The sequence below is a fragment of the Achromobacter sp. K91 genome (assembly GCF_003576205.1).
In the GTDB taxonomy this organism is placed as follows: domain Bacteria; phylum Pseudomonadota; class Gammaproteobacteria; order Burkholderiales; family Burkholderiaceae_B; genus Achromobacter; species Achromobacter aegrifaciens.
Map to the genome: position 1 here is coordinate 109148 of NZ_QWFB01000036.1, position 53132 is coordinate 162279.

General features: G+C 64.3%; 63 protein-coding genes and 1 tRNA gene (2 of these 64 running past the window's edge). 49 read left to right on the top strand and 15 right to left on the bottom strand.

Going from position 1 to position 53132, the window contains the following annotated elements; translation table 11 throughout:
- From DXK93_RS18665 to DXK93_RS18770, 23 genes are all read left to right on the top strand, one after another.
- Positions 1-274 carry the 3' portion of a phage minor head protein gene (locus tag DXK93_RS18665; RefSeq protein ID WP_199728310.1) on the top strand. Its footprint begins 530 nt before the window's first position, so the window shows 274 of its 804 coding nt (coding positions 531-804); its start codon lies beyond the left edge, outside the window; it ends in the stop codon at positions 272-274.
- The gene (locus DXK93_RS18670; protein ID WP_119450809.1) at positions 271-1641 is read left to right on the top strand and encodes a DUF2213 domain-containing protein; all 1371 of its coding nucleotides are present in this window, start codon (positions 271-273) and stop codon (positions 1639-1641) included. Before DXK93_RS18665 ends, DXK93_RS18670 begins: the two co-directional genes overlap by 4 nt.
- Positions 1642-2127: a hypothetical protein gene (locus DXK93_RS18675; RefSeq protein ID WP_119450810.1), complete on the top strand. Its 486-nt coding sequence runs from the start codon at positions 1642-1644 to the stop codon at positions 2125-2127.
- 3 nt (positions 2128-2130) lie between these two features.
- Positions 2131-3165 carry a DUF2184 domain-containing protein gene (locus DXK93_RS18680; RefSeq protein ID WP_119450811.1) on the top strand — a complete coding sequence of 345 codons (1035 nt, stop codon included), beginning with the start codon at positions 2131-2133 and terminating at the stop codon, positions 3163-3165.
- A gap of 67 nt (positions 3166-3232) precedes the next feature.
- The gene (locus tag DXK93_RS18685; protein WP_199728311.1) at positions 3233-3571 is read left to right on the top strand and encodes a hypothetical protein; all 339 of its coding nucleotides are present in this window, start codon (positions 3233-3235) and stop codon (positions 3569-3571) included.
- Positions 3572-3580: 9 nt separating this feature from the next.
- On the top strand, positions 3581-4012 hold the full coding sequence (locus DXK93_RS18690) for a DUF4054 domain-containing protein (protein WP_119450813.1): 432 nt from the start codon (positions 3581-3583) through the stop codon (positions 4010-4012).
- A complete protein-coding gene (locus DXK93_RS18695; protein ID WP_119450814.1) occupies positions 4000-4452 on the top strand; it encodes a hypothetical protein in 453 nt (150 codons plus the stop codon). The genes DXK93_RS18690 and DXK93_RS18695 overlap by 13 nt, the downstream gene beginning before the upstream one ends.
- Positions 4449-4826, top strand: coding sequence for a hypothetical protein (locus DXK93_RS18700; protein WP_119450815.1), 378 nt, complete (start codon positions 4449-4451; stop codon positions 4824-4826). Before DXK93_RS18695 ends, DXK93_RS18700 begins: the two co-directional genes overlap by 4 nt.
- Positions 4823-5359, top strand: a complete 537-nt coding sequence (locus DXK93_RS18705) for a hypothetical protein (protein WP_119450816.1) — start codon at positions 4823-4825, stop codon at positions 5357-5359. The genes DXK93_RS18700 and DXK93_RS18705 overlap by 4 nt, the downstream gene beginning before the upstream one ends.
- A gap of 4 nt (positions 5360-5363) precedes the next feature.
- Positions 5364-6842, top strand: coding sequence for a DUF3383 domain-containing protein (locus DXK93_RS18710; protein ID WP_119450817.1), 1479 nt, complete (start codon positions 5364-5366; stop codon positions 6840-6842).
- A gap of 11 nt (positions 6843-6853) precedes the next feature.
- Positions 6854-7285 carry a hypothetical protein gene (locus tag DXK93_RS18715; RefSeq protein ID WP_119450818.1) on the top strand — a complete coding sequence of 144 codons (432 nt, stop codon included), beginning with the start codon at positions 6854-6856 and terminating at the stop codon, positions 7283-7285.
- 1 nt (position 7286) lies between these two features.
- Positions 7287-7724 (top strand): hypothetical protein, encoded by a 438-nt coding sequence (locus DXK93_RS18720; protein ID WP_119450819.1) that lies wholly within the window; start codon positions 7287-7289, stop codon positions 7722-7724.
- A 35-nt stretch (positions 7725-7759) separates the two neighbouring features.
- Positions 7760-7888 (top strand): transcription elongation factor GreA, encoded by a 129-nt coding sequence (locus tag DXK93_RS18725; protein ID WP_233564570.1) that lies wholly within the window; start codon positions 7760-7762, stop codon positions 7886-7888.
- Between the two features lie 4 nt (positions 7889-7892).
- Positions 7893-9758: a phage tail tip lysozyme gene (locus DXK93_RS18730; RefSeq protein ID WP_119450820.1), complete on the top strand. Its 1866-nt coding sequence runs from the start codon at positions 7893-7895 to the stop codon at positions 9756-9758.
- Positions 9758-10393, top strand: coding sequence for a hypothetical protein (locus DXK93_RS18735; RefSeq protein ID WP_119450821.1), 636 nt, complete (start codon positions 9758-9760; stop codon positions 10391-10393). The genes DXK93_RS18730 and DXK93_RS18735 overlap by 1 nt, the downstream gene beginning before the upstream one ends.
- Complete coding sequence (locus tag DXK93_RS18740; protein ID WP_119450822.1) at positions 10390-10689, top strand: hypothetical protein; 300 nt, start codon at positions 10390-10392, stop codon at positions 10687-10689. The genes DXK93_RS18735 and DXK93_RS18740 overlap by 4 nt, the downstream gene beginning before the upstream one ends.
- Positions 10686-11546 (top strand): hypothetical protein, encoded by an 861-nt coding sequence (locus DXK93_RS18745; RefSeq protein ID WP_119450823.1) that lies wholly within the window; start codon positions 10686-10688, stop codon positions 11544-11546. The genes DXK93_RS18740 and DXK93_RS18745 overlap by 4 nt, the downstream gene beginning before the upstream one ends.
- Positions 11539-12270, top strand: a complete 732-nt coding sequence (locus DXK93_RS18750; RefSeq protein WP_119450824.1) for a Gp138 family membrane-puncturing spike protein — start codon at positions 11539-11541, stop codon at positions 12268-12270. The genes DXK93_RS18745 and DXK93_RS18750 overlap by 8 nt, the downstream gene beginning before the upstream one ends.
- A complete protein-coding gene (locus DXK93_RS18755) occupies positions 12267-12617 on the top strand; it encodes a hypothetical protein (RefSeq protein ID WP_119450825.1) in 351 nt (116 codons plus the stop codon). Before DXK93_RS18750 ends, DXK93_RS18755 begins: the two co-directional genes overlap by 4 nt.
- A gap of 7 nt (positions 12618-12624) precedes the next feature.
- The gene (locus tag DXK93_RS18760) at positions 12625-13836 is read left to right on the top strand and encodes a baseplate J/gp47 family protein (protein WP_119450826.1); all 1212 of its coding nucleotides are present in this window, start codon (positions 12625-12627) and stop codon (positions 13834-13836) included.
- Entirely contained in the window at positions 13833-14507 is a 675-nt protein-coding gene (locus DXK93_RS18765; RefSeq protein ID WP_119450827.1) for a DUF2612 domain-containing protein, read from the top strand. The genes DXK93_RS18760 and DXK93_RS18765 overlap by 4 nt, the downstream gene beginning before the upstream one ends.
- Positions 14497-15282, top strand: a complete 786-nt coding sequence (locus DXK93_RS31860; RefSeq protein WP_147400254.1) for a hypothetical protein — start codon at positions 14497-14499, stop codon at positions 15280-15282. The genes DXK93_RS18765 and DXK93_RS31860 overlap by 11 nt, the downstream gene beginning before the upstream one ends.
- A gap of 2 nt (positions 15283-15284) precedes the next feature.
- Positions 15285-15749: a hypothetical protein gene (locus tag DXK93_RS18770; protein ID WP_147400255.1), complete on the top strand. Its 465-nt coding sequence runs from the start codon at positions 15285-15287 to the stop codon at positions 15747-15749.
- 1 nt (position 15750) lies between these two features.
- On the opposite strand, the gene DXK93_RS18775 is transcribed toward DXK93_RS18770, so the two are convergent.
- On the bottom strand, positions 15751-16881 hold the full coding sequence (locus tag DXK93_RS18775) for an acyltransferase (RefSeq protein ID WP_119450829.1): 1131 nt from the start codon (positions 16879-16881) through the stop codon (positions 15751-15753).
- 201 nt (positions 16882-17082) lie between these two features.
- On the opposite strand from DXK93_RS18775, the gene DXK93_RS18780 reads away from it, so the two are divergent.
- From DXK93_RS18780 to DXK93_RS31865, 4 genes are all read left to right on the top strand, one after another.
- Positions 17083-17991, top strand: coding sequence for a class I SAM-dependent methyltransferase (locus DXK93_RS18780; RefSeq protein WP_119450830.1), 909 nt, complete (start codon positions 17083-17085; stop codon positions 17989-17991).
- An 89-nt stretch (positions 17992-18080) separates the two neighbouring features.
- The gene (locus DXK93_RS18785) at positions 18081-18266 is read left to right on the top strand and encodes a type II holin (protein ID WP_158598565.1); all 186 of its coding nucleotides are present in this window, start codon (positions 18081-18083) and stop codon (positions 18264-18266) included.
- Positions 18263-18805, top strand: coding sequence for a lysozyme (locus tag DXK93_RS18790; protein WP_233564571.1), 543 nt, complete (start codon positions 18263-18265; stop codon positions 18803-18805). The genes DXK93_RS18785 and DXK93_RS18790 overlap by 4 nt, the downstream gene beginning before the upstream one ends.
- Positions 18784-19266, top strand: a complete 483-nt coding sequence (locus DXK93_RS31865; protein WP_147400256.1) for a hypothetical protein — start codon at positions 18784-18786, stop codon at positions 19264-19266. Before DXK93_RS18790 ends, DXK93_RS31865 begins: the two co-directional genes overlap by 22 nt.
- A gap of 498 nt (positions 19267-19764) precedes the next feature.
- Here DXK93_RS31865 and DXK93_RS32625 read toward each other — a convergent pair whose 3' ends face one another.
- The 6 genes from DXK93_RS32625 to DXK93_RS18825 form a co-directional block, all read right to left on the bottom strand.
- Positions 19765-20115, bottom strand: a complete 351-nt coding sequence (locus DXK93_RS32625) for a CrpP-related protein (RefSeq protein WP_370127079.1) — start codon at positions 20113-20115, stop codon at positions 19765-19767.
- On the bottom strand, positions 20112-20405 hold the full coding sequence (locus DXK93_RS18810) for a hypothetical protein (RefSeq protein WP_119450877.1): 294 nt from the start codon (positions 20403-20405) through the stop codon (positions 20112-20114). The genes DXK93_RS32625 and DXK93_RS18810 overlap by 4 nt, the downstream gene beginning before the upstream one ends.
- A 53-nt stretch (positions 20406-20458) precedes the next feature.
- Complete coding sequence (locus DXK93_RS18815) at positions 20459-21139, bottom strand: SOS response-associated peptidase (RefSeq protein ID WP_119450878.1); 681 nt, start codon at positions 21137-21139, stop codon at positions 20459-20461.
- An 85-nt stretch (positions 21140-21224) separates the two neighbouring features.
- On the bottom strand, positions 21225-21545 hold the full coding sequence (locus DXK93_RS31870) for a hypothetical protein (protein ID WP_147400257.1): 321 nt from the start codon (positions 21543-21545) through the stop codon (positions 21225-21227).
- Between the two features lie 475 nt (positions 21546-22020).
- Positions 22021-23049, bottom strand: coding sequence for a tyrosine-type recombinase/integrase (locus DXK93_RS18820; protein ID WP_119450835.1), 1029 nt, complete (start codon positions 23047-23049; stop codon positions 22021-22023).
- Between the two features lie 575 nt (positions 23050-23624).
- Positions 23625-24548 (bottom strand): carbon-nitrogen hydrolase family protein, encoded by a 924-nt coding sequence (locus DXK93_RS18825; protein ID WP_119450836.1) that lies wholly within the window; start codon positions 24546-24548, stop codon positions 23625-23627.
- An 82-nt stretch (positions 24549-24630) separates the two neighbouring features.
- On the opposite strand from DXK93_RS18825, the gene DXK93_RS18830 reads away from it, so the two are divergent.
- The 5 genes from DXK93_RS18830 (at position 24631) to DXK93_RS18850 (ending at position 29924) form a co-directional block, all read left to right on the top strand.
- Positions 24631-25575, top strand: a complete 945-nt coding sequence (locus DXK93_RS18830) for a LysR substrate-binding domain-containing protein (RefSeq protein WP_054450190.1) — start codon at positions 24631-24633, stop codon at positions 25573-25575.
- 71 nt (positions 25576-25646) lie between these two features.
- Positions 25647-26567, top strand: coding sequence for a LysR family transcriptional regulator (locus tag DXK93_RS18835; RefSeq protein ID WP_054450193.1), 921 nt, complete (start codon positions 25647-25649; stop codon positions 26565-26567).
- 169 nt (positions 26568-26736) lie between these two features.
- Entirely contained in the window at positions 26737-27945 is a 1209-nt protein-coding gene (locus DXK93_RS18840) for a CaiB/BaiF CoA-transferase family protein (protein WP_082400642.1), read from the top strand.
- Positions 27946-28015: 70 nt separating this feature from the next.
- Complete coding sequence (locus tag DXK93_RS18845; RefSeq protein WP_119450837.1) at positions 28016-28975, top strand: tripartite tricarboxylate transporter substrate binding protein; 960 nt, start codon at positions 28016-28018, stop codon at positions 28973-28975.
- Positions 28976-28997: 22 nt separating this feature from the next.
- A complete protein-coding gene (locus DXK93_RS18850) occupies positions 28998-29924 on the top strand; it encodes a hydroxymethylglutaryl-CoA lyase (protein WP_119450838.1) in 927 nt (308 codons plus the stop codon).
- A gap of 14 nt (positions 29925-29938) precedes the next feature.
- On the opposite strand, the gene DXK93_RS18855 is transcribed toward DXK93_RS18850, so the two are convergent.
- Both DXK93_RS18855 and DXK93_RS18860 read right to left on the bottom strand, forming a co-directional pair.
- The gene (locus DXK93_RS18855) at positions 29939-30376 is read right to left on the bottom strand and encodes a universal stress protein (protein ID WP_054450200.1); all 438 of its coding nucleotides are present in this window, start codon (positions 30374-30376) and stop codon (positions 29939-29941) included.
- Between the two features lie 93 nt (positions 30377-30469).
- On the bottom strand, positions 30470-32026 hold the full coding sequence (locus tag DXK93_RS18860) for an AMP-binding protein (protein ID WP_119450839.1): 1557 nt from the start codon (positions 32024-32026) through the stop codon (positions 30470-30472).
- A gap of 226 nt (positions 32027-32252) precedes the next feature.
- Here DXK93_RS18860 and DXK93_RS18865 point away from each other — a divergent pair, with 226 nt between their 5' ends.
- Positions 32253-33266, top strand: a complete 1014-nt coding sequence (locus DXK93_RS18865) for a tripartite tricarboxylate transporter substrate binding protein (RefSeq protein WP_158598566.1) — start codon at positions 32253-32255, stop codon at positions 33264-33266.
- A gap of 3 nt (positions 33267-33269) precedes the next feature.
- On the opposite strand, the gene DXK93_RS18870 is transcribed toward DXK93_RS18865, so the two are convergent.
- Positions 33270-34178, bottom strand: a complete 909-nt coding sequence (locus tag DXK93_RS18870) for a LysR family transcriptional regulator (RefSeq protein WP_119450841.1) — start codon at positions 34176-34178, stop codon at positions 33270-33272.
- 87 nt (positions 34179-34265) lie between these two features.
- On the opposite strand from DXK93_RS18870, the gene DXK93_RS18875 reads away from it, so the two are divergent.
- From DXK93_RS18875 to DXK93_RS18920, 10 genes are all read left to right on the top strand, one after another.
- Positions 34266-35426: an acyl-CoA dehydrogenase family protein gene (locus tag DXK93_RS18875; protein WP_119450842.1), complete on the top strand. Its 1161-nt coding sequence runs from the start codon at positions 34266-34268 to the stop codon at positions 35424-35426.
- Positions 35423-36562 (top strand): CaiB/BaiF CoA-transferase family protein, encoded by a 1140-nt coding sequence (locus DXK93_RS18880; protein ID WP_119450843.1) that lies wholly within the window; start codon positions 35423-35425, stop codon positions 36560-36562. The genes DXK93_RS18875 and DXK93_RS18880 overlap by 4 nt, the downstream gene beginning before the upstream one ends.
- A 117-nt stretch (positions 36563-36679) precedes the next feature.
- Entirely contained in the window at positions 36680-37471 is a 792-nt protein-coding gene (cobA, locus tag DXK93_RS18885) for a uroporphyrinogen-III C-methyltransferase (protein WP_119450844.1), read from the top strand.
- Positions 37450-37797 carry a cytochrome c gene (locus DXK93_RS18890; RefSeq protein WP_119450845.1) on the top strand — a complete coding sequence of 116 codons (348 nt, stop codon included), beginning with the start codon at positions 37450-37452 and terminating at the stop codon, positions 37795-37797. The genes cobA and DXK93_RS18890 overlap by 22 nt, the downstream gene beginning before the upstream one ends.
- Positions 37798-37804: 7 nt before the next feature.
- A complete protein-coding gene (locus DXK93_RS18895) occupies positions 37805-38974 on the top strand; it encodes a cytochrome D1 domain-containing protein (protein WP_119450846.1) in 1170 nt (389 codons plus the stop codon).
- Positions 38964-39962, top strand: coding sequence for an AsnC family transcriptional regulator (locus DXK93_RS18900; protein WP_199728312.1), 999 nt, complete (start codon positions 38964-38966; stop codon positions 39960-39962). The genes DXK93_RS18895 and DXK93_RS18900 overlap by 11 nt, the downstream gene beginning before the upstream one ends.
- Positions 39955-40440 carry an Lrp/AsnC family transcriptional regulator gene (locus tag DXK93_RS18905; protein WP_119450848.1) on the top strand — a complete coding sequence of 162 codons (486 nt, stop codon included), beginning with the start codon at positions 39955-39957 and terminating at the stop codon, positions 40438-40440. Before DXK93_RS18900 ends, DXK93_RS18905 begins: the two co-directional genes overlap by 8 nt.
- A gap of 1 nt (position 40441) precedes the next feature.
- Positions 40442-40960, top strand: coding sequence for an Lrp/AsnC family transcriptional regulator (locus tag DXK93_RS18910; protein WP_054450220.1), 519 nt, complete (start codon positions 40442-40444; stop codon positions 40958-40960).
- 13 nt (positions 40961-40973) lie between these two features.
- Positions 40974-42113 (top strand): heme d1 biosynthesis radical SAM protein NirJ, encoded by a 1140-nt coding sequence (gene nirJ, locus DXK93_RS18915; protein ID WP_119450849.1) that lies wholly within the window; start codon positions 40974-40976, stop codon positions 42111-42113.
- Positions 42114-42743, top strand: a complete 630-nt coding sequence (locus DXK93_RS18920) for a DUF4202 domain-containing protein (protein ID WP_119450850.1) — start codon at positions 42114-42116, stop codon at positions 42741-42743.
- 35 nt (positions 42744-42778) lie between these two features.
- Here the strand turns inward: DXK93_RS18920 and DXK93_RS18925 are convergent, their stop codons facing one another.
- The 3 genes from DXK93_RS18925 to DXK93_RS18935 are packed head-to-tail and all read right to left on the bottom strand — an operon-like array spanning position 42779 to position 45709.
- Positions 42779-43771, bottom strand: a complete 993-nt coding sequence (locus tag DXK93_RS18925) for a bifunctional precorrin-2 dehydrogenase/sirohydrochlorin ferrochelatase (protein ID WP_199728313.1) — start codon at positions 43769-43771, stop codon at positions 42779-42781.
- A gap of 14 nt (positions 43772-43785) precedes the next feature.
- Positions 43786-44133, bottom strand: coding sequence for a cytochrome c (locus DXK93_RS18930; RefSeq protein WP_118931727.1), 348 nt, complete (start codon positions 44131-44133; stop codon positions 43786-43788).
- A gap of 16 nt (positions 44134-44149) precedes the next feature.
- Positions 44150-45709, bottom strand: a complete 1560-nt coding sequence (locus DXK93_RS18935) for a nitrite reductase (protein ID WP_119450851.1) — start codon at positions 45707-45709, stop codon at positions 44150-44152.
- Between the two features lie 233 nt (positions 45710-45942).
- On the opposite strand from DXK93_RS18935, the gene DXK93_RS18940 reads away from it, so the two are divergent.
- Together DXK93_RS18940 and ccsB are read left to right on the top strand one after the other, a co-directional pair.
- Positions 45943-47469 (top strand): PLP-dependent aminotransferase family protein, encoded by a 1527-nt coding sequence (locus tag DXK93_RS18940; RefSeq protein ID WP_119450852.1) that lies wholly within the window; start codon positions 45943-45945, stop codon positions 47467-47469.
- A 167-nt stretch (positions 47470-47636) separates the two neighbouring features.
- Positions 47637-48998 carry a c-type cytochrome biogenesis protein CcsB gene (gene ccsB, locus DXK93_RS18945; protein WP_119450853.1) on the top strand — a complete coding sequence of 454 codons (1362 nt, stop codon included), beginning with the start codon at positions 47637-47639 and terminating at the stop codon, positions 48996-48998.
- 47 nt (positions 48999-49045) lie between these two features.
- On the opposite strand, the gene DXK93_RS18950 is transcribed toward ccsB, so the two are convergent.
- Positions 49046-49133: transfer RNA gene (locus tag DXK93_RS18950), tRNA-Ser, on the bottom strand.
- Between the two features lie 115 nt (positions 49134-49248).
- On the opposite strand from DXK93_RS18950, the gene DXK93_RS18955 reads away from it, so the two are divergent.
- From DXK93_RS18955 to DXK93_RS18970, 4 genes are all read left to right on the top strand, one after another.
- Positions 49249-50226, top strand: coding sequence for an NAD(P)H-quinone oxidoreductase (locus DXK93_RS18955; protein ID WP_054450236.1), 978 nt, complete (start codon positions 49249-49251; stop codon positions 50224-50226).
- A 140-nt stretch (positions 50227-50366) separates the two neighbouring features.
- Positions 50367-51113: a triose-phosphate isomerase gene (tpiA, locus tag DXK93_RS18960; protein WP_054450238.1), complete on the top strand. Its 747-nt coding sequence runs from the start codon at positions 50367-50369 to the stop codon at positions 51111-51113.
- A gap of 21 nt (positions 51114-51134) precedes the next feature.
- Positions 51135-51626: a preprotein translocase subunit SecG gene (gene secG / locus DXK93_RS18965; RefSeq protein ID WP_054450241.1), complete on the top strand. Its 492-nt coding sequence runs from the start codon at positions 51135-51137 to the stop codon at positions 51624-51626.
- A gap of 165 nt (positions 51627-51791) precedes the next feature.
- On the top strand, positions 51792-52694 hold the full coding sequence (locus DXK93_RS18970) for a MurR/RpiR family transcriptional regulator (protein WP_225596896.1): 903 nt from the start codon (positions 51792-51794) through the stop codon (positions 52692-52694).
- On the opposite strand, the gene DXK93_RS18975 is transcribed toward DXK93_RS18970, so the two are convergent.
- Positions 52688-53132, bottom strand: the 3' portion of a protein-coding gene (locus DXK93_RS18975; protein ID WP_119450854.1) for an HAD-IIA family hydrolase. It continues 395 nt past the right edge of the window; 445 of the gene's 840 nt are visible here — the last part of the coding sequence; its start codon lies off the right edge, out of view — the gene reads right to left on this strand; the stop codon is at positions 52688-52690. The two genes, DXK93_RS18970 and DXK93_RS18975, sit on opposite strands and share 7 nt — an antisense overlap.

Sequence of the window (53132 nt, forward strand, 5' to 3'; positions counted from 1 at the left end):
CACCAAGCGGCGCGCGGCGTTCATCGCCCGCGACCAGAACAACAAGGCCACGGCCACCATCACGCGCGTGCGCCAGCAGGGCCTGGGCATCAAGCAGGCCAAGTGGCGGCACTCGCGCGGCGGCAAGCATCCGCGCAAGTCGCATCAGGAGGCCGACGGTAAGGCCTACGACGTCGACAAGGGCATGCTCATAGACGGCGAGTACATCCGCCCCGGTGAGTTGCCGAATTGCCGCTGCGTGGCCATCAGCATCATCCCGGGATTCGACGAATGAAACAGCAGAAGCACCACGGCCTGGCCTTCGACCGCGCCACCGTCCGCACGATCGATGCCGACGGCCGGATGCACGTCGAGATCAGCAACATAAGCAAGGCCACGGTCAACCCGTACCGCGGCAACGAGATCCCTGACTGGGAGGCGCTTGGGCTTGATCCCAACCGCGTCTACTTCCTGTTGCGGGACCCGGAAGAGCTGGCGCGCGCGGCGCTTACCTTCAACAACATTCCGCTGCTGTCCAAGCACATCCCCGTCTCGGCCGCCGAGCCGCAGAAAGAGTTCGTGGTCGGGGCCACGGGTTCGAACGCCTCCTACCAGGCGCCGTACCTGAAAAATTCCCTTGTCGTGTGGGACGCCGTTGCAATCTCGCTCATCGAGTCCGAAGAGCAAAAGGAGCTTTCCAGCGCCTATCGCTACCGGGCCGACATGACGCCCGGTGTCTATGAGGGCGTCGCATACGACGGGGTGATGCGAGACATTCGCGGCAATCACGTTGCGCTTGTCGAAGTGGGCCGCGCTGGCCCGGATGTCGTCGTAGGCGACAGCAGTACCCTCAACCCTTCGGAGATCCCGAAAATGAAACTGAGCAAAACCGCCGCCGTCGTCGCCGGGGCACTCGGGGCGCATATCCGGCCCCGGCTGGCCCAGGACGCGGCACTGGGCGACCTGACCCCCTTCCTGAAGGGCGTCAGCCGCAAGAACCTGAAGTCCGAGCAGCCGCGGATCGTGCGCGCCATGCAGAACCACTTCAAGGGCAAGCTGGCGCAGGACGCCAACCTGGAAGACCTGAAAGAGGTCATCGAGGTGTTCACCGACCCGGGCGTGGCGCCGATTGGTGAAGATGAAGACGATATTGCGGACCCCGAGCCCGTGGCCGAAGACGACGAGCTGATGGGCAAGCTGCGCGAGATGCTGGGCGCCAAGCTGGGTCACGAAGAGGCCGAGCGTGTGATGTCCGCCCTGGGCGAACCGCCCGCAGCGTCTGCCTCAGACGAACCACCGCCCACGGCTGGGACGCCGGAGGAACCTGTGACCAAGCAGGCCATGGACCAGGCACTGGTCAAGGCGCAGAAGGCCGGCGAGCAGGCTGCTGTAACCCGCATGACCGCGATCCGAACCGCTGAGCAGGAATGCCGGCCTATCCTCGGCGAAATCGTCGCCCAGGACTCGGCCGAGGCGGTCTACAAGATGGCCCTGGACGCTAAGGGCATTGACCTGACTGATACCCCGCCCGCGGCGTATCGTGCCATGGTCAAGATGGCCCTGGCGCAAGATCAGGCTCCGCAAACGCCCCGTGTGGCGATGGACTCGGCCGCTCAGAAGAGCTTCCGCGACCGCTTCCCGAACATCCCGAAGGTGATCTAAATGGGTTTCCAGAAACAGGTTTATATCGAACCCGCCGCCGCGGTTGCCGGCGACTTCGCCAGCTCGAACCCGCGATCGGTCGTCCTGGCTGGCCCCGGCGGCCTGGTAGCCGATACGGCCGGCGTCACGGTTGGCCGCTTTGCCTGGGCCGATGCTGATGGTCAAGTCACCAACGCTGGCTCGGGCGTGCCCACTGGCTTCGTGCACCGTGAGCAACAAGGCATCATCACCCTTTGGCTGGCCGAGGCCAGCATGCTGATCCCCGCCGGTCTGGGCGTCACGCTGCACAACCTGGGCGACTTCTGGGCAGCAACCAAGACTGTTGCCACCATCGGCCAGAAGGTGTTCGCCTCCAACACGGACGGCACCATCTCCACGGGCGCCGCTGGCGCCACCATCGCCGGCAGCACTGAAACCGACTGGTTCGTCGCCAGCGCGGGTGCGATCGGCGCGCTGATCAAGATCACCTCCACCAACCTGGGGTAAGACATGAAACGAAACCAAGACCTCGCGCTGCTGGAGAAGCACTTCGGCATCGTGTTCCCGGGCGCCATGGACTATCTGCCCGACGAGTTCCGTCACGACTACGCCCTGGCCATGGATGCCGCCGGCCCGCTGGTGACGGTCAGCAACTCGGGCATTCCCAGCTACATGCTGAATTACGTCGATCCCGAACTGGTGCGCGTTCTGACGACGCCCATGCAGGGCGCCGTGATCCTGGGCGAAGCGAAGAAGGGCGACTGGACCACGCTGACCGCCACCTTTCCGGTGGTGGAGTCCACGGGTGAAGTGTCGTCTTACGGCGACTTCAACAACAACGGTCGCGCCGGCGCCAATGCCAACTTCCCGCAGCGCCAGTCGTATCACTACCAGACCATGACGGAATGGGGTGAGCGCGAACTGGAAATGGCGGGGCAGGCGAAGATCAACTGGGCTTCGGAGCTGAACGTCGCGTCCGCCCTGGTTCTGAACAAGTTCCAGGACAACAGCTACTTTTTCGGCATCGCCGGGCTGCAGAACTACGGCCTGCTGAATGACCCGAACCTGTCGGCGCCGATCGCCCCGGGTGCCACCGGGACCGGTTCTGGCACGACTTGGGCGACGAAGGATGGCCAGGCGATCTACGACGACATTTCGCAGCGTCTTTTCGCGCAACTGGTTACCCAGACCCGCGGCTTGGTGTCGCGCCGCGACAAGCTGAAGTTGTGCATGTCGCCCGAGATCGAAGTCAACCTGACGAAGACGAACCAATACAACGTCAACGTCACCGATCAGCTGGCCAAGAACTTCCCCAACCTGACCATCGAGACCGCCGTGCAGTACGCCACCGGCTCGGGCCAGCTGGTGCAGCTCATCGCCGAATCGATCGAGGGGCAGAACGTGGGCTCCGCGGCCTTCACCGAGAAGATGCGCGCCCACGCCATCGTCCGCGACACCTCCAGCTTCAAGCAGAAGAAGTCGCAGGGAACTTGGGGCGCCATCATCAAGGTGCCCATGGCCATTGCCGCCATGATCGGCGTCTGACCAGCGCGAGACGCAGCAACCCTGAGGGGCGCCCATGTGGCGCCCCTTTTTCATTCGAGGAAGAGATATGTCGACCGTTACCGTTGCGTGCAAGTTGCCCAATGGCTTGATCCTGGATATCCCGGGCGCCAAAGAGCCTGTGTTGCTGAAGGGTGCCAACCATCCGGAGGCGATCGCCGGCCACGGCTTGACCGATGTGCCCACCGAATTCTGGGAAACCTGGACCAAGTTGTATGCCGACTTCCAGCCGCTCAAGAAGGAAATGATCTTCGCCCAGGGCAGCGAGCGCAGCGCCGCTTCCAAAGCCAAGGAGCGCAAGGACGAGAAGTCAGGTCTGGAAGGCCTGGATCCGGAAAAGCCCGCCGCTGGCATCAAGCCCGAGAACTACGAAGGCAAGAAGAAATAGGAGCGGCCCATGGCTGTCGTCGTCTTTGATCCCGCTGAGTTCCGGCAGGTCTACCCGTCCTTCGCCACGCTCAGCGATACGCAGTTGAACGATGCCTTCAACATGGCCACGCTGTACCTGAGCAACAAGGACAGCAGCGTGGTCTGCGACGTCGACGAGCGCAAGGTGCTCCTGTACCTGCTTACCGCCCACGTCGCGGCACTGACCTACGGCGAGAACGGCCAGGGTCCGCGGCCGCTAGTGGGCCGGATCAACAGCGCTACCGAAGGGTCGGTTTCGGTCTCGGCCGAGTACAACGTGGCGTCGGGCTCGGCGCAGTGGTACGCACAGACCGGCTACGGCGCCCAGTATTGGGAGGCCACTGCCAAGTATCGGGTGGGCCGCTATCGGCCCGCGCCGGCCGGCTACGCGCTTCCGGTGGTCGTGCCATGGCGTCCCTAAGTTTTAAGGGCGGTGATGCCCTGATAGCGCGGCTGAAGGAAATAGCCGACAAGGCCGGGGACGGCGGGACGCTGCGTACGGGGTTTCTGGAGAACGCCACCTATCCGGACGGTACGCCGGTCGCGCTTGTCGCGGCTGTTAACGAGTTCGGGCGCCCAGAGCAGAACCAACCGCCCAGGCCGTTCTTCCGCGCCATGATCGCCGAGAAGCAGAAAGGCTGGCCGCGCGCGCTGGGAGCCTTGGCCAAGAGAAACGACTACGACATCGACAAGACCCTGGGACAGATGGGCGAAGGCATCAAAGGCCAGCTGCAGGAATCCATCCGACAGCTCGATAGCCCGCCGTTGGCGCCGGTGACGGTCGCGCGCAAGGGATTCGATAAGCCGCTGGTGGACACCGGCCACATGATGAACAGCGTGGACTACGAGGTCGACACATGAACCTGCACGGAATCGTCAGCCCCATCATCGCCGCTGTGAATCCGATGATCACCGGGCAGATCCGCTACAGCGACGGTTACGAGATGGGGCTGGGCCGCAAGCAGGTGCCGAAGTACCTGCCGACCGAAGGCGCCAAGCTTCAGGTCCAGCCGCTCAGTGGCAGGGACGTGGCGCACCTTGAGGCGCAAAACATCCAGGGCGTGCAGCGCAGCGTCTACATGTTCGGCGACACCCAGGGCGTGGTGCGGCCTCTAGCCAAAGGTGGCGACCTGCTGCTGTTTGATGGTCAGACCTGGCTGGTGACGGCGGTCTTCGAGACGTGGCCGGACTGGTGCAAGGTGGGCGTGACCCTCCAACTGGAGGAAACCCCATGAGCGCGCAGATCAGCATCACCGAGGACACCCTAGTCGACGACCTGGGCGCCTTCGCGGACACGCTGGTGGATTGTGAGGTCGTGCGAGGGCAGGTCAACCGTGTGCCGTCTCCCAAGAGCAGTGAATACGTCATCGTCACTCCAATGGGCGTGGTCGGCTTGTCGTTGCCCCACACCAAATATGCCGATCCGACGCCAACCTCTGGTAGCCGCGCCCTGACGCGGCCGACGCAGTGGGCGGCCCAGGTCGATTGCTACGGGGAGAAGGCGCAGGACCGCGCGTTGATCTTGTCGATCGCGCTCAGGAGCCAGTACGGCTGCGAATTCCTCGGGGAATTGGGCCGCGCGCAACCTCTGTACGCCGGTGAGCCAAAGCAACTGCCGTTCATTACCGGCGAGAACCAGTACACGGAACGGTGGTCCTTCGACGCCATTCTGCAATTCAACCCCACCGTGACGCTTCCACAGCAGTTTGCGGACTCACTCCACGTCAACCTCGTCGAGGTTGACACCAAATTTCCACCCGGAGCTTAAAGCTATGTCCATTCCCGCCAGTGAAATCGTCCAGGTAGTTCCTGGCGTGATCGGCGCCGGCGGATCGGCGCTCGATCTGAACGGCCTGATCCTGACCGACAACACCGCGGTGCCCGTGGGTACCGTCCAGAGCTTCGCCACTGCGCGCGATGTGCAGCGCTTCTTCGGCCCGACCTCTATCGAGGCGACCCTGGCCGGCATCTACTTCAATGGCTTCGAGAACTCGACGCGTAAGCCGGGCGACCTGCTGTTTGCCCAGTATCCTCTGGATGACGTCGCGGCCTACCTGCGCGGCGGCTCCATGGCGTCGACGACTCTGACGCAGCTGCAGGCCCTTTCCGGTGTACTGACCGTGAGCATCGATGGCACCCCGAAGACGTCCAGCACCATCACGCTTGCGGCCGCAACCAGCTTTTCGAACGCGGCCTCGCTTATCCAGGCGGCCTTCACGTCGTTCGGTGCGTCGTGCACCTATGACGCGCAGCGCTCGGCCTTCGTCATCACGTCGGCCACCGATGGCGCGGCCAGCACGATCAGCTTCGGCAGTGGAACGATCGCGGCAGGCCTGAAGCTGACCGAAGCCACGGGTGCGGTCCTGTCGCAGGGCGCGGCAGCCGGTACGCCGGCGGCCAACCTGAGCGCGATCACGGACGTCACCCAGAACTGGGCGTCGTTCATGACCACGTTCGAGCCGGACACGGCCGGCAAGGTCGATTTCTCGGCGTGGACGAACAGCCAGGGCAACCGCTACGTGTACGTGGGCTGGGATACCGACGTCCAGGCCGTCACGCAGGGCAGCACCACGAGCTGGGGCGCCATCGTGGCCGCGAACGAATACTCCGGATCGGTGCCGGTCTATAGGGATGTGCAGCATGCCGCCTTCGTGCTCGGCGCGATCGCCAGCATCGACTTCGAGCGCACGAACGGCCGCATCACGCTGGCCTTCCGCGGCCAATCGGGCCTGGCGTTCTCCGTGACCGATGCGACGACCGCCCAGACGCTGATCGACAACGGCTACAACTTCTACGGCGACTATGCCACCAGCAATGACCAGTTCCGGTTCTTTTACCCGGGACAGATCAGTGGTGACTGGCAGTGGGCGGACACCTATGTGAACCAGATCTGGCTGAACAACGCGTTCCAGCAGGCGCTGATGACGCTGCTTACGCAGGTGAACTCGGTGCCGTACAACGCCGACGGCTACGCGCTGATCGACGCGGCGTGCATGGACCCGGTGAGCGCTGCGGTGAACTTCGGCGCAATCCGCGCCGGCGTGCCGCTGTCCAGCCTGCAGAAGGCCCAGGTGAATAACCAGGCCGGAGTCGAAATCTCCGGCACCCTGGAAACGCGCGGCTGGTATCTCCAAATTCTGCCGGCGACGGCGCAGGTGCGCGCCGCGCGTGAAACACCGCCCATGACCTTTTGGTACATGGACGGCGGTTCCGTCCAGCAGATCACCCTCGCATCCCTGGCCATCCTGTAAGGGCGACCGACATGTCTACTCTCACCAGTGCAAATTCCGTCCTGACGCTCGGCGTCGGCGGCATCTTCCCCGTCCCTCAGAAGATCGAGGGCTACGCCACCGACGATGCGTTCGCGTTCGACGCCGTGCAGCCGGCTCAGGCCGTCATGGGCGTGGACGGCCGCATGTCAGCTGGCTACACGCCTTTCATGAGCGTGCAGACCATCGCGATTCAGGCGGATTCTCCTTCGATGGTCATCTTCGAGGCTTGGTTGGCGGCCATGAAGGTCGCGCGGGAAGTGTTCTACGCCACCGGCACGCTGAATATCTCGTCAATCGGCCGCAAGTTCGTGATGACCAAGGGTGTCCTGACGCAGATTCCCCCGGCTCCGACCGCCCGCGCCATCCTCCAACCCATGACGTTCCAGATCACCTGGGAAAACGTCTCTCCGGCGCTGGTGTGATATGGCCCGCAAACAGGCAACGGTAACCATCAGTGCCGAGGGGCGCGACAAGGGCAAGGTGTTTGTGTTGACCGAGCTTTCGGCCTATGACGCCGAAGACTGGGCCGGCCGGGCCCTCTTCGCCCTCATGAATGCTGGCGTGGAGATTCCGGACAACATCGCCGAGGCGGGGTTGGCCGGTGTCGCCGCGCTAGGCATCAAAGCCATCGCCAAGCTGCCCTTCGACAGCGCGAAGCCCCTGCTGGACAGGATGATGGAGTGCGTCCAAATCCAGCCGAGCCCCGGAGTGATTCGGCCGCTCATCTCCGACGATGTGGAGGAGGTGGGGACGCTGCTGACCCTGCGCAAGCAAGTGCTGGGCCTGCATATGGATTTTTCTATGGCCGTCGCCCCATCGACTTCGGGCTCCAAGCCTGGGCAGGCGGCGGCCCGCGGCTGATCCAGTACGCCAACATCCCCAGAAACGTCGGCGCCGTGATCTCTCGGCACCCGGGCCTGCTGCACGACTTGCAGTCGGTCTACGGTGCCGAGGACCTTTACAACCTGCTGGAGGTGATCGCGGTCGACGCGAACAACCAGCAGGCCATGACAAAAGTGAGGTAATGGCATGGCAACCGTCATTGATGCCCTGGTTGTCACGCTGGGGCTGAATGCCAAGGGATTCAAGCAGGGAGCCGCCGAGGTCGACGACTCCCTGCAGCACACCCGCGAAGAGTCCGCCCGTACCGCGCGCGAAATGGAGGCGCGCGGCAAGCAGGCGGCCATGTTCTTCAGCAAGGTACGCAATGAGGCGCTGGCGCTCCTGGCTGTGTTCACGGCTGGGATGGGGCTGAAGAACTTCGTGTCCAGCACGGTCGAGTCCACCGCCAGTCTGGCGCGCATGTCAGACAACCTGAACATGAGCGCGAAGGACTTGGCGGAATGGCAGCTCGCGGCCAAGAACGCCGGCGGCTCGGTCGAAGGCATCACCGCGCAGTTGAAGGAATCGGCCGATCAGGTCGCCAAGTTCAAGCGCGGCATGGCCGCCGAGACGCTGCCGGCCTTTTTCCAGTTTGGTGGCAGGACCGAAGACCTGAAGGACGGCAACACCTACCTCCAGGCCCGGGCGCGGATCGTCGCCGAGATCTACAAGACCGACCGCGCGCGCGCCGCGCTGGCCGCGAACATGATGGGCCTGGATGCCCAGCAGTTCAACCTCTACAAGGAGGGGCCGGAAGGCATCGCGCGCCGGCGGCAGGAGCAGTCTGGCCCTGCGGCCGAGCAGGCGGCGGCGGCACAGCGCGCCGAGCAGCTGCGCCAGAAGTACGACACGGCCATGAACAAGCTTTCGAGCGTGGGCGTGAACGTGCTAACCGCCCTGATGCCGGCGTTCGAATTCGGCGTCGACAAGCTGATCGAGTTCGGCAACTGGATCATCCAGAATCGGACGGTCATCAACGAGACCGTGAAGAGCTGGGTCACTGGCGCTGAAAAGTTCTTCGCCGGCTTGTCGAAGTTCGGGGATAGGGTAAACGAGTTCATGGATACGCCGATCGGGCGTGTCGTTAAGAAGGCGCTCGACATCGGCGTCGAGGCGACTGTGCCGAAGGCCGCGCGGGAAGCAGAGAAAGAGGCGAGTGCGACCGCCACCACCAAAAGGGCAAATGCCACTCTGACACCTGACGCCAGCGATGCCATCGAGAAGTTCGAAAAGATGGGCTGGTCGCGTGCGCAGGCTATCGGGATCGTCAACAATCTGCAGGCAGAGAGCGGCGGCAAGCTCGACCATCGCGCCGTAGGTGACAGCGGGACGGCCTTTGGTGTCGCTCAATGGCGTAACGAGCGGGTCGACATGTTCAAGAAGGTGATGGGCGTGGCGCTGTCAGAATCGACGCGGGACCAGCAGTATGCATTTGCAAACTGGGAATTGCGCAACACCCATAAGGCGGCCGGCGACAAGCTGAAGGCTGCCAAGACTGTTGAAGATGCAAGTCGGGTGGTAACGCTGGACTTTGAAATCCCGGCAAAGAAGGAGCAGAAGGCCGAAGAGCGCGCGGCAGTCGCTACGGAACTGGCGAAATTGGCCAACGCTGCGGCGTCGAAGAATGCTCCTGCAACTTTGGTTGCCGCGTCGCCCGCATCTGCATCGCAGCCGGTGCCGAGGGCCGTTGCCCAACCTTCTCCGCGTGTAGGAGTCGACAAGCCTCGTGGCAATGCAGAAGAACCCCAGAAAGGTGCTGCCACGCCCGTTCTGCCTGATGCGTTGCTGCAAGGGGCTATGGCGGCCGTAAATGCCGCGCGAGCGGCTCAGTCCTCTTCACAGATCGTCAGCAACACAAGCACCTCCACCACGACCAATACCAGCGAAACGAACATTAGCGGGCCTATCACAGTTATGACGGCCGCGACGGATGGCTTTGGGCTCGTGCGTGATCTCGCGGGCATGGGTAAAGGCCAAAGTTTGGTCCAACAAGCCAACACGGGGCTCAACTGATGTCGCTTATTCCTTTCCCGAATGTTCCTCAGGTTCCCGGCGTGCCGGCGATCTTTCGTGAGGCAACGATCCCATCGCTGCCCGAGTTGGTAAATATCGGGTTGGGGGGGCTGGCGGATCTGCTCTTTGGTACTCCCCTTTGGGGGCTGTACACCGAGGACGGGCAGCAGGCTGTCGTCTTTGATTCGTTCCTCGGGCTGCGCTTCAGGAACGGCGGACGGGTGTCAAGCTTCCCCGTTGAACAGGGCGGCTTTTCATCCTTCAACAAGGTGGACACGCCTTTCGATGCGGCGATCCGCTTGGCGCATAGCGGGGACATGGCATCGAGAAATGTCATCCTGGGCGTGCTTGAACGCATTGTTCACAGCACGGATCTCTATTCGGTGGTGACGCCCGAAATCGTGTATCCCTCGGCCAACTTGGTGAACTACTCGTATACGCGGGACAGCCGTGGCGGGTCTAGCCAACTAATAGTTGAGCTGTACCTCGAAGAGATTCGTCAGACGGCGGCGGCGCAGTTCGCCGAGACGGAAGAAGCCAGCGGCGCTGACCCGCAAAGCAACGGCCAGGTGCAGTCCTTTCCGCTGGGCACGGAGCCGGGCGAACCGCTGATTCTTTCGACGGAGTTCCAATGAGGCAGATTCCCCTTCGCGCGGTGCCGTCTCAGTCCCTCAGCGTTGTTCTTGCAGGCCAAAGCTGCCAGATCAACGTCTACGAGAAGTCGACGGGCCTGTATTTGGACCTGTTCGTGGACCATGAGCCAATAGTGACGACGGCGTTGTGCCATGACCGGGTTAGGATCGTTCGCGAAACGTACCGCGGCTTCGTGGGTGATCTGAGCTTTCTGGACACGCGCGGGCACGCGGACCCCGAGTACACCGGGCTGGGGGGCCGCTTTGTGCTGGCCTATCTGGAGGCGGCTGAGCTATGAGCTTCGTCAAGCGACGGATCGACGTCACGATCAGCCTGGGGGAAGGCAAGTTCGGCGACACCAAGGGCCCCGATGTCACGCTGAGTGGCTACCGGGTGTCCGTGGCCGTCGTCGCCTACAACGGGGATGCCCAGAGCCAGCTTCAGCTTCGAATTTTCGGGCTGAGCCAGGAAATGATGAACAAGCTGACGGTGATCGGCCCGATCATGACGGAGCGGCGCAACAATCGGATCCTGGTGGCTGCGGGTGACGAGGGACAGGCGCTCAGCGTGGTCTATGAGGGGACGATTTCGCAGGCGTGGGCGGATTACAACTCCGCGCCGGAGGTTGTGTTCAACGTCGTGGCCCTGGCCGCGGCGCTACACGCTGTGAAGCCGGTCAACGCCCGGAGCTATCGAGGGTCGACGAATGTGGCGGTGATCGCATCGGATATCGCGGGGGCCATGGAACTTGCGTTCGAAAACAACGGAGTGAGCGCCAAGTTGTCCAACCCGTACTTCTGCGGCACGGCTCTGGAGCAGTTGCGCGCCTGCGCGCGCGCGGCCGGCATCAGCTACACGATCGACCGTGGCGTCTTGGCGATTTGGCCAAGGAACGAAGCGCGCCAGGGTGACGCCGTGGAGATTTCCCCTCAGAAGAATCTGATCGGCTATCCGACCTTTACGGGCGGCGGTATCGCCTTCTCGATCCTCTATACCCCTGAGTTGAAGCTTGGCGGCCTGGTGCAAGTGATCAGCACAATCGAGGCGGCCCACGGGGAGTGGATCGTCGTGAGCATCGTCCATACCCTTGAGGCAGAGGTTCCTGGAGGAGCGTGGCTGTCGCAAATCCTATGTCAAAGGCAGGTCAATGGCTGAGCAATTCGGATACACCGGGCAGGCCCGGCCCGCGGAGGGAGGCGACGAGTACGGCGCGATGATGTTCGTCATCGGGCAGGCGCTCGCGAGGCTCAGCACTTCGACGGTTGTGCGTGTAGTGGCGGTGACGAACGCCGGGGGACTGGCTCCTGTCGGCTTCGTCGATGTTCAACCGCTGGTCAACCAGCTTGATGGCGCCGGCAACGCGGTGCCTCACGGGGTGCTGCACCACCTGCCGTACTTCAGGCTGCAGGGCGGCACCGATGCGATCATCCTGGATCCCAAAGTGGGAGACCTCGGCATCGCGGTGTTCGCCAGCCGGGATATCTCGGCGGTGAAGGCATCAAAGGCGCAGGCCAATCCCGGATCGTGGAGAGCGCACGACATGGCCGACGGCCTGTATGTGGGAGGCCTGCTGAACGGCACGCCCGTCCAGTACGTGCAATTCACTGCCGGCGGCATCAATGTGGTGTCGCCCACCAAGGTGACCGTGGAGGCTCCGAACATCGAACTGAACGCCAGCACGCAATGCGCGCTGAATTCTCCGCAAATCGTCCTCAACGGCACCGTGCAGCAAGGTTCTGGCTCGTTCGGCGGCACGTCGACCTGGCAGGGCAATATGGACACGTTGGGCACGCTGCGCAATAACGGCAAGGATGTGGGTTCGACTCATACCCACTCTGGCGTGCAGAGTGGGCCTTCGAACACGGGGACGCCAAATTGAACACGTTGCTATTGGATCGTACGGCCTGGGACTTTGTGCTGGACGCAGCCGGCAACATCGCGATGGCGTCCGATCCCTATTCGGTCGCTCAAGATGTGGCCAGCGCCATCAAGCTCTTCAAGGGCGAGCTGTTCTACAACAAGGCGCCGGGGGTCCCGTACTGGGATGACATCCTGGGACACCGACCGCCGCTTGCTCTCGTGCGCGAGAACGTCCAGCGCGCGGCCCTCACTGTTCCCGAGGTCGCCAGTGCGCGGTGCACGCTCACCAGCTTCACAGACCGAGCCCTGGCGGGCTATGTCGAAATCACCCTGACCGACGGCACGACGCAGGCCGTCAGCTTCTGAGGAAACCATGGCTACAAGCTCCCAAGTGCCGCGCGTGCAGTTCACGCCGGAAGGGCTGGTGCTGCCCGAAGAGTCGGCCATCCTGGCAGGCGTTCAGACCGACATGGATTCCGCCTTCGGAGGCGGCCTGAATCCTGCGCTGGAGACGCCCCAGGGGCAACTCGCGTCAAGCACCACAGCGATCATTGGTGATAAAAACAACGAGTTCGCCCGCTACGTGAACCAGGTGGACCCGGCGTTCGCCGAAGGCCGCATGCAAGACGCGATCGGGCGGATCTATTTTCTGGACCGCAAGCCTGGCACGCCGACCGTGGTCATCGCGACGTGCACGGGGCTGTCCGGCGTGGTCATCCCGGTTGGCGCCCGCGCCGAGGCGGTCGATGGCAGCTTGTATCTCTGCACGCAGGCCGGCACGATCCCGCCGGGCGGTAGCATTGATCTGCCGTTCGCTTGCTCGGTCGACGGCCCAGTGGACTGTGCGCCGGGTGCCCTGAACCAGATCTATCAGGCTATTCCGGGCTGGGATTCGGTCCTGAATGCGGACGCTGGCACGGTGGGCAGTTACGTGGAGTCACGCGCTGAGTTTGAGTCCCGCCGGCGCCAGTCGGTGGCGCTGAATGCTCGCGGTTCACTGCCATCTATTTATGCGGACGTGGCAAACGTTGCGGACGTGATCGACGTCTATGTGACGGAGAACAACCTTTCCGTGCCGCAGACCATCGGCGGCGTGTCGCTGGTGCCGCATTCCATCTGGGTCGCAGTGGTAGGCGGCGAGGCTGCCGACATTGCTGAGGCCATCTGGCGCAAGAAGAGCAACGGGGCGAACTACAACGGCAACACGTCTTACACCGTAGAAGACCGGGACGGGTATTCCTATCCCTATCCCTCTTACGTTGTGACCTGGGAGACACCTGCAGCGCTGCCAGTGAAGTTTGCCGTTCAACTGGCCAATAACCCGTCGCTGCCGTCGAACATTGTCGACCTTACCAAGCAGGCCATTATCGATGCCTTTAATGGCGTTGACGGTGGGCAGCGTGCGCGTATTGGATCGATCATCTACGCGAGTAGATTCTATGCCCCCATCTCGCTATTGAGCTCTTCGGTGTCAATCCTCTCGCTGCTGCTCGGGGACACGTCCCCGTCGGCGCCCAGCTTGACGGTGCCGATCAACCGCCGGCCGACTATCACGGCCGGCGATATCTCGGTGACCCTGATATGACTGTCGTTCCAAAGCCCGGCTTGGTGGCCCGGACCCTCATCAGCCAATACGCCAACAGCCCCACGCTCGTCCAGCTGATCAACAACATGGACGAGTACATCAACCCAGATGCAGATTTTGATGCGTTCTACGACTTCGTGTGGAACGTCGAGACGGCGCAGGGTTTTGGGCTGGATATCTGGGGCAGGATCGTCGACATCGGTCGAATGCTCACGGTGCCGGGGGATGTGACCTACTTGGGATATGACGAGGCGCTTGATTGGCAGCCATTTAATCAGGCGCCATTCTTCACTGGGGAGCAGGCGACGCAGACTTATCGGCTGGCCGACGATGCCTACCGAAAGCTCATATTGGTTAAAGCGCTCGCCAACATTTCCGACTGTACGTCGCCGAGCCTGAATCGTCTGTTGTCCAACTTATTCGCCGGCCGCGGCCGCTGCTACGTGTCGGACACTGGCGATATGGAGTTTCGCTACGTATTCGAGTTCGCACTGGAACCGTACGAAATTGCGATCCTGACTCAATCTGGCGCAATTCCAAAGCCCGCCGCCGTCTTGGCAAACGTGCTGCAAGTCGACTTGCAAACCACCTTCGGATTCAACGAGGCGCTAATGCAGCCCTTCGGATCCGGCGTATTCTTCACATCCTCGGGGCTCATCCATGCAGGCTAGCAATTCACCCACCAAATCCGCGGTCCCGTTCGCACAAAGCGGAACCAAGAACACAATTCCGGTGGCATCACAGATCGGAGTCACGCCTGGCGCTGCATCGTTTACTGATGGCTTTCCGCCGTTGACGATGACACCATTGGCTGCGGGTGGCGTGCCGCCCTATGGTGCCGACTTCAATGGCATCCTCAATTTCCTGAGCGCGGCTGTACGGTGGGGGCAGGCGGGCGGCAGGTACCCGTTTGATGTTGATTTCTCGACGGCCGTCGGAGGCTATCCAAAGGGCGCGGTTCTGGCCGCAGCGGGCGGCAACGGCAGCTGGTTGAATTTAGTCGACAACAACACCACGAATCCAGACGCTGGCGGCACCAACTGGGCGGCATTGGGTGCTGGCATCGCAAGCACTCTGCAGGCTCAAGAGATGACCGACGACAACGTGTTGCTGACGCCTAAGAAACTGGCAGACGCGTTTGGTGGAGCCAATCAGTCTCTAGCAACCGTTGGGCATCAGAAACTGCCAGGCGGCCTGATCTTGCAGTGGGCAACAGTCTTGAGCAACTCGGCTGGTTTCGCGCCCTGGACATATCCGATCGCGTTTCCAAATGACTGCTACTCGGTGGTATCGACAGCAGGCCAGCAATCTGGCGCAGACAACATGACGGTTTCATTAATTGGCACACCGTCCACCGTAAGCACGAATTCAGCGGTCTTCGTCAATGGCACGCAATCCTCGCTGGCAGGGCAGGTTAGCGTTCGTTACCTGGCATGGGGGAGATAGAGATGTTCTATTCAAAATCTACGGGTGGCTTTTATGATCTCGAGATAAACGGCAAGGGCATGCCGGCTGACGTCGTTGAAATCTCGACCGCGGCATATCAAAGTCTGATGGCGGGCCAGTGTTCAGGTCTGCAGATTGTTGCTGGCGCGGATGGTCAACCAACCTTGCAAGAAGTTGTGCCGACCATTGAACAAGTGCGGGTACAGAAGGTGGGATTGGTCCAAGCTTTTATGGATCGCAAGGCGCGCGACTTGAATTACGACAGCATCGCTACGGCGGTCACCTATGCGGACGAGCCAAGCGTGCCAAAGTTCCAAAAAGAAGGGCAGGCCTTGCGCGAATGGCGAAGCCTTGTTTGGCATAAGTGCTATCAAATCCTCGATGAGGTCAGCGCCGGGACGAGAGATGTTCCGTCGGACGCTGGCCTTATTGCGGAACTTCCGCACTTAAACTTTCCCGCAGCATAGGCTAAGTGGTTGCGCTTTGAGCGGACGGCCTTGCGGCATCTGACCTATAGGACCGTATCAGCCGCCGCGCCGGAGTTTCTATAAACCGGAAAACCAGACACGAAAGCGCGATCAATATGACTAGGTACGAGTAAAACATTGCCGTACGCGAAAGCTCGAAGGGCAAAACTACTGCGTTGTAGTACCAAATCATCAACGGGTAATGCAGGATGTAGAGTGCATAGCTGGCCTCCCCCAGGAAAACTGGAACCTTGTGCGACATCGCCTTTTGAACCACTCCATCGCCTTGCGCTAGAGACAGTATCAAGATGGAGAACGGGATGGCGACTAAGGGAATGGCGTTGTGAATCCATACGACCGGCAAGACGATTGAGGCCACCGCAACTATCGACGCGAGTCTGCCGGGCATTCTGGGGATCATCTTCCATTTTGTGCACGCGCCCAGCACCGCTCCAATCAAGAAGAACGGCAAGTTCCTTATCGGGGAGTACGGCCCCGTCAGGTCAGGCCAGGGAAGGGGTAGCTTCTCAAGCGTGTGCCACGGCAGGGGAATGATTCGATCGTGCAGCAGCATGGCAATTGCGGCGACTACTGCGGCCACCACTACACGTCGCCGGGTCAGCCACGGCAACACCCACGGGAAACAGGCGTAGAAAAACACTTCGACAGACAGAGACCAGCCAGGCACATTCATGGTCAACGCATGCTTCTCCGACCAGGCCTGAAGCATGAAGACATTGAGCGCCACCGTCGTGCCCTCGTAGTTCCCGAGGCTATACATAACGACGAGAGAAAGCAGGTAAACGGGATATATGCGGGCAAATCGTGCAAGCCAGAATTTCCCCTTGTTGACCATTCCGGACTCATTGGCGTACACCCGCGTCATGATGAAGCCGGACAGCAAGAAGAAGTACGCGACAGCTAACTGCCCTCTGCTAACGAAGGCTTCGATAATTTTATTGTCGAACGGCGGGACGCCCGCGCTGAAGTGAAAAGCGACGACCAGCAACGCGGCGAAGAAGCGTGTGAAGGTGAGTGCATTGAGGCCTTCAACGGCCAAGTTACTGGTATGTTTTTCGACCGCCATGGAGAAGCCCTTTTTTAGGTGGCGGAATATTACCACTTGTGACATGCCCGCTTCGACACGCCTCTTAGGTCTGTAGAAGCAGCGATGAGAGATTTGACAAGTCGATTGCCTTGTAGGCTAGGGCGGTATGGTGGCGGGTTGGCGGTGGAGCACTCACTATGAACAACTGCCGGAAGGGACACATGGACGTATGTCCCCTGTAACCAATTGCGTGTATAAAGGGTGCTTTTCCGGGGGGAGGCAGGGATGGAAGAGAATGCGCTGAAGCGTTTCATATCTGACGCTCAGGAACTGTTGTGGAAGTCGGGGGAAACCCGTAAGGCGCTTGAAGACGCCGGGGTGTCAGTGGTGCCTTCGAATTTCTATTCGTCCACTCCATCGCTGGAAGATCTTGATCAGACCTTTGAGCAACATGGCGCGCCGTACTTGGCAGGATTTGACGCGCGAGTGTTGCATCGGGAGCTTCAAGAATTAACGCCCTACGCTGAAGGGTTTGATGTGCCGGTCAAGGGCCACGAGAATAGCGGGGAGTTTTTTTGGGAGAACGGCCAGTTTTCCTACAGCGATGCGGTGTCCTACTACTCGTACATCAGAAAGCAACGGCCGGGGAAAGTTGTAGAGATCGGCAGTGGCTTTTCCTCTCTGGTAGCTTTGAAGGCGCTTCAGGAGAATGGATCTGGAAGCCTGCTCTGTATCGAGCCGTACCCAAGGGAGTTCTTGGTGGATTTGGCGTCCAAGGGTGCTCTTGACTTGAAGAGGGTGAAGGCACAAAGCGTCTTGGAGCTTAACAGCGTGCTTCAGGACGGCGACATTCTATTCATTGATTCCACTCACACCGTAAAGATTGGCAGCGACTGTCTGCATATCTATTTGCGGCTTCTTCCTACCATACGCCGCAAGATTCTTGTGCATGTCCATGACATATTTTTGCCGTTCGGGATGCCCGTGGAATGGGCTAAGAAGTTGCATGTGTACTGGACAGAGCAATATTTGCTCCAGGCTTTTCTTCTGGACAACCCCAAGGTCAAGATCAAGTTTGGTAGCTACTTCCACGAGCGCTTCAACTTCAATGATCTTGATGCCTTCATGGCTGGTCGATACCAGTGTGGCGGAAGTAGTTTTTGGTTTGAGTACGACGGCACTTTAGGCAACTAGCCAAGTGAAATCCTGAACCCTGCTGAGGCAGGGTTTTTTTTCGTCCATACGGGAGGCAATCCATGCGAACCCGATCCAGGAGCATGCACATGCATGAAGACCAAGCTGCAATGGTCAAGATGGGTATCGGCGCCGGTGGCGCCGTTTTTTATGGCCTGACGCTGAATGAGTGGGTGGCGGTGGCCACCCTGTTGTATCTCGCGATGCAAATAGGGCTTCTGGTGCCCAAGTACTGGCGGTTGGTTGTGGGGTGGTGGAAGGGGGGCAGCGTATGAGCGCCATGGGGAAGCGTGTTGCGGGAGGGGCGGCGGCTCTTGTCGCCTCAGGTGCGCTGACGCTTTTCAGCGCAGACATACAGCAGTTCCTTGGGCGGTGGGAAGGCGAGGGGCAGAACGTCGTCTACGCGGACAAGCTGGCCAAGGGACTGCCTACCGTCTGCAAGGGGATAACCAAGTACACAAGCCCCTATCCGGTGGTGGTGGGGGACTACTGGTCACAAGAGCGCTGCATCGAGGTCGAGCGGATGGTGGTGAGCAAGGGACAGCTAGAACTGGCGGATTGCGTTGACGTGGCTATCAGCCAGCCGATATTCGAGGCACTCACCAGCCACTCCCACAATTTCGGGGTAGCCAGTACCTGCGCTAGTCGGGCCGTCGGCCTGATCAATTCAGGGCGTGTATCCGAGGGGTGCAATGCGCTAGCCCATGGACCTGACGGTAAACCGGCCTGGTCGTATTCAGATGGCAAGTTCGTGCGGGGTCTGTACAACCGCCGTCTTGCGGAGCGTGAGCTATGTCTATCGGGACTGCGCTAATCGGCTGGAAGGGCTACGCCGCGGCGCTGGCGGCGGGCGCGCTGCTGGTGGCGGGTGTGGTGCTGGAGCGGCAATGGTATGGCGCACGTCAGTATCAGGCCGGAGCTGACGCTAAGCAGGCCGAAATCGAGAAACGCCAAGCGGCCATAGCGCGCGCCTGGCAGGAGGAAAGGGACCGTGCTGATGCCCAATACCGCGGCGCCGTCTTGGCGCGAGAAGCTGCTGAAAAAACTGTTGCCGCTCAGCGTGGCCGGATTGACGGGCTGCTGCGCCAGCTTGCCCGGCGGCGTGCCGAAGCTGCCGGAACCGGCGGCGGACCTGATGCAGCCGGCCCCGACTGGATCGGAATTATTGGATCGTGTGTCGGGCGATATGAGCAGCTGGGAAAAGATGCTGCTCGATGGGCCGACCAGGTGAACGGCCTGCAAGATTATGTAAGGGCCATCCGAGCGACCGACTAGAATTCACCCATGCAATGGAGACATGACAATGGCTAGGGAAAGGCTTGAGAGGACGAAGGACGTTGCGCAGATAATTTCGCTGATCTGTGTGCCCATACTGGTAGCATTTTTCGGCTGGCAATTCCAAGCAGCGGAGAAGGATAAGGAGGTTAGGCGCGATTATGTTCAGCTCGCCATATCTGCCCTCACTTCTGAGCGGTCCAGTAGCGAAACCCGGGAGTGGGCCGCAGCGGTATTGTCCGAGTTTTCCCCAGTGCCCCTGGGCCCTCGCCAAGCCTCTGCGTTGAAAAAAGGGGAGGCGGCTAGCTGGGCAGGTGGACGCCCGGCGCTGCCCGCCAATCTCTTTGCGCCGTGCCAGCCGATCCCGCGCGTTGATTCGCCGTCCTGGGACGACTTGGCGCAGGCTCATGCCGCGCTGGCGTTCCAGTATGCCGAATGTGCCGCTCGGCACCAAGCCGTGGTGGACGCCTGGGGCAAGCCGTAGGCTATCAGGCGCCCTCAGTCGTCGAGCAGTTGGAGTGTTCGGCGTCTAAGGTCCGCCAGCCGTGCCTCGGTCTCCTCCTTCCAGCCCGCTTCCCACGCTGACAACTTGGCCTTCCATTTGCCTGGTGCTTCGCCTGTGTGGCCGGGCATATTAGCGGCCACCAAGAACGGACAAGCGGAAAGTGGTACACCGTGCCTTGCAGCTTCTCGACCAGCTCGGTGAAGTAGGTCCTCCATTTCGCACCTCCTTGTAGGCTTGTATCCTAAGGCTGACGATGGACTCTGTTTGCATGAGTGTCGAGCTTTGTTACCCAAGGAAATTAGTGCTTGATGCAATAGGAAGGGGCCAAGTGCTTGCACCGTCATCGCGGCGCCATCCCCTTGCGCAGCTTGCGCGGTGATTCCAGCACCTCGGCCGTCATCTGGTCGCGCTCCAATACACAGGGCTCCTTTGCCAGGCCCGCCAGCAGGTCGTCGTAAATGTCGCCCGTCAGGCCGGCGGGCCGCTTCAGTTCAAAGGACACCTGATGCATGCGCAGCAGGGCCGCGCGCAGGCGCTTCACCTCCCATAGCAGGGAGAGCACATCAGGGTTCCAGGGCTGACGCTCCCGGATGGCCCGGAGGTCGGCGAAGGTGAGCGGGTCTTTGAACGGCATGGCGGAAAACACTGGTCAGATATCCAGTATATTCCGTCCGCAATCGGGGTCAGCTATCGGGCTTTCCCGTCCCCCATGGGCGTGGCTGCCAGGCGTTCGGCCGGGTAGGGCACCAGGAAATCGCGGGTGTCGGCCACGGGCGCGGTGAGCCAGTCCTGGTAGGCGCCTTCCGGCAGGATCACCACCATGCGCTTTTCCTTACCGGCCTGGTGATAGTTCTGGAAGAGCGGGTCCTGGTCGGCGTTGATGGTGAGCATGGTGTAGCTCTCCTGCCACTGGCCGGCGGCGTCTCGGTAGCGATCCCACAGACCGGCGATGCCCAGCGGCGCGCCGTCCGCTCGGGTGAACCGGGTAGCCACCGCAGCGCCCGACCGCCAGTCGGGCTCGAAGATCGCGTCGGCCGGGATGATGCAGTGCTGTGCTCGGCGCCAGGCGTTGCCGAACGTGAACGACTTGGCCGCCGTCTCGCCGCGGGCGTTGAATGTGGACAGCTTGCCGGCCTTGTCCAGGCCGTCCGCCTTGGTCATGGCGCTGATCAGTCCCCAGCGGCCCACCATCGCCTCCAGCTCCGGCACGGCCTCGTCGCCCGCGTCATGCTCGGGAGGGCGCCGCACGAACAGCCCCTGATACTTCGGCCACATGTCGTACTTGCCCATGGCCTTCGGCTTCTCGGGCACGCCGAATTTCTTCAGCAGGTACTCGGCATCCTTCAGGGTCTGATAGTGGCTGCACATGGTGCCCTCCATGGTCAGGGGCGGACTGCTATCCGTGCAAACACGGTGGAGGACAGTTAGCTGATTTTCTTGCCTGCCCTGGAGACTAGCTCTCGTCCTCTTTGTTCACCCAAGTGGAATGAAACCACTTAAAAGTTTCCTTTTTGCCGAAACCTGCCCAGCTCGGAGCTGTCTCGCCATCAATTTGGATTACGAGCACCTGCGGAACTGCGTTCTCCGTCACTTTACGGACCTCGTCCCGAATCTCAGCTGCTGAAGAATCCCGCCCCGAGCGGTCTGTCAAAATCCATGCGTTGCCGATCCAATGCCAAAAACCAAACTTCTTCTTCAGAGCTTGGGTAATCAAGTCACGCTTTTCTTTTGTTGTGCTTTCATCTACCACAACCACAAAACGGCGCACGCTCATTCGCTTCCCTCAATCGTCAGCGCACCTTTTCGCCGATTATCGACTAGTTGATCGCTAGGGTCGTGCAGGCCCGAAACGCTATCGCCGACCAACCCGCGTTCGATCATAATTTTTGATAATGAATATCGTTCTGAGCGCAAGGCGTCGGGCTGTTTTACTAGGAGGTAAAAATATGCGCACATGAAAGCGATAATTGTCAGCCCCGTCACTCCAGCGAGCACTCGCCAAAGCCAAGGCTCACTCGGCACCCAGTAGGCCGCGCTAACGGTGCCCGTTATAAGCAATCCAATGAGCCATTGAAGGGAAGTAAGCGCCGTCGACTTCGACCCATGGCCATGGGTTTGCGCTTGCTGAAGGAAAGTCTGGAATAAAAATGCCATGCGACGTTGTGGGCAAGTGGCTGATGGCCGAATTTACTATATCTCACTAATACTAGGGGTGGCCCGGCGGTCAATTCCGGTTTGCCCGTAGGACGCTAGAGTCTTGCAGCGATATCCTGGGGAGACTCTCGATAGTACACAGCCTGGAGCAGGCGTAAGTCTTTGTGCCCACTGATCTTAGCAAGGGTCATCACGTCCACCTTCCGCGAAAGGCGCGTAAGCGCCTCGGCGCGTGAGTCGTGAAAATGTAGGTCTTCAATCAGAAGACGATCCCTTGACTTCCGAAATAGCGTGTCTAAGGAAGCCGCAGTGATAGAAAAGCAGGTGTCGCGCTGTGCCACCGGCCGGAGTAGGCGGGCGGCATGACGCGTAAGCGGAACCTGACGGGGGCGTCCTGTGAGGTACTGCATTTTGTGTTTCACTTCGGCAACCCTCCGACCAAGATCTAGCGTGGATTTTCCGAGGCTTAGTATCTCGCCGGCGCGCATGGCAGAGCGCAACCCTACCAAGAATGCCAAGGCGACTTCTTGGCTCTTAGTGATGGGCGCAACGCCGGTACGGTAGCCCAGGTCGCGGCAAAGGCGCTTCACCTCAGCGGGGGCCACGCGACGTGTGCGCGGGGGCGGCTCCGGAATGGATCTGAGACCATCGAAAGGATTGTGATCCATCCAATGCCATTCTTTGCGGGCAATGGAGAATGCATTCCGAAGCCAGTTGATGTCTCGCAGGACGGAAGCGGAAGAGACTGGGCGGTTCGGCTGGCCGTCCGGCCCGACGAAGCCGCTCAGGCGTGCATCGCGCCAGGCGGCAACCTCTGGAGTATTGAATTGGGAAAGGGGAAGGCTCGCCAGCGCTGGGAATTCGCGCAGGAATGCCGCGATGCGTAGGCTTTCGGGCCGCGCGCCAAGCTTGGTACTTGAAACCTCGCGCTCATAGCGCAGCAGCATGTCGCTGACGGTGTGCAGATCCGCGGGCGGGGCATTCTTGCGCTGCCTCAACTCAGTCTCGCGTGCGGATGCCCAGGCTTTTGCTTCTCTCTGAGTGCGCAGTACTTTGGAGTCTCGCACACCGGCAACATACAGTTGTACGCGCCAGCCGTCTTTGTGAGGCTTAATCGAAGCCATGTGGGGAAACCCATGGGGAGAAATTGGGGAACCCAGTGTACGAAGCTTGCCTTTTGATGGCAATTAAATACTGTTTATAAGAACAGTAATTTTTTCTATGTTTCTGTTTTTACGCTTCTTTCTAGTTATCGGAAGTGTGCGTAAAAACGTGTTTGGCATGCGTAAAAAATGCGTGGTGCCCGAGACCGGAATCGAACCGGTACGGCCGCGAGGCCGAGGGATTTTCTTACCACTTCGGCTTTCGCCGCCAGCGCGGATGCGCTGTTCGTGGTCTGGAGCACGCCTTCACCATAGCCTTGCGGCCTTAGGTGCCCGCCGTCTGCTCTCTACACCTTCCCCGGCCGTGCGGCCAGGGCTTGGCTCGGCGTTGGCTCGGAACGGGTCCAGGGCATTCGCCGAGTTTGACGGGCTACACCTTTGGAGTTTCCCCCAAAGGGCTCAAATTAGTTCAAGTCCCTTGTGTCTACCAATTTCACCACTCGGGCGTTGCGCGGCCCGGAAGGGCCGGCAGCGGGCGAGACTATACCATCCCGGCGCCAGGTGCCCGGATTGCGGGCTCCCGTCAGCCGGGGCGTTCAGGAGACGAAGCGCACGGCGGGGCGCGGGCGTTCGTCCACGGTCAAGGAAAAGACGTCGGGGCGCGAGTAGTGGCCCACCACGTCGAAGTCGTAGCGGGCGCGCACCAGTTCCGCCGTGTCGACCTGGGCGGTCAGCAGGCCGGCCTTGCCGCGCAGCGGGCCCGCCAGCACGTCGCCCAGCGGGCCGACGATGACCGAGCCGCCGTTGATCAGAGGGCGGTTGGCGTCCCAGCCCGGCACGTCCTGGCCCAGTTCGGCGGGCGAGGGTTGCACCTGGCAGGCGCTGACCACGAAGCAGCGGCCTTCGTGGGCGATGTGGCGCATCGAGCACTGCCAGATGTCGCGTTCGTCCACGGTGGGCGCGCACCAGATTTCCACGCCCTTGGCGTACATGGCGGTGCGCAGCAACGGCATGTGGTTTTCCCAGCAGATGGCGCCGCCGATGCGGCCGGCTTCGGTGTCGACGACCGGCAGGGTCGAGCCGTCGCCTTGGCCCCAGATCAGGCGTTCGGTGCCGGTGGGCATGAGCTTGCGGTGCTTGGCGGCGAGGCCGGTAGCAGGTTCGAAGAACAGGGCGGTGCAATACAGCGTGTTGCCGCCGCGTTCGATCACGCCCACCACCAGGCTGGCCCCGGTGCGCTGCGACAGGGCGGCGAGCGCTTCGGTTTCGGGGCCGGGCACGTCGATGGCGTTGTCGTAATAGCGGGCATAGGCCTCGCGACCTTCGGGCAGGCGGTAGCCCAGGCGGGTGCCGAAGATCTCGCCCTTGGGATAGCCGCCCAGCAGCGCTTCGGGCATGACCACGAGCGAGGCGCCAGAGGCGACGATCTCGCCCTCGTAGGCGAGGATGTCTTCCAGGGTGCGGGCTTTGCCCTCGGGGGAGGAGCCGATCTGCAGGGCGGCGACGGTTTTCGTGGTCATGGCGGGGGTCTCGGAACGTGGCAATGGGCTTCAGTGTCCGGCCGGCCCTAAAATCAATCAATCCTGGTCAGAGATAAATGATATGAACCAGATTGATATCGAGTCAGCCGACCTGAACCTGCTCAAGATCTTCGAGGCCATCTATGACGAGGGCGGAGCGGGACGTGCCGCGCTGCGCCTGGGCGTGACGCAGTCCGCTGTCAGCGCGGCGCTGGGCCGCCTGCGCGCGCTTTACGGAGATCCCCTGTTCACGCGCACCGGCAGAGGGCTGACGCCCAGCCTGCGGGCGCGCGAACTGCGACCCGTCATTGGCGAAGCCCTGGACAAGTGCCGTCAGAGCCTGTCGCTGGCGCGGCCTGGCGCGGCGGGCTTTGCCGGCAGGTCGGTGACGCTGGGGCTATCGGACGATTTCGAGATCGCGCTGGGACGAGACGCGATCCACGCGCTGGCGCAGAGCGCGCCGGGGCTGCGCCTCATCTTCCGCCAGACCCACAGCCGGCTGGCGGCCGACATGCTGATGGCGCGCGAAGCGGACCTGGTGATCGCTTCGGGCGGACTGGCCTCGCAGGCCTTGCAGCGCGTGACGGTCGGGCAGGGCGGCTATGCCTGCCTGCTGGATCCCGCCAGCGTGGCGCCAGGCCAGACCACCTTGTCGCTGGAGGAATTCATCCGCCGCCAGCACATTCTGGTGTCGTCCGGCGGCTTCATCGGGGTGGTGGATGAAGTGCTGCACGGGCTGGGACTGACGCGCCGGGTGCAGGCCTCGACCACGCATTTTTCGGCGTTGGCGTTCCTGTTGCGGGGCAGCGATGCCCTGTCGACCTTGCCCGCGCACGCGGCGCGCGGCCTGGCTGCCGCTTCCGGCCTGCGCATGCTGCCCTGCCCGGTCGCGATGCCGGGCTATGCCATCGAAATGGGCTGGCGCGCCGACGCCTTGCGGGATGAGGCGGTGGCCGTGGTCAGGCGCGGTTTGCTGGGCTTGCTGACTGGCTACGCATGGGAGGGCGGTATGGGCGTGCGGGGTTAAAGGCGCAAGGCGCCCCGGACCGGGAAAACCCCGATCCCTGCGCAGGCGCGCAAGGCACGACACTTCCCGGCATGAAGCCCGTCCCGTCTCCCCCGCCGCATCCCCGCGATATCGATCCCGTCTCGCTCCGCCTGTTCCTCGCAGCGCTGGAGGAAGGCAGCCTGGCGCGCGCCGCCGCCCGCGAGAATATCGTTCCTTCCGCCGTCAGCAAACGCATGTCGGAGATGGAGGATGCCTTCGGCGTGCCGCTGCTGGAACGCGGGGTCAGGGGCGTGCAGCCCACGCCGGCAGGCAATGCGCTGGCCACGCACGTGCGCATGGTGCTGCAGAGCATGGACCGCATGCGCCGCGAGATGGCGGGCTTTGCGACCGGCGTGCGCGGCAGTATCCGGCTCGCGGTTAGCGTGGCGGCGCTGTCCGGCGAACTGCCGGCGCAGATCCAGTCCTTTCGCCGCGCCTATCCCCAGATCGATATTTCCCTGGAAGAGGGCACCACCCAGGAGGTGTTCCGCGCGGTGCTCGACGGCCAGGCCGACGTGGCGGTGGGTTCCGATTTTGGTCATGACGGTTTGCAGGTCTTTACCTGTGGCCGCTGCGATCTGGCGGCGGTCGTGCCCGGCCAGCATCTGCTGGCCGACCGCGACACGCTGGACTACGCGCAATTGCTGCCCTTCGAGCAGATCGAACTGAACCGCGACAACGGCATCAGCGCGGTGTTCGAGCAGGCGGCGCAGGATGCGGGCGTGGCGCGGCGGATCAGCGCGCGGGTCAGCTCGCATGAAACCATCTGCATGCTGGTGGCGCGCGGCATGGGCGTGGCCGTGGTGCCCATGTATCTCAAGGCGCGCCACGCCAACCTGGACATCCGCTTCATTCCGCTCTCCGGAGCCTGGTCCAGCACTTCCTTGTGCATCGCCGTGTTGGGGCTGGACGCCTTGCCGCCCGCCGCTCGCGTGCTGTTGGCGCATCTGGGCGTGGCGGAGGCCGCCTGAAACGACGGGGCTCAGGGCTTTCCCGGACGTTCCCAAACGAGAATGCCCCCGTGCTGAAAGAGCGCTACCCGCTGATCCGGCTTGCCGCCGATGATGGGGCATGGGGCGGCGGCATGCATCGATCTTGCCGTTGCCTGTTTTTCAGCGCATCAGGCCCGAGGATATGCAGATGGCAGCAACACCGGCTTCACCCTTCATGGACCACACCGAATTACCGCTGCGCGGCATCAAGGTGCTGGAGCTGTCCCACATGATCATGGGCCCGGCGGCCGGCCTGGCGCTGGCGGACCTGGGAGCCGAGGTCATCAAGGTGGAGCCGATCGAAGGCGACCGCACCCGGCGCCTGAAGGGCTCGGGCAGCGGCTACTTCCCGGTCTTCAATCGCAACAAGCAAAGCCTGGCGATCGACCTGAAGGCGCGCGAGGGGCAGGCCGTGGTGCGCCAGCTGGCCTTGCAGGCGGACATGGTGGTGGAGAATTTTCGCGACGGCAGCCTGGCCCAGTACGGGCTGGACTATGAGTCGCTGTCGGCCGAGAACCCTGGGCTGATCTACGTATCGCTCAAGGGCTTTCTGTCCGGCCCCTACAAGCAGCGCACCGCGCTGGACGAAGTGGTGCAGATGATGGGCGGGCTGGCCTACATCAACGGCGGCGCGGACACGCCCCAGCGCGTGGCGGCCTCTGTCAACGACATCCTGGGCGGCACCTTCGGCGTGGTGGGCGCGCTGGCGGCGCTGCACGACCGCCACGCCACGGGGCGCGGCAGGCATGTGCGCTCCGGCCTGTTCGAGAACAACCTGCTGCTGGTCGCGCAGTTCATCGCGCAATACCAGCTGACGGGCGCGGCGCCCAAGCCCATGGGCGCGGAGCGCCGGCCGCCCTGGGGCGTGTATGACGTGTTCGAGACCGCCGACGGCCGCGTGTTCGTCGCCGTGGTGGGCGATGCGCAATGGCGCAACTTCGCCCAGAAATTCCTGCCGCCCGAGTGGGCCGCCGATCCGCGCCTGGCCACCGCCGTCGACCGCGAGGCGGCGCGGCCCTGGCTGGTGCCGGGCGTGGGCGAGATCCTGAAGACCTGGAAGACCGACGAGCTGTGCGCGGCACTGGAAGCCGCCGGCCTGTCCTATGGCCCGATACGCCAGCCGCACGACCTGCTGGACGATGCGCACCTGAACGCCGGCGGCGCGCTGCTCAAGACCCGGCTGCCGGACGGCGGGGAGATATCCGCGGCGGCGCTGCCCATCGAGTTCGACGGCCTGAAGGCCGGCAAGCGTTCCGATCCGCCGCGGCAGGGCGGCGACACGCAGGCCATCCTGCAGGGCCTGGGCTGGGATGCCGCGCGCATCGAGGTCCTGCGCAGCGCAGGCGTTATTGCATGAACGGGCGATAGCGCCCGATATCGGTCGAGGCGGCGCAGACCGCCAAGACTTCCATCAAAGAGGAGACAAGATGATCCGCAAACTGTTCGCGGTGGCCGCGCTGGCCGCCGCCTGTGCCGCACACGCCCAGGACTATCCCAGCAAGCCCATCCGCATCATCATCCCGTCCACGCCGGGCGGAGGCACCGACTACATCGGCCGCCTGATGAGCACCAAGCTGCATGAACTCAACGGCTGGTCAGTGATACCCGAGAACAAGCCGGGCGCGGGCACGGCGCTGGGCCTGGCCGAAGCGGCGCGCTCGCCTGCCCAGGGTTACGACCTGGTGATCGGCCAGTCCGACAACGTCACCCTGATTCCGCTGCTGATGAAGGTGTCGTACGACCCGGTCAAGGACCTGGCGCCGGTGGCGCTGGTGGCCACCACGCCCATGGTGTTGCTGGTATCGGACAGCTCGCCCTACAAGACGCTGCCCGAAGTGATCGACGCCGCCAAGAAGGATCCGAACAAGATCTCCTATGGCACCTCGGGCACGGGTGGCGGCGTGCACATCGCCATCGAAATGCTGCAGCACGCGGCCGGCTTCAAGATGCAGCACGTACCGTACAAGGGCTCGGCCCCGGCGCTGGCGGACCTGATGGGCGGACACCTGCAGTTCGCGGGCTCTTCGATTTCGTCGGCGGCCACGTTGATCAAGTCCGGCAAGGTGCGCGCGCTGGCAGTCACTTCGCCCAAGCGCAATCCGGCGCTGCCGGAGGTGCCCACGGTCGCGGAGCTGGGCTACAAGGATTTCAGCGTGGTGACCTACTACGGCGTGCTGGCCCCGGCCAAGACGCCGTCCGCGGTCGTGTCGCGCCTGAATAGCGACTTCAACAAGCTGCTGGCGCGCAAGGACGTGCAGGAGGCGCTGGCCTCGCAAGGCCTGGAAACCGATCCGGTGTCCACCGAACAGTTTGCCGCGTTGATCAATTCGGACATCGCCAAGGCGCGCCAGACCATCGAAAGCGCGGGCATCGTGGTGCAGCAGTAGGCCGGCCGGGAAAGGACAGCACATGAACCAGGAAATCAGGCTTTGCGAAGTGGGTCCGCGCGACGGGCTGCAAATGGCCAAGGGCATGATGTCCGCGGCCGACAAGCTGCGCTGGATCCGGCAGCTGGCCGACGCCGGCCTGCGCGAGATCGAGGCGGGCAGCTTCGTGTCGCCGCGCTTGGTGCCGCAGATGGCCGATACGGGTACGGTCCTGCCCGACGTCCTGAAGATCGAGGGCTTGACGGTGGTTGCCCTGGTCTGCAACCTCAAGGGCGCCATTGCGGCCTACGAGGCTGGCGCGCACGCGCTGTCGTTTCCTGTCTCCGTTAGCGACACGCATAGCCGCGCCAACGTCGGCAAGGGCACCGACGCACAGGTGGAGGTGCTGGCCTCCATCGTCGATTGGGTGCGGGCGCAGCCGCGGCCCGTGCGCATCGATGCGGCGGTCGCCACCGCCTTCGGATGTTCGATGGAAGGCGTGGTGCCGGTGCGCCGTGTCGCGCAGGTGGCCGCCGCCGCCGCGTTGGCCGGCGCCGACGAGATCTCGCTGGCCGACACCGTGGGCTATGCCCATCCGGCGCTGGTGCGCGATGCGGTGCGCGCCGCGCAGGACGCCGTGGGCGCGCGCCTGGTCAAGCTGCACCTGCATGACACGATGGGGCTGGGCCTGGCCAATGCGCTGGCCGGGCTGGACGAAGGCATCCGCGCTTTCGATTCCTGCCTGGGAGGCCTGGGAGGCTGTCCCTTCGCGCCTGGCGCGTCGGGCAATATCGTCACCGAAGACCTGGTCTTCATGCTGGAAAGCATGGGCTACCGCACGGGCGTGGATCTGTCGCGGTTGCTGCAGGCGCGGCCCTTGCTGGCCCAGGCGCTGCCGCAGGAAAGCCTGCGCAGCGGCGTGGCCGCCGCTGGCATACCGAAGACCTACGGAGCGCGCGCCGCGGTCTAGTCCAAGCGCCGGTCTTAGCGGTAGACGATCACCGGCAGCGTCGAATGCGCCATCACCTTCTGCGTCTGGCTGCCCAGCAGCACGGCCGCCAGTCCGCCGTGGCCGCGCGAGGCCATAGCGATCAGGTCGCAGCCTTGCGTCATGGCGATATCGATGATGGTCTGCGCCGGGTTGTTGCTTTCGCGCATTTCGGTGGTGCAGGGCACGCCCGCGGCGCTGGCTTGCGCGGCCGCTTGCGACAGGTACGACTTGGCGAGTTCCTGGGCCTCGCGCTCATATTCCGTATGCACGCCCTCCAGGTGCACCGTTTCCATGGAGGTCGGGCGGTAGGCGCTGTACACCGTCAGCACCGTGACGCTTGCGCCCAGGGCGCTGGCCAGGCCCAGTCCTTGCGCCAGGCCGGCATAGGAACGCTCGGATCCGTCGATGGGGATGAGTATGTGCTTGTACATGACAACCTCCTGAGGGTGTGGAGGGCGGCGCGAGTCCGCGCGGCCCTAGGAGCGTGAACAGCATCTATCCCCATACTACGCCTAGTGGTGCCCTTAGCCCACCTTTCTCTCCTCATGCGCCCAGTGCGCGTCCCTCAGTTGCTTGCGCGCGAGCTTGCCGTTGGCGTTCTTCGGCAACTCCGCCACCAGTTCGATGCTGCGAGGCTTCTTGAAATCCGCCAGGTGCTTGCGGCAATGCTCGATCAGATCGGCCGGGGTGGTGGTGTCGCCAGGCTTGAGCACGAGCACAGCCTTGACGGACTCGCCCCACACCTTGTCGGGCACGCCGAAAACGCAGGCTTCGTACACGCCCGGATGCTGATACAGCGCCTGTTCGACTTCAGTAGGGTAGATATTGAATCCGCCCGAGATGATCATGTCCTTCTTGCGGTCCACGACATAGAGGAAACCTGCATCGTCCATCCGAGCCAGGTCGCCGGTATGCAGCCGGCCATCGCGCAGGGCTTGCGCGGACAGCTCGGGTTCGCGCCAATAGCCTGCGAAGATGTCGGGGCCGGTGGCGGTGATCTCGCCGACCTCGCCGGGCGCGACTTCACGGCCGTCTTCGTTCAGCAGACGAACCTCGCTTTCGCCGAATGGACGCCCGCAGGAGAGCAGCCGTTCCGGGTGGCCCGACATGGCTTCGGCATGGTCCAGGGCACTCAGCAGCACCAGGCCGCCGGTGGTTTCACCCGCGCCATAGCCCTGGCTGAGCTTGGGTCCCAGGGCTTCCCAGGCTTCGCGGATGCGGGCCGGCGCCATCGGCGCGCCGCCATAGGAAATCTGTCGCAGCGCGCTCAGGTCGTGCTGATGCAGCCGCGGATGCGCGATCAGCATGTTGACCATCGTGGGCACCATGAAGCTGAAGGCGGCGCGATGCCGGGCAGCGGAGGCCAGGAAGCTCTCGGGGTCGAACCGGTCATGCAGCAGGATCGTTCCGCCCTGGAACAGGAAGGGCTGCATGAACATGCCGCTGGCGTGGGTAATGGGGCCGGCGAGTGCCAGCACTTCGCCGGGATTGGCGCGCATGCGGCCCATCACGACCTTGCGCAGCGACGCCAGGCGGTTGCCTACCGTCTGCATGGCGGCCTTGAGCTTGCCCGTCGAGCCCGACGTAAAGTGCAGCACGGCCAGGTCGCCGGGTTGCATCGGCACGTCCGGGTTGCTGTCGGCGGCCGACTCCAGCAGGCGTTCGTATGAGCGCCAGCCTTCGATGTCGCTGGCGCCCATCACCAATCGATGCCGCACGTTCTCCAAGCCGTCCAGCAGGGATTGCGCTGCTTCCACATGGGCTGGGTCCACAATGAAGGCCGCCGCATCGGCATTGTTGACCGAATCCAGCACCTCCTGGTTCGACAGGCGCGCGTTCAGGGCCACTTTCACCAGTCCCGCCTTGTACAGCGCGCATTCGAGTTCGATGATCTCCGGGCAATTCCAGGCCAGAATGGCGACGCGGTCGCCTTTCTTCAGCCCCAGGCCCAGCAAGGCGTTGGCCAGGCGGTTGGAGCGGGTTTCCAGCTGTCCGAAGCTCAGCGTCCTGTCGCCGAAAATGACGGCGGGACGGTCGCGCCAATAGCGCGCATTGCGGGTGGTGTATCGGCCTTGGTTCATGGTGTGTCCGTGTCTGGGGTTGGCTTGCCGCTATCCTGCGGGGCGGCAAGGCGCCCGCGGATAACCAGGACGCGAATCCTCATGCCGCGCCGTTATCGTGCGGGTGCGATTCCCCTGCGTTATGGAAATCGTTGGATGCGGCATGACGTTCAGGCGGCCTGCGGGTTACCTCTATGCGAAAGCGGGGCCAGCATCGGTCCCGCCTTGCACAAGAACAGGAGACAACATGAACCAGCGAAATTTCCGCCTGCGGGACAGGGCGGCCCGTTGCCTGGCGGCCGTCAGCCTGGGGCTTGCCGCGCTCATGGCGGGACCCGCGCAGGCGGCTGGCGCCGGGGCTGCCGGCTACCCCGACAAGCCCATACGCTTCATCGTGCCGTTCTCGGCTGGCGGCCAGTTCGACTACATCGCCCGCCTGGTCGCCGTGCCCCTGGGCAAGGAACTGGGCCAGACCATCATCGTCGAGAACGTGGGCGGGGGCGGCGGCAATCTGGGGGGCGCCAAGGTCGCGAACGCGCCTGCGGACGGCTACACCCTGCTGGAGTACGGCGGCAACTTCGCGATTGCCAAGCATCTTTCGCCCAAACTGTCGTTCGACCCCATCGCGGATCTGGCGCCTGTATCCGGACTCAGCATCGCTCCGCACGTGGTCCTGGTCAGCAGCGCCTTGCCGGTCAAGACATTCCAGGAGCTGCTCGCATACGCCCGCGTCAATCCAGGCAAACTGAGCTACGGCAGCCCGGGGGTGGGCTCATCCATGCATCTGACGTTTGAAACGCTCAAGCAGCATTTCGGCCTGGACGCCATACACGTGCCCTATCGGGGTGGCAGCAACGCGCTCAATGACCTGGCAGGCGGCCAGATCGATATCGGCATCGTCGCGGTCGCGCCCGCCATGCCCTTCATCGCCTCGGGGAAGATCCGTGCGCTGGCCGTCACCAGCGCCAAGCGCGCCGCTTCCCTGCCAGAGGTCCCTTCGGTGGCCGAGCTGGGTTATGCCGGCTTCGACAGCGGCAGCTGGGCGGGAATCGCCGTGCCGAAAGGCACGCCGCAGGAAATCATCGACCGGCTGAATGCCGCCGTCGGCCGCGCGATGCAGGATGCCCAGGTGCTGGAGGCCTTGGCGTCGCAATCGTTCACGCCCATACCCGGCACGCCGCAGCAGCTGCGCAAGCTCATCGATGATGAGTCCGCCCGCTATGGGCCGCTCATCGACAAGCTGGGCTTGCAGGCGGATTGAGGGCTAGGCGCCCGCCCGGGCGCGGGCATGCTCCCGCAGGATTTCCAGCAGCCGCTGCGTCAGCGGCGACTGGTAGCTATTGCGCCGCGTCAGCACGCCGATCTGCCGATGCCATGTCATGTCGTCCAGGGGCAGGATGCTCAGGCCCTGGCCGGCATGCGCGGACAGGGTGATTTCGCTGACCAGCGTCAGCAGGTCCGTGCTGTGCAGGATGCCCAGCAATCCCGATACCGACGCGTTGGATTCGATCGTCACGTTGGGCGGCGCCGACCCGTGTTGCTCGAACTTGGCTTCCAGCCAGCGCCGTGATGCCGCCTGCGGTCCCGGCAGCATCCACTGGCACCCCGCCAGATCGGCAAAGCGGATCTTGCGGCGGCCCAGCAAGGGATGGCCCGGACGCACGGCAACGAAAAGCTTGTCTGCGAACAAGGGTTCCCGCTCGAACTCCGCCGCGGAGGCGGATTCGAACAGCGAACTGATGGCGAAGTCCAGGTCTCCCTGCCGTAACGCTGGAATCAAGGCATCGTTCAGGCTGACCATGACCTGGACCTTGGCGGCGGGCCGTTGCGCCAGCAGTTCGATGCAGGCCGGATTGAAGAACGATTCCGCGAGCAGCGGCGTGACGCCGACGCGCAGCAAGCCGATGCTTCCGCGGTGCAGGTCACCCGCTTCCTGCATGGCGTCGTCGAGTTCCCGCCTTGCCTGCATCGAGCGCTGATAGAACGCGCGTCCTGGAATTGTCAGCTCCATGCCCTTGGGCGTGCGGACAAAGAGCTGCAGTTTCAGCTCTTCTTCTAGGCGCCGGATGCCCTTGGTCAGTGCAGGCTGGCTGACGCCTATGCCGTCGGCGGCCCGGCCGACATGGCCCAGCCGCGCGACCGCCAGGAAATAGTCCAGATCTTCCAGCCTCATGATTCCGCCAGGTTATTGAAAACGAAGAAAAGATAATTGCGAGGATGCCGGGCGCTGTCAAGCTGGGGACTACTCAAAGGAGACGACATGGCCCAAGACGACAAACAGGCGCTGACCGGCCTGCGCGCCCGGTTGCAGCAGTATCTGCAGGACGAACTCATACCACTGGAACAGTCGCTCGGCCTGGGGTACGAGGACAAGTTCGGGCGCGACCTGGTGCAGTCCGTGTGGAAACGATGCCGGGCGCTGGGATTCTATGGAGCGCAGTTGCCGCGCGAGCTGGGCGGTCAGGGGCTGTCCTACCGCGACCTGTGCGTGCTCAAGGACGACGTCGCGGCATCCGGCGCCATCCTGTTCCCCCATGTGCTGGGGGATTGGGGCGGTCCTTCGCGCATCGGCAACCTGGTCCAGTATGCGACCCCGTACCAGCACGACCGCTACATCATGCCCGTGGTCAACGCCGAGCGCGGCGCCTGCTTCGCCATGACCGAGCCGCAGTCGGGCTCCGACGCTACCCGCTTGCAGACCGTCGCGGTGGCCGACGGCGACGATTACATCGTGACCGGGGTCAAGCACTACATTACCGCCTCGACGTTCGCCGATTTCGCCATCACCATGTGCGTCACCGATCCTGACCGGGGCGCGGAAGGCATATCCGCGATTTTCATCGATCTGGACAGTCCCGGCGTACGGCTGGTGCACGATTGCGTGCCGATGACAGGCCAGTATGTCGATGCGGACATCGTGCTGGATCAGGTCCGGGTGCCGAAGAAGAACCTGATCGGCAAGGAAGGGCAGGGTTTCAAGATCGCCATGAACCGCGTCAGCGTAAACCGCCTGCTGCATTGCCCGACCATGATAGGCCTGGCGCGCCAGGCTTTCAGGCTGGCTGTGGACTACGCCAAGCACCGGCAGCAGTTTGGCGGCCCCATCAGCCGCTTCCAGGCCATCCAGCACATGCTGGCCGACATGGCGACGGCCCTCTATGCCTGCGAACAGATGGTGCTTGCCACGGCAGAGCGTGCCGACTCGGGCGAGGACGTGCGCGATGCGGCGTCGATGTGCAAGCTGTTCGTGTCCGAGCGTTGCTTCGAAATTGCCGACAAGGCCATGCAGATCCATGGAAACGTGGGAGTGACGAAGAACCATCCGGTGGAGTTCATCTTCCGCCGCCTGCGCCTGTACCGCATCGTCACTGGAACCAGCGAAATCCAGCGCAATACCATCGCAAAGGGGATACTCGCATGAGCGCCGGCGCAGAGCAGGGGGCGGCGGGCTACCTGAGCGGCATGTCTGTGCTCGACCTGGGCCAACTGCACCCTGGGCCGTACACCGCCATGTTGCTGGGACAGTTGGGGGCGACCGTGATCAAGGTGGAAAAGCCGCAGGGCGACACCGCTCGCCAGTTGGGAGCCGAGACCTTCGCCAAGTACAACCGGGGCAAGCAGTCCATCTGCCTCGATCTGAAGCGCGAAGAAGACAAGCGCGTCCTGCTGCAACTGGTGGCAGGCAGCGACGTCGTGGTGGAGGGTTTCAGGCCTGGCGTAATGGCCAATCTGGGACTGGACTACACGCAATTGGCGCGCGTCAATCCGCGGGTGGTGCTGTGTTCGATTTCGGGATTCGGACAGACAGGGCCCTATGCGCAGCGGCCCGGCCATGACGTGAATTACATGGCCCTGGCCGGATACTGGGCCGTGCCATCGCAGGTGCGCGATGTCATGGCGCGGCCGCGATTGCGTCTGTCGGATTACTGCGCGGCCATGCACGCCGCACTCGCGATACTGGCTGCCGTGCAGGACGCGCGCGAGTCCGGCGTGGGGCAGCATTTGGACGTGTCAATCCATGACACCATGACGGCATGGATGGCCCCTGCATTGCAGGCGATGAACGGTCCCGCTGGCCCGGAGGTGGCGCATCTGCCGCATGTCATGCCTGACAACGACGTCTTCGAGACGGCGGACGGCCGGCATCTTGCGCTCGGCATTCTGGAGGAATCGTTCTGGCGCAACCTTTGCGTGGCGCTGGCCCCGGTCTGCCCGGATCTGAACGCGCCGGGCTACCAGACGAGGGCGGGGCGGATGCGCGAAAAGCGGGCCTTGAACGATCGACTGCGTGAATTGTTCAAGAGCCGCAGCCTGGCGGATTGGGAACGCCTGTTCGACGGTCACGATATCCCCTGGGCGCCAGTACTGCGGCACGATGAAGTGTTCGAGGACCCGCACGTCAGACATCGCGGGGTCGTTGCCGATACGCCGGCAGGACGCGTGGTGGGCTTCCCGGTGAAGTTCTCCAAACCCCTGCCGTCGATGGCGCGGGAGGTCCCCGGCCTGGACCAGCATCGCGCACAGATCCTGGCGCGTTTGCGCGCCCAGGCGTCCTGAACGCCCCTGGCGCACCCATTGCACTTGCGTCGACCGTACCTATTGCAGCCGCCTGTCGCTTCCTACACTTCCTCCTGAAGCCTTATTTTGCGCAGCCTGGCTGCAAGGGAGGGAGTAGTGAGCGGAACGGTTTACCTGGTTGGCGCCGGTCCGGGCGATCCCGAATTGCTGACGGTGCGCGCCTTGCGGCTATTGCAGCAGGCCGATGCCGTGGTCTGCGACAGGCTGGTAGGCGGCGGCATCCTGCCCCTCATCAATCCCGCCGCGCAGTTCCATGACGTAGGCAAGATGGCGGGCGACTGCCGCCACCGGCAGGAAGACATCCATCAGCTGCTGTTGGCGCTGGCGGGGTCTTGCTCCCGCGTCGTGCGCTTGAAGGGCGGCGATCCGTTCATTTTCGGGCGCGGCGGCGAGGAGCTGCTGTTCCTGTCGCGGCACGGCGTGCAGGTTGAGGTCGTGCCGGGCATCAGCGCCGCCAACGGCTGCGCGGCAGCGCTGGGCATACCCCTGACGCATCGGGGCGTGGCGGCCAGCGTGCGTTTCATCACGGGTCATCTGCGGGACGACGCCGGCCTTGAACTGGACTGGAGTTCGCTGGCCGATCCCACCTGTACCCTGGTGTTCTACATGGCGGTGGCCAACGCCGCCGAGATCGTCGCGTCCTTGCAGCGGCATGGGCGCGGCGGCGACACGCCGGCCGCGCTGGTTCATTCCGGCACCACCGAAGCCCAGGACTGGACGGTGGCCCCCTTGCGCCAGATTCCGCAGCTGGTGGCCGGCTTCAAGCCGCCCACGCTGCTGGTGGTCGGCGACGTGGTGCGTCTGGCGCAGCGCGCCTGGTCCGCCGCCGCGGCGGGACAGCTGTTGTTGCGTGACGCGGCCGAGCCATGCGCCCCGGTCGCGGCCTGACATGCCTGGCGCTGTCCTGTTGCACGGGGCTGGGAGCGGCGGTGGGCCGGACGCAGGCGGCGCCGGACCTCGATCCCGCCGATCAGCAGCGACTCATACACCTGGTGCGGCAGGACTGCGGCTCCTGCCATGGATTGCGCCTGAATGGCGGCCTGGGGCCGGCGTTGACGCCGCAAGCGCTTGCTGGCAAGCCGCCGGCCTATCTCGAACAGGCGATTCTGCACGGGCTGCCCGGCACCGCCATGCCCGGGTGGCGCGGCATGCTTGCGCCCGACGAAGCCGCCTGGATCGCCGCGCGGCTGCTCAAGGGCTTTCCAGAGGAATAAAGCGTTCATGAAACTGCGTTTCCTGCTCGTCCTGGCCGCCGTTGTGCTGGCCGGCTGCGCCGCGGCCACCGACCCGCGCGGCACCAACGACCTGGGCATGGTGATAGAGCGTGCCGACGGCGCCGTCTCCATCGTCGAAACCAGCGGACAGACCCGGCTGGCGCGGGTCGAAGGGCTGGGCGACCTTTCCCATGCGCACATCGCCTATTCCCGCGATGGCCGCTACGGCTACGTCTTCGGCCGGGACGGCGGGCTGACCAAGGTGGATCTGCTGCGGAAACGCGTGGACCGTCGCAGCATCCAGTCCGGCAATGCGATCGGCGGCGCCATTTCGCAGGACGGGCGGCTGATCGTGGTGCAGAACTACACGCCCGGCGGCATCAAGGTCTTTGACGCTGTGACCTTGCGCCAGATCAGCGAAGTGCCCGCCGAGTATGCGCCGGGCAGGCGCTCCAAGGTCGTCGGCCTGGCGGACCTGCCTGGACAGAAGTTCGCCTACGCGCTGTTCGACGCGGGCGAGATCTGGATCACGGATCTGTCGGACCCCGCCCGGCCGTCCACACAACGCCACAAGGCCGGCCGCCAGCCCTACGACGCGCTGGTCACGCCGGACGGCCGCTATTACATCGCCGGGTTGTTCGGCGAGGATGCGCTGGCCATGATGGACCTCTGGCATCCGGAGGCCGGCGTGCGCAAGATCCTGCAGGGCTATGGGCGCGGCGAGGAAGCGTTGCCGGTCTACAAGATGCCCCACCTGCGAGGCTGGAGCGCGGCGGGCGGACGCCTGTTCCTGCCCGCCATCGGCAGGCACGAGGTGCTGGTGGTGGATACCGCCACCTGGCAGGAGACTGGCCGCATCGCCACGCTGGGCCAGCCGGTGTTCGTCATGGCGCAGCCCGATGGCCGCCGCGTCTGGGTCAACTTTGCGGTGCCGGACAACGGCCAGGTACAGGTCATCGACACCGAAACCCTGGCCGTGGTCCGGACGCTTGCACCCGGCCGCGGCGTGCTGCACATGGAATTCACGCCGCGAGGAGAGGCGGTATGGCTGTCGGCGCGCGACGATGACCGGGTGGTGGTGTACGACACCCGGACGCTGCAACGCGGCGCCACGCTGGACATTCCCAAGCCCAGCGGCATTTTCTTCACCAACAGGAGCGGCCGCATTGGCTTCTGAACTGTCCGCTTCCGATCTGCGTCTGCTCGATGGCTGGCAGCGGGACTTTCCGCTGGTCTCGCGGCCCTACGCCTTGCTGGCCGAGCGCGTCGGCCTGGATGAAGACACGGTGCTGGCGCGCTTTCAGCGGTGGCAGCGCGAGGGGCTGGTGAGCCGTGTCGGTCCGGTGCTGCACCAGTCCTGCTTTGCCAGCGCGCTGGTCGGCATGCACGTGCCGTCCGCCCGCCTGGATCAGGTTGCCGCCTACGTCAGCAGCCTGCCACAGGTCAATCACAACTACGAGCGCGAACATGCCTTGAACTTGTGGTTCGTCGCCGCCTGCCGCAAGCCTGGCGCGTTGGCGCGCTTGCTGGCGCGGATCGCACAGGCCTCCGGCTGCGAGCCGCTGGCCTTGCCCATGGAGGCCGAGTACCACATCGACCTGGGTTTCAGTCTGAGTGCGCCACAACAACGCACGACGCCGCAGCGCAGCGGCGGACGAGCCGTGCTGCCACCCGCCGGCAGCGCGCAAGAGACCTTGCTCCATGCCGTGCAGGATGGGTTGGACCTTTGCGCGCACCCCTATCGCCGGTTGGGACTTCTTGCGGGGCTGGATGAGGACGAGACGCTGCGCCTGCTGGAGCGCTGGCAGCGCGCAGGCCTGTTCCGCCGTTTCGGCGTGGTGTTGAGACATCGCCAACTGGGCTTTCGCGCCAATGCGATGTGCGTCTGGAACGTGGACGACACGCGGGTGGATGCGCTGGGGCAGCGGCTTGGCGCCGAGCCCGGCGTCACGCTTTGCTACCGGCGCACGCGGCGCTTGCCGCAATGGCCCTACAACCTCTTCTGCATGATCCACGGCAAGGAGCGGAAAGCGGTGCGGGCGCTGCGCAATGCCATCGCCGGCCGCCTTGGACTTGATGCCTGGCCGCATGCCGTGCTGTTCTCGACCAGGTGTTTCAAGCAGCGCGGTGCGAGGTTCGTGCCGGAAGAGGCGACGCATGGTTAGGCCCAAGGACATTACCGCGGGCGTGCCGCTGGGCTTGGACGCTGCCGACCGCAAGCTGATCAACCGCCTGCAGGGGGGCTTTCCGATCAGCCCGCGTCCGTTCGCGGACGTCGCGCGGGCGCTGGGGCTGGACGAAGACGCCGTGATCGCGCGGGTAGCCCGCTTGCGCGAGTGCGGCGCGCTGAGCCGTTTCGGCCCGCTGTTCCAGATCGAGCGCGCCGGCGGCGCGTACTGCCTGGCGGCGATGGCCGTGCCGCAGGTGCAATGGGAGCGGGTCGTGGCCCTGGTCAACCGCCGGGTCGAAGTGGCGCACAACTACCGCCGCGAGCATGCGCTGAACATGTGGTTCGTGCTGGCGGCGGCTGATCCCGCCGAAGTTGCCGCCTGTTTGCGCGCCATTGAGCAGGAGACGGGCCTGCCCGTGCTGGCGTTTCCGAAGGAGCGCGAGTACTTCCTTGAAATGAAGCTGGAGGTCTGAGATGGACGCAGCCGGCCTGACTCCGTTCGAACTGTCCCTGGTCCGCGCCACGCAGGAGGGGCTGCCGATCCGGCGGGATCCATACCGGGCCGTGGCCGCGCGGCTGGGCGTCACCGAAGCCGAGGTGATGGCGCAGTTGCGCGACATGCTCGCGCGCGGCGTGATACGGCGCATCGGCGTGGTACCCAACCACTACGCGCTCGGATTCGTGGCCAACGCCATGTCGGTCTGGGACGTGGAAGACGGTCAGGCCGACGCTGTGGGAGCCTGGTTGGGCCAGCGCGCGGACGTGAGCCATTGCTACCGGCGTCCCCGGCATCCGCCGCTGTGGCGCTACAACCTCTACGCCATGCTGCACGGGACCGATCGCGCGGCGGTGCTGGCGCGCATCGATGAAGTCGCCGAGGCCTTGCACGCGCGCTTTCCGGACGCCCTGCGTGCGCACGACGCGCTGTTTTCCTCGGCAATCCTGAAAAAGACCGGTCTGCGCCTGAAAGAAGGCCAGGGGCCGGCAGCATAGCGAGGAATTCCGCATGTTCCGCATCTCTGCCTTCGTGTCTGAACTGCTGCGTCCCACGCCGCTTGCGCCGCGCCGTGGGGCGGCCGGGCCCGTGGTGATCTGGAACCTGATCCGGCGCTGCAACCTGCATTGCCGGCATTGCTACTCCGCTTCGGTCGACAAGGACTTCGCCGGCGAATTGGACTACGCCGAGGTCTGCGCAGTCATGGACGATCTGCATGCCTACGGTGTGAGGGCGCTGATCCTGTCTGGCGGCGAACCGCTGTTGCGGCCGGACATTTTCGATATGGCGCGCCGGGCCAAGGCCATGGGCTTCTACGTGGGCCTGTCGTCCAATGGCACTCTGATAGACGGGTGCAACATCGAGTCCATCGCCGGTTGCGGCTTCGACTACGTGGGCATTTCGCTGGACGGCCTGGGCGCGACGCACGACCGCTTCCGGGGCGAGGCGGGCGCCTTCGATGCCTCGCTGGCAGGCATCCGGCTGTGCAGGGACCGCGGCCTCAAGGTCGGCATCCGCTACACCCTGACCCAGGGCAACGCCGACGATCTTCCCGGGCTGCTGGCATTGCTGGACGCCGAGAATGTCGACCGCTTCTACTTTTCACACTTGAACTACGCCGGCCGCGGCGGCCGCAACCGGGGCGAGGACAGCCATCACCGCATGACGCGCGCGGCCATGGAGCGGATCTTCGAAACCTGCCTGGAACAAGCCGCGGCCGGCAGACCGCGTGAGTTCACGTCCGGCAATAACGATGCCGACGGCGTGTTCTTCCTGCACTGGGTGCGTCGCCGGTTCCCGCAGAGCGCGCCGCATATCGAGGCCAGGCTGCGCCTGTGGGGCGGCAACGCCAGCGGCATGAACGTCGCGAACATCGACAATCGCGGCAATGTCCATGCCGACACCATGTGGTGGCACTACACTCTGGGAAATGTGCGCTTGCGGCCCTTTTCGGAGATCTGGTCGGATCCCGCCGAACCCTTGCTCAAGCTGCTGCGGCTGCGGCCGCGGCCCGTCAAGGGACGCTGCGCCAGCTGCGCCCACCTGGATATCTGCAACGGCAACACCCGCATCCGTGCGCAGAAGCAGTCGGGCGACCTCTGGGCCGAGGACCCCGGCTGTTATCTGACCGAAGACGAGACAGGAGTGTGAATGGAATTCCCGCCCAACCCGGTGGATGCAGAAGACGCGCCGCTGCAGCGCGCCTGGCAGCTGTTCGATGAGTACAACCGGCGCGATCCCAATCTGGTCGCCTGGAATGGCGCGATGCAGCCGCGCGAATGGCTGCACGCCCAATTCCTCCACGCCTGGGTGACGAAGCTGGCCCCGCAGGCCGGCTCTGCCTTGCGGCTGGCCGCCCGCTGCCAGCACATCGGCCGCTGGGAGGTCCCGCGCGAGGCCTGTCCGGCCGGCAGGGCTGGCTATCTGCAATGGCGCAATACGCTCAAGGAGCATCACGCGGACGTCGCCGCAAGGCTGTTAGCCAGCGCAGGCCATGACGCGCAAACCATACAGGCGGTGCTGAAGATCGTGCGCAAGCAGGGCATCAAGCGCGATGCCGACGTCCAATGCATGGAGAACGCGCTGTGCCTGGTGTTTTTGGAGCACCAGTACGAGGAATTCTGCGAACGCTATCCGGACAAGGTCGTCGCGGTGTTGCAGAAGACCTGGCACAAGATGGACGAAGCCGGCAGGCAGGCGGCTGCGTCGCTGTCCTTCAGCGAGCGGGGCCAGGCTTATCTGGCGGCTGCGCTGGCGGGTGGCGAGGAAGCGGGGACCTGACTTCCTGATCGCGGCGCTGGTCCGGGGCCGGACGTTCACAGGACGTTGCATGCCACGCCGCAAGCCGATATTCGTCGCGCCAGCAGCTTCGCGTCATGCGCGGTTCCCAGCAGCAGGACGGCGCGCTGGCCCGCCTGCACCTGGCGGGCCAGCCAGTCCAGTCCCGCGCCTGCGGCCACCGCCGGATCAGGCTGCAGGCCAGGGCCTTTCAGCTCGATTCTCGCCGCGTCCCGCCGTGCCTTGTCCAATATGGCCGGATTGACCGCCGGCACGTGCGCGACCAGGTCGGCCTGGTTCAGCAGGCGCAAAGCGCGCAGGGTCAACAGATCGGCGGGGCCGTCGGCGGCTGCCAATATCGCCGCGCTGCCTGTGCGGGGCAGGGTATCGGCCTGCATCGCGGCTTCGAGGGCCAGAACGGCCTGCCTGCCGTCGCCGGTCGCCAGCAACGAGGGCAGCGGGCCGTCCAGCATCCAGTCGTAGAAGTCGCGACGTTGCTCCAGGTCGCGGAAGCGCGCAACGATGCGGTTGCGATAGCGTGCCGCGAGCCGGGCCAGATCTCCCGTGCTTTCGTCGAGCAAGGCTTCGAGCCGTTCGCGGATGCGCCGCGCCAGCACGGGCGCACAGCCTCCTGAAGAAATCGCCACCACCAGCGGAGAACGGTCCAGGATGGCGGGCACTTGTATCGTCGAAAGAACGGGATCGTCGACCACGTTGCAGGGGATGCGGCGCGCAAGCGCCGCCGCGGCAACCGCCTGGTTCGTGCCGCCGTGATCGGTCGCGGCCACCGCCAGCCAGGCGCCGTCCAGGCAGGCCGGCGAGAAGACGTCCGGCATATGCTGGAACTGGTCCTGGTCCGCGGCTGCGCGCAGCCAGGGCGTCAGGGCCGGCGCCGCCACGGCAACGGCGGCGCCGGCCCTGAGCAGCAGCCTGATCTTGCGTTCGGCCACGGCCCCGCCGCCCACCACGACCACCCGCCGGCCGGCCAGGTTGAAGTACACCGGGAAGAGCATCGCGGATGGCGCGTCCATGGCGGCCTGCTCCCTTACTTGCGGCTGGAGAAGTACTGGGCCAGTTCCTGGATGGCTTCGGGGCTCAAGGGCTCGGCCATCGAACTCATGACCGGGTCATTGCGTTCCCGGGTCTTGAAGGCATTGAGCTGTTTGACCAGGTACTCCGTCTTCTGCCCTGCAAGATTGGGGTACAGGCCGACGGCGCTGATGCCGTCCGCGCCATGGCAGGAGGCGCATAGCGGCAGCATGGCGGAGACGCGGGGCGAGAGCGTGTCGGGATTGCCGCCGGCGACCAGGGCGGGCTGCCCGTCGGCGGCCAGCGCGTGCGCGGCGGCCTGGGACAGCAGCAGTGCCGTGAGTATGCGGAATAGCGTTTTCATATGTGGGTTCCTCGGCTCAGAATTTGCGCGTTTCGGACAGGCCGATGGTCAGCCAGCGGGTGCGGGCGCGGGAAAAAATGCCCGAGGGGCTTTCCATCTTGTGTTCCGCCACCAGCTCCAGGGTCTTGCTGTCGTAGATCTTGATGCGGTCGCCCCAGTAGCCCGAGCTGACATAGAGGTAATTGCCGGTGCGGTTGTAGTCGGGGAAGAAGGCATGCCCGCCCACGTCCAGCGTCTTGGCCACTTCCAGCGTGTTCTTGTCGATCAGCTGGATCCAGGCCGCGCGCTTGTCCTTGTCGACGATGTCCACCGCCACGTAGGGCGCGTTCGGATGCGCGGCGGGCGATTCGGTGGCTCCGGCCACCGGGATCTGCTTGACCACGGAAAAGTCCTTGGTGTCCCAGACCGTGACCACGGAGCCCTTTGCGCAGGTGCCGATGTTGGTGCCGAAGGCCAGGAAGCGGCCGTTGACTTCGGTCACCGCGCCCGATCCGACGTGAGGCTGGCAGCCGGCGGGTATGTCGCGCACCACCTTGTCGTCCTTGAAGTCGATCGCGACGATCTTGTTGTCGTCATAGGACGCGACCATGGAGTAGCGCCCGTCGGGCGTGAGGAAGGTGTCATGCAGCATGCGGCCGACCTTGGTCAGCTTGGTCACGGGCATGTCGGGCTTGTCGGGGTCGATGATCCAGATCTGGCCAGCCTGGCGCAGCGTCAGCGCGAACTTATTGTTGATCCGGCTGCCGATGACGGGCCCGCCGGCCGATTTGACGAACTTGCCGTCCGGATCTTCGCCCTCAAGGTCCATGTACTTGACCGGTTCCAGCGTGTCCGCCTTCAGGATGGCGACGCTCTTGGGCACGAACGAACTGATGGCCAGCCACTTGCCGTCGTTGGACAGGGCGATACCGGGGCCGGTCAGGCCGACCTTGGCCTTACGCACGATCTGCAGCGAGTACAGGTCGATCTTGTAGACCATGCCGTCGTCGCTCTTGAGCCAGGCCCAGCGTTCCGCCACGGGGCTGAAATCCATGATGTGCGGCGCCACCGGCGTGGCGATCTCGCCGACCACCTTGTTGGTCTTGCCGTCCAGGAACACGGTGCGCGCATTGTTGCCCGCGTCGCCACGCCCATAGCGTCCGCGCGCCATGACCACCATCAGGTCGTAGACGGTGTCGATGGCGTAGGTCGGCTTGGCGGGCAGGGTGGCTTCGTCGACCACCACCTGCACGCTGGCGCGGATCTGGTCCAGCCCCCATTTGGGATCGTCCGCTGTCTGCGTCTTGATGAGCCGGGCCAGCGCCCGGATCTCTTCGTCGGACAGGCGGCCCACGAAGGGCGGCATCAGCGTGTCGGGGATGCCGGTCATGATGGTGCCGCGCAGCGCCGCCTCGCTCTGGACCAGGCGGTCGCTGGTCAGGCCCGGCGCGATGTAGCCGCCGCGGTCGGCGCCATGACAGACGGCGCAGTTCTGCTGGAACAGCTGATTCGCCTTGAGGTACTCCCCGGTCGGCGCACTCCAGGCGGCGCCGGCCGAGACGAACAGCAAGGCCGCGCTCAATAGCTTGGTGTGCATGTCGATCTCTCCCGTAAGGTTTTGCCGAAACTGCGGCACATGCACTGTGTCATCGCGGCGCCGGGCCGATAAGGCACGGCTCACGCCTGCACAATGGTTACGGTCCAATCTGTTTTTTGACATAGGACAAAGTGAGGCCGTGGCCAAAGCACTACCGTGATAGCAAACGGAGCGCGGCCGGCCCGCGCCGCTTCGAAAGGCCGGCCCCATTTTTTGTCCTGTGGTTGTCCGCCATGTTTTCACTCCCGCTCTCTCTATCCCGCCAGGATGCAAAACCCTACAAGCAGCAGATCGCCGACCAGATCGAGGCGTTGATACGCGCCGGACGGTTGCAGGAAGGGGACAGGCTGCCGGCCATCAATCGGATGTCATCGCTGCTGCAGGTATCGAAGAACACCGTGCTGGGCGCGTATGAACTGCTGATCGATTCCAGCTTGATCCAGAGCAAGCCCAGCCGCGGCTATTTCGTGACGTTGAATCGCAGCCTGGTCATCAATCCGCGTTGCCCCGATTTCGTCCAGGACCGTCCGCCGGTCTACGCCGACGCCGTCAGCCAGGCTCTGTCCAGCGGCGTCTGCGGCCAGTCGCCGCCGATGCCCCTGCGCTATGACTTCAAGGTCGGCCGTCCCTCGGTCCACGCCTTTCCGCTGCGCCAGTTCATCACGCTGTCGAACCAGCTGCTGCGGCATGCGGGCTGCGCCATGGCCGAATATGCGCCGCCGGCCGGCCTGTGGGGCTTGCGCGTGCAGATTGCCGATTACCTGTCGGCGGCCAAGGCGTTGAAGGTCGAACCGGAACAGGTGCTGATCACGGCCGGCAGCCAGGAGGCTTTGAGCCTGATCGCCTCGCATTTCCTGGACCGCCACGGCAGGGCGGTGTTCGAGTCGCCCTGTTACGCGGGATTCAGGAATCTGGTGCGGCGGCATGGCGCGCAGGAGGCGCCGGTTCCGGTGGACGGGCAGGGACTGCGCACGGATCTGTTGCCGGAAGGGCCGGCCAGGCTGGCCTATGTGACGCCGTCGCACCAGTACCCCCTGGGCCACGCCATGTCGCTGTCTCGCAGACGGCAGTTGCTCGAATGGGCGGGCCGCAGCGGCGCGCTGATCATCGAGGACGACTACGACGGCGACTTTTGCTATGAGTCTGTACTGCCCATGCCGCTGGCCGCGATGAGCCCGCGGCAGGTCGTGTACCTGGGGACGTTCTCCAAGACGCTGGGGCCCGGCCTGAGGCTGGGATACATGGTTTGCCCGCCTGCGCTGGTCGACGATTTCGTCGAACGCAAGGCCTTGCTCAACAACGGCAGTCCATGGCTGACGCAGGCCGTGCTGGCGCGCTACTTCGATGAGAACTGTTTCGCGCGCCACCTGCAGACCTTGCGGCGGCGCTACCAGGCGCAGCGCGACGAACTGCTGCGCGGCATCCGCAAGGTCTGGGGTGGACGCGGCCGGATCAGCGGACAGAATTCAGGGATGCACCTGGCCTTCGAACTGCCGGCGGACAGCCCACCCGCCGACGCGGTCGCCGCGGCCGCGCTGGCGCAGGGCGTGAGGCTGTATCCACTGGCCCAGGCCGCCGCCTGTGCGGCCGAGGGCGCCGAGCCCCGACATCTGCTGTTCGGCTTTGCCGGTCTGGATACTGGCGAGATCGCCCAGGCCATGGCGCGCGTGCACGCGGCTTGCAAACAATTGCAGGAATCCTGTCAGGACCGGGCGGCGTCTCGCCCGTCTCTGGACGAAGCGCGCTGCGCGGGTGTCTAGCACGCCTGCCGCGTTTCCGGTAGGGACGGCGGCGCAGCGCGGGGACTGGCGGCATCGCTATGCGGCGCTGCCGCGTCGTTCGTAGAATCAATTTGTCCTATGACAATATAAGATTCGTTCGGCCTGTGGGCAACCTGGGGCGGACGGTCACGCATGGAGATGCTGCGATGCCGATTACCGCTACCGGGCCCGTCCCGTTGACTTCCCGCCGGCCCGTGCCGGAGGTTCCGAATGCCGCAGCCCGGACCGGCAGGCGCCTGAACCGGACCGATGCCGCGTTCCTGCTGATCTGCCTTGCCGGCTGCGCCTATGCGTTGGCGGAGTTCGGCCCGCTCCTGAACGGCTACGAGAAAGCGATGCTGATCGGCGCCGTGCCGGCCCTGGCCTGGCTGGGATGGTCGTGGCGCCCCTTGCGGACTCTGGCCCTGTCCAGCGGCGCCAGCGCGCTGCTGGCCGTGTGGCTGTATGCGGGCGGGGCAGGGCTGCTGCAGGGCGACCTGGGGCGCGCCGAAAGCGTCTTCCTGCTCAAGTACCTGCTGTCGTCGCAGTCGTCCATACTCTGGATGAGCTGCCTGTTCGTGCTGGGCACGCTCTGCTATTGGGCGGGACTGGCCCGGCCCGCGATCGCCTGGCTGGGCACTGTCCTGACGTGGGGCGGGGTATGGGCAGGGCTGACCGGCCTGCTGGTGCGCTGGCGCGAAGGGCATCTGCTGGGACCGGATGTCGGACACATTCCAGTCAGCAACCTGTACGAGGTATTTGTTTTTTTCGCGCTGGTCACGGCGCTGTTCTACCTCTACTACGAGGCCCGCTACGCCACGCGGGCGCTGGGCGGCTTCGTCATGCTGGTGGTTGCCTCGATGGTCGTCTTCCTGTCCTGGTATTCGCTCACGCGCGGCGCCCATCAGATCCAGCCGTTGGTCCCCGCGCTGCAAAGCTGGTGGATGAAGCTGCACGTGCCGGCCAATTTCATTGGCTACGGCACGTTCTCGCTGGCGGGCGCGGTGGGTTTCGCCTACCTGGTCAAGCTGCACGGGCAGAGCGCCGCAGGCAAGCGCCTGATTCCGGTTTTCCTGCTGGGTGCGCTGCTATGCGCCGAGCCGATGATCTTCGGCTCGCGGCGGCTGTCGCCTGTGTGGATGCTGTATTTCGGCGCGGGCGCCATCCTCGTGGGCGCGGTGCTGGCGCTGCGCCGGCCGATTGCCCGCCGGCTGCCGTCCCTGGAGGTGCTGGAGGACATCATGTACCGGGCCATCGCGCTGGGTTTCGCCTTTTTCACCGTGGCCACCGTGCTGGGCGCGTTGTGGGCCGCCGACGCCTGGGGCGCGTACTGGCAATGGGATCCCAAGGAGACCTGGGCGCTGATCGTATGGCTGAACTATGCCGCCTGGCTGCACATGCGGCTGCTAAAGGGATTGCGGGGAGAGGTGGCGGCCTACTGGGCGCTCGCCGGCCTGGTGGTGACGAGCTTCGCCTTCCTGGGGGTGAACATGTTCCTGTCGGGGCTGCATTCGTACGGCAGCCTGTAGGCCCCTGCCGCCTTGCGGGCGGCGATGCGCGCTGGCATCGGGTGTCTTGGCGGAAGCGGTGAGATTCGAACTCACGAACGGTTGCCCGTTGCCGGTTTTCAAGACCGGTGCAATCGACCACTCTGCCACGCTTCCTGGTATTGCGTATATTCCGGCGATCCGGCCATCAGGCAAACAATCTGCCAGGCCGGGAACACGATACGCCGTAAAGGGCGCAATAATAATCCATTTGCTGCAAAGGAGGCACGCGATGCACGCCGTAGAAATCTCTCGCCCTGGTGGCCCCGAGGTCCTGGTCCCCGTGGAGCGCCCCACGCCGGAAACCGGCGCGGGTGAAGTTCTGATCAAAGTCAGCGCCGCAGGCGTCAATCGTCCCGACGTGTTCCAGCGCAAGGGCAACTACGCGCCGCCGCGCGGCGCCTCGGACCTGCCGGGCCTGGAAGTGGCCGGCGAAATCGTCGGCGGCGACCTGGCGGGCAGCGGTTTCGCCATGGGCGACAAGGTCTGCGCCCTGGTCGCGGGCGGCGGCTACGCGGAATACTGCGTGGCGCCCGCCGCGCAATGCCTGCCCATCCCCAAGGGTCTGTCCGACATCGAGGCCGCCGGCCTGCCGGAAACCTATTTCACGGTCTGGAGCAACGTCTTCGACCGCGGCCGCCTGTCCGAAGGCGAGGCGCTGCTGGTGCACGGCGGCGCCAGCGGCATCGGCACCACGGCCATCCAGCTGGCCCGCGCCATGGGCCACAAGGTCTATGCCACCGTCGGCAGCGACGACCGGGCCCGCGCCGTGGAAGCGCTGGGCGCCGAACGCGGCATCAACTACAAGACCCAGGATTTCGTGAAGGAAGTGCTGGACGCCACCGGCGGACGCGGCGTGGACGTGATCCTGGACATGGTGGCCGGCGATTACATCGGCCGCGACATGCAGTGCCTGGCCGACGACGGCCGCATCGTCATCATTGCCCAGCTGGGCGGTTCCCACGCCAATGTGGACACGGCCCAGGTCATGCGCCGCCGCCTGACCATCACCGGCTCGACCTTGCGTCCCCGTCCGGTCGCCTTCAAGGGCGCCATCGCCCGTGCGCTGCGTGAACAGGCCTGGCCCTTGCTGGAAAAAGGGGCCATCAAGCCCATCGTGCACGCCACCTTCCCGCTGGCCGAGGCTTCCCGCGCCCATGCCATGATGGAAAGCGGTGAAAACATCGGCAAAATCATCCTGACCATGTAAGAAATGGGGGGCGCTCGGCGTAGCGTCCCGCAACAGGATACAATCACGGGTTTCGCCTGGAATTTTTTCCAGGCAGGCCCGTGGGCGGTTGCTACGCAGCCCTTGGCTCGCCCCAGTCCAACCGATACAGATACCTCGCCATGACTTCAGTCGAAAACCGCGCCCGCCTCGTGCTGGGCAACTGGAAGATGCACGGCAACCTGGCCGAGAACGCCGCGTTGCTGACCGAGCTGCGCGCCGCGGATGCTGCGAGCCACTGCGAAATCGGCATCTGTGTGCCGTTCCCCTATCTCGCGCAGGCGGCGTCGGCCCTGACCGGCAGCAGCGTGTCCTGGGGCGCGCAAGACGTCAGCGCCCATGAAAAGGGCGCCTACACCGGGGAAGTCTCCGGCGCCATGCTGAAGGAATTCGGCTGCCGCTGGGCCCTGGCCGGCCACTCCGAGCGCCGCGTGCTGCACGGCGAGACCGACGAAGCCGTCGCCGCCAAGGCCCAGGCCGCGCTGGCCGCCGGCCTGACGCCGGTGGTGTGCGTGGGCGAGTCCCTGGCCGACCGCGAAGCCGGCAACACGCTGGCCGTGATCGAACGCCAGTTGAAGCCCGTGCTGGCGCTGGGCGCCGAGGCGGTTTCGCGCATGGTCCTGGCCTATGAGCCCGTCTGGGCCATCGGCACCGGCCGCACCGCCAGCCCCGAGCAGGCGCAGGAAGTCCATGGCGCCATCCGCGCCGCCCTGCGCGCGCTGGGCGCCGCGCAGGTGCAAGTGTTGTACGGCGGCAGCGTCAAAGCTGCCAATGCCGCCAGTTTGTTCGCCATGACTGATATCGACGGAGCCCTGGTCGGCGGCGCGTCGCTCGTGGCCGAAGAATTTTTGCGAATCGCCGCTATCTAAGTTTCCGTTCCGGAGTCTGTAATGCCCTTGATGCTCAAAATCCTGCTGGCCGTCCAAGTGATCTCGGCGCTGGCTATCATCGTCCTGGTCCTGCTTCAGCAGGGCAAAGGCGCCGACATGGGGTCCGCCTTCGGCAGCGGCTCGGCCGGCAGCCTGTTCGGCGCCACCGGCGCGGCGAACTTCCTCTCGCGCGCGACCAAGTGGGCCGCCGTGGTCTTCTTCGCGTCCACCGCCGGCCTGGCTTATGTCAGCCACAAGGGCAATAGCGGCCCGGCCGTCGACTCGGGCGTGATGCAGAGCTTCCCGGCCGACCGTTCGGTGCCGCAAGTGCCGGGCGCGGCGCCTGCTCCCGCTGGCTCGTCGGTTCCCGGCGCCGCCTCGGTTCCCGGCGCGGGTTCCGTGCCCGCCGCTCCGGCCAAGCCCGACGCGTCGGTGCCCTCGGCCCCGGCCGCTCCCGCCACCCCGGCCGCTCCGGCCGCAGGCGAAAAGCCCGCCGAAACGCCCGCGAAGTAAGGCACAGCAAACGGAAAGGCCGGCACATGCCGGCCTTTTTCATGGGCGGCGCGCGCCTGCCCGGACATCCTGTCATCGGCGGCCGTTAGCATGCGTCGTCGCCGCGCCGGCAGCGGGTAGGGTATCGTTGCCTGCGCACCCGGTTCCCGTTTCTCGATCTCCGCCATGGCCACATCCAAACGCACTCCCCGAACCCCGCCCGCCGCCGATCAGCAGCGGGGCTCGCCGCAGGCCATGCTGGCGCGTATCCAGAGCCTGTTGCCCTCGATGGGGGCGGCCTCGCAGCGCATTGGCGAGTTCGTCATACGCAACCCCGCCGAGGTGGTGCACATGTCGGTCAGTGAAGTGGCCGAGCGCACCCAGTGCAGCGAAGGCAGCGTGGTGGGCTTTTGCAAGCTGCTGGGGGCCACGGGCTTTCAACAGCTGAAGATCGCGCTGGCGCAGCAGATCGTGCAGCCGGTGCAGTACATCCACGAAGACCTGGCCGCCCAGGACACGCCCGAGCAGGTCGTCAGCAAGATCTTCCATAGCAATATCCAGACCCTGCAGGAAACCGAATCGGTGCTGGACGTGGCAGCGCTGTCGGCCGCGGTGGACCTGATACGCGGCGCCCGCCGCGTTGAAATCTACGGCATCGGCAGCTCGGCCGTCATCGCGCACGACGCGCACTACCGCATGCTGCGCATCGGGCTGCATGCCACCGCAGTGACCGATTCCCACGTGCAGGCCATCAGCGCGTCGCTGACCGGGCCGGACGTCGCTGTGCTGACCATTTCGCACTCGGGCAGCACGCACGAGACGGTGTTGGCGACGCGGCTGGCCAAGGAAGCCGGCGCGCGCACGATCTGCATCACCAATTTCGGCAAATCGCCGATCCAGGAGCATGCGGACGTGGTGCTGCACACCATGTCGCGCGAGACCCGTTTCCGCACCGAGGCCATGACCAGCCGGCTGGCCCAGCTCGCCATCATCGACACCCTCATCGCTTGCCTGGCCTTGTCCGACTACGACAAGGCCGTCTCCACGCTGCGCAGCACCTTCGACGTGCTGTCGAACAAGCGCTACTGATCGTCTTCAATGCCCGCCGGCAGCGCATGTCGGCGCGGGCATGCGCTGTCCAGCAGCCTCGCCACGTCCGGCGCATCCGCGCAGGGCGCATTGCCCACCAGCAGGTAGCCGATACCCAGGCGTACCGCACCCAGCCCATCGGTGCGCACGTTGTCGCCGATCACCGTGACGTCCGCAGGCGCCAGGCCCAGCCGGCGCAATCCTTCCTCCAGCAGCATGGCTCCCGGCTTGCCGAGTATGTGCGGCCGCGCGCCGGGCGCGCAGGCCAGCACCGACTGCAATAGCGCGCCCGTCTCCGGGACGATGGCGCCTTGCGGGCCGGGATGGGTGAGGTCGCCGTTGCTGACCATCAACGCCGCGCCCCGCGCCAGCTCGCCTGCCAGGGTCTGCAGCGTCCCGTAGCCGAAGGAGAGATCGCGCGCCAGCAGCACGATGTCC

What these genes read in the sequence shown, in the direction of transcription:
- DXK93_RS18740 (WP_119450822.1), top strand. Translation starts at nt 10,390, where the DNA reads ATGAGGCAGATTCCCCTTCGCGCGGTGCCGTCTCAGTCCCTCAGCGTT.
- DXK93_RS18710 (WP_119450817.1), top strand. Translation starts at nt 5,364, where the DNA reads ATGTCCATTCCCGCCAGTGAAATCGTCCAGGTAGTTCCTGGCGTGATC.
- DXK93_RS18920 (WP_119450850.1), top strand. Translation starts at nt 42,114, where the DNA reads ATGGAATTCCCGCCCAACCCGGTGGATGCAGAAGACGCGCCGCTGCAG.
- DXK93_RS18715 (WP_119450818.1), top strand. Translation starts at nt 6,854, where the DNA reads ATGTCTACTCTCACCAGTGCAAATTCCGTCCTGACGCTCGGCGTCGGC.
- DXK93_RS18780 (WP_119450830.1), top strand. Translation starts at nt 17,083, where the DNA reads ATGGAAGAGAATGCGCTGAAGCGTTTCATATCTGACGCTCAGGAACTG.
- DXK93_RS18675 (WP_119450810.1), top strand. Translation starts at nt 1,642, where the DNA reads ATGGGTTTCCAGAAACAGGTTTATATCGAACCCGCCGCCGCGGTTGCC.
- DXK93_RS18955 (WP_054450236.1), top strand. Translation starts at nt 49,249, where the DNA reads ATGCACGCCGTAGAAATCTCTCGCCCTGGTGGCCCCGAGGTCCTGGTC.
- DXK93_RS18940 (WP_119450852.1), top strand. Translation starts at nt 45,943, where the DNA reads ATGTTTTCACTCCCGCTCTCTCTATCCCGCCAGGATGCAAAACCCTAC.
- DXK93_RS18680 (WP_119450811.1), top strand. Translation starts at nt 2,131, where the DNA reads ATGAAACGAAACCAAGACCTCGCGCTGCTGGAGAAGCACTTCGGCATC.
- DXK93_RS18825 (WP_119450836.1), bottom strand. Translation starts at nt 24,548, where the DNA reads ATGACCACGAAAACCGTCGCCGCCCTGCAGATCGGCTCCTCCCCCGAG.
- DXK93_RS18895 (WP_119450846.1), top strand. Translation starts at nt 37,805, where the DNA reads ATGAAACTGCGTTTCCTGCTCGTCCTGGCCGCCGTTGTGCTGGCCGGC.
- DXK93_RS18815 (WP_119450878.1), bottom strand. Translation starts at nt 21,139, where the DNA reads ATGTGCAGCCACTATCAGACCCTGAAGGATGCCGAGTACCTGCTGAAG.
- tpiA (WP_054450238.1), top strand. Translation starts at nt 50,367, where the DNA reads ATGACTTCAGTCGAAAACCGCGCCCGCCTCGTGCTGGGCAACTGGAAG.
- DXK93_RS18860 (WP_119450839.1), bottom strand. Translation starts at nt 32,026, where the DNA reads ATGAACCAAGGCCGATACACCACCCGCAATGCGCGCTATTGGCGCGAC.
- DXK93_RS18685 (WP_199728311.1), top strand. Translation starts at nt 3,233, where the DNA reads ATGTCGACCGTTACCGTTGCGTGCAAGTTGCCCAATGGCTTGATCCTG.
- DXK93_RS18760 (WP_119450826.1), top strand. Translation starts at nt 12,625, where the DNA reads ATGGCTACAAGCTCCCAAGTGCCGCGCGTGCAGTTCACGCCGGAAGGG.
- DXK93_RS18840 (WP_082400642.1), top strand. Translation starts at nt 26,737, where the DNA reads ATGGCAGCAACACCGGCTTCACCCTTCATGGACCACACCGAATTACCG.
- nirJ (WP_119450849.1), top strand. Translation starts at nt 40,974, where the DNA reads ATGTTCCGCATCTCTGCCTTCGTGTCTGAACTGCTGCGTCCCACGCCG.
- DXK93_RS18705 (WP_119450816.1), top strand. Translation starts at nt 4,823, where the DNA reads ATGAGCGCGCAGATCAGCATCACCGAGGACACCCTAGTCGACGACCTG.
- DXK93_RS18750 (WP_119450824.1), top strand. Translation starts at nt 11,539, where the DNA reads ATGGCTGAGCAATTCGGATACACCGGGCAGGCCCGGCCCGCGGAGGGA.
- DXK93_RS18735 (WP_119450821.1), top strand. Translation starts at nt 9,758, where the DNA reads ATGTCGCTTATTCCTTTCCCGAATGTTCCTCAGGTTCCCGGCGTGCCG.
- DXK93_RS18790 (WP_233564571.1), top strand. Translation starts at nt 18,263, where the DNA reads ATGAGCGCCATGGGGAAGCGTGTTGCGGGAGGGGCGGCGGCTCTTGTC.
- DXK93_RS31860 (WP_147400254.1), top strand. Translation starts at nt 14,497, where the DNA reads ATGCAGGCTAGCAATTCACCCACCAAATCCGCGGTCCCGTTCGCACAA.
- DXK93_RS31865 (WP_147400256.1), top strand. Translation starts at nt 18,784, where the DNA reads ATGTCTATCGGGACTGCGCTAATCGGCTGGAAGGGCTACGCCGCGGCG.
- DXK93_RS18775 (WP_119450829.1), bottom strand. Translation starts at nt 16,881, where the DNA reads ATGTCACAAGTGGTAATATTCCGCCACCTAAAAAAGGGCTTCTCCATG.
- DXK93_RS18745 (WP_119450823.1), top strand. Translation starts at nt 10,686, where the DNA reads ATGAGCTTCGTCAAGCGACGGATCGACGTCACGATCAGCCTGGGGGAA.
- DXK93_RS18850 (WP_119450838.1), top strand. Translation starts at nt 28,998, where the DNA reads ATGAACCAGGAAATCAGGCTTTGCGAAGTGGGTCCGCGCGACGGGCTG.
- DXK93_RS18930 (WP_118931727.1), bottom strand. Translation starts at nt 44,133, where the DNA reads ATGAAAACGCTATTCCGCATACTCACGGCACTGCTGCTGTCCCAGGCC.
- DXK93_RS18880 (WP_119450843.1), top strand. Translation starts at nt 35,423, where the DNA reads ATGAGCGCCGGCGCAGAGCAGGGGGCGGCGGGCTACCTGAGCGGCATG.
- DXK93_RS31870 (WP_147400257.1), bottom strand. Translation starts at nt 21,545, where the DNA reads ATGAGCGTGCGCCGTTTTGTGGTTGTGGTAGATGAAAGCACAACAAAA.
- DXK93_RS18730 (WP_119450820.1), top strand. Translation starts at nt 7,893, where the DNA reads ATGGCAACCGTCATTGATGCCCTGGTTGTCACGCTGGGGCTGAATGCC.
- DXK93_RS18720 (WP_119450819.1), top strand. Translation starts at nt 7,287, where the DNA reads ATGGCCCGCAAACAGGCAACGGTAACCATCAGTGCCGAGGGGCGCGAC.
- DXK93_RS18855 (WP_054450200.1), bottom strand. Translation starts at nt 30,376, where the DNA reads ATGTACAAGCACATACTCATCCCCATCGACGGATCCGAGCGTTCCTAT.
- secG (WP_054450241.1), top strand. Translation starts at nt 51,135, where the DNA reads ATGCCCTTGATGCTCAAAATCCTGCTGGCCGTCCAAGTGATCTCGGCG.
- DXK93_RS18765 (WP_119450827.1), top strand. Translation starts at nt 13,833, where the DNA reads ATGACTGTCGTTCCAAAGCCCGGCTTGGTGGCCCGGACCCTCATCAGC.
- DXK93_RS18935 (WP_119450851.1), bottom strand. Translation starts at nt 45,709, where the DNA reads ATGCACACCAAGCTATTGAGCGCGGCCTTGCTGTTCGTCTCGGCCGGC.
- DXK93_RS18875 (WP_119450842.1), top strand. Translation starts at nt 34,266, where the DNA reads ATGGCCCAAGACGACAAACAGGCGCTGACCGGCCTGCGCGCCCGGTTG.
- DXK93_RS18845 (WP_119450837.1), top strand. Translation starts at nt 28,016, where the DNA reads ATGATCCGCAAACTGTTCGCGGTGGCCGCGCTGGCCGCCGCCTGTGCC.
- DXK93_RS18695 (WP_119450814.1), top strand. Translation starts at nt 4,000, where the DNA reads ATGGCGTCCCTAAGTTTTAAGGGCGGTGATGCCCTGATAGCGCGGCTG.
- DXK93_RS18905 (WP_119450848.1), top strand. Translation starts at nt 39,955, where the DNA reads ATGGTTAGGCCCAAGGACATTACCGCGGGCGTGCCGCTGGGCTTGGAC.
- DXK93_RS18870 (WP_119450841.1), bottom strand. Translation starts at nt 34,178, where the DNA reads ATGAGGCTGGAAGATCTGGACTATTTCCTGGCGGTCGCGCGGCTGGGC.
- DXK93_RS32625 (WP_370127079.1), bottom strand. Translation starts at nt 20,115, where the DNA reads ATGACGGTGCAAGCACTTGGCCCCTTCCTATTGCATCAAGCACTAATT.
- DXK93_RS18910 (WP_054450220.1), top strand. Translation starts at nt 40,442, where the DNA reads ATGGACGCAGCCGGCCTGACTCCGTTCGAACTGTCCCTGGTCCGCGCC.
- DXK93_RS18770 (WP_147400255.1), top strand. Translation starts at nt 15,285, where the DNA reads ATGTTCTATTCAAAATCTACGGGTGGCTTTTATGATCTCGAGATAAAC.
- DXK93_RS18785 (WP_158598565.1), top strand. Translation starts at nt 18,081, where the DNA reads ATGCATGAAGACCAAGCTGCAATGGTCAAGATGGGTATCGGCGCCGGT.
- DXK93_RS18835 (WP_054450193.1), top strand. Translation starts at nt 25,647, where the DNA reads ATGAAGCCCGTCCCGTCTCCCCCGCCGCATCCCCGCGATATCGATCCC.
- DXK93_RS18830 (WP_054450190.1), top strand. Translation starts at nt 24,631, where the DNA reads ATGAACCAGATTGATATCGAGTCAGCCGACCTGAACCTGCTCAAGATC.
- DXK93_RS18690 (WP_119450813.1), top strand. Translation starts at nt 3,581, where the DNA reads ATGGCTGTCGTCGTCTTTGATCCCGCTGAGTTCCGGCAGGTCTACCCG.
- DXK93_RS18700 (WP_119450815.1), top strand. Translation starts at nt 4,449, where the DNA reads ATGAACCTGCACGGAATCGTCAGCCCCATCATCGCCGCTGTGAATCCG.
- DXK93_RS18890 (WP_119450845.1), top strand. Translation starts at nt 37,450, where the DNA reads ATGCGCCCCGGTCGCGGCCTGACATGCCTGGCGCTGTCCTGTTGCACG.
- DXK93_RS18670 (WP_119450809.1), top strand. Translation starts at nt 271, where the DNA reads ATGAAACAGCAGAAGCACCACGGCCTGGCCTTCGACCGCGCCACCGTC.
- DXK93_RS18970 (WP_225596896.1), top strand. Translation starts at nt 51,792, where the DNA reads ATGGCCACATCCAAACGCACTCCCCGAACCCCGCCCGCCGCCGATCAG.
- DXK93_RS18810 (WP_119450877.1), bottom strand. Translation starts at nt 20,405, where the DNA reads ATGCCGTTCAAAGACCCGCTCACCTTCGCCGACCTCCGGGCCATCCGG.
- DXK93_RS18925 (WP_199728313.1), bottom strand. Translation starts at nt 43,771, where the DNA reads ATGGACGCGCCATCCGCGATGCTCTTCCCGGTGTACTTCAACCTGGCC.
- ccsB (WP_119450853.1), top strand. Translation starts at nt 47,637, where the DNA reads ATGCCGATTACCGCTACCGGGCCCGTCCCGTTGACTTCCCGCCGGCCC.
- DXK93_RS18865 (WP_158598566.1), top strand. Translation starts at nt 32,253, where the DNA reads ATGAACCAGCGAAATTTCCGCCTGCGGGACAGGGCGGCCCGTTGCCTG.
- DXK93_RS18820 (WP_119450835.1), bottom strand. Translation starts at nt 23,049, where the DNA reads ATGGCTTCGATTAAGCCTCACAAAGACGGCTGGCGCGTACAACTGTAT.